The following is a 57,671-nucleotide window of genomic DNA, read 5'->3' as shown; positions in this document are numbered from 1 at the left end:
CCAATCTAGTATCAACTTGGTTCAATCAAATCAGCGATCGCTTGTACCAATACATCTGGATCTACTGGTTTAGAAATATGCATTTGAAAACCTGCGGCTAATGCTTGCTGTTGATTCATTTCGCCTGCATAAGCTGTCAGAGCGATCGCGGGTACGTTTCCTCCTTGTTCAGGGGATCGCGATCGCACTTCACGCATCAGCATATAACCGTCTGTTTTTGGCATTCCAATATCGCTAATTAAAACATCTGGTATCGAGTCAGATAGCGCTTGTAGTGCTTCCTGTGCTGATGATACGGCGGTTACTTGCACGCCGTAGTCTTGCAAAATAAAGGTAACTAAATCGCGGATATCTGGTTCATCGTCCACTACCAAAACTTGAGTGTCTGCAAGCAGCGAGGATTCCGGCTCTGAATATGAGGACTGATTCTCTTCACCCCGAAATTGTTCGCTTCTCACCAAAAGCGGTAACTCGACAGTGAAGGTTGCACCCAATCCTTCTCCCAGACTTTCGGCTTGAACATTTCCCCCATGCATTTCTACAACCTTACGCACGATCGCTAATCCTAAACCTAGTCCACCAAATGTGCGTGTACTTGTGCCATCAGCTTGGCGAAAGTAATCGAACACATAAGGCAAAAAGTCTAGGCTAATTCCCTTACCTGTATCGCTGACTTGAATTTGAGCCTGATTACCAGCTTCCATGAGTCGAATTTCTACCCGTCCTCCTGTTGGTGTAAATTTTACTGCATTAGAAAGCAAGTTCCACACAACTTGTTGCAGCCGATTTGGGTCGCCCATCACTTGTCCCAAATTGGTATCAAATAAGGTCTGAATTTGAATTGACTTGGCTTGTGCTGCTAGTTTTACTGTTTCTAGCACTGCTTCAACTACCATTACCAAGCTGACAGGACAGATATTCAAGTTTAATTTTCCTTGCAGGATGCGCGACACATCCAACAAATCTTCAATTAGCTGGGTTTGTAACTTCGCGTTGCGTTCAATGGTTTCTAAGGCGTGGTTAGTAGTTTTTTCATCAAACTTGCGAGTCCGCAGCATTTTCGACCATCCCAGGATGGGATTGAGTGGGGTTCGCAGTTCATGGGAGAGAACCGCCAGAAACTCATCTTTAATTTGGTTGGCGATTTCTGCTTGTTGTCGTGCTGTCCTTTCGCAATCGAGTAGGCGATCGCATTCTTGTTCAGCCAATTTGCGCTCGGTGATGTCCAGTATAAAAGCAACACCATGTTCTTGGGAATCATTCAGCAAAGCTATCCCCAAAACAATTGGTACTCGCTTGCCGTTACGCTGGATGTACTCTTTCTCATAAATTTTGGAAACTCCGGTGGTTTGCACCTCCAAAAGGGCGCGATCGTCTGAATCCTGATACTCAACAGGAGTCAGTTCTCTCCAATTAATTCCACCTAAAGTAGCAAACTCATCACGAGTGTAGCCAGCTAGTTGAAGAAAGGCATCATTGGCATCAATCACAAAGCCATGCACATTCCAAAAAGCGACCCCAATCAAGTTAGATTCAAACAAACGCCGAAAACGTGCTTCACTTTCACGTAAAATTTTTTCTGCCCGTTTGTGTTCGGTAATATCACGAGAAACAGTAATTACGCCTTCAATAGTTTGGTCAACATTCCGTAATGGTGTGAGAATATATTCATAATAATGTACGCCATCACGAGTAATATATTTACACTCATCTTTAATCGGTTGCCCAGTTTTCATTACAGCAAGTCGTTGATTATCTACCTGGGTTATTAGGTCTGCGGGTAAATCCATTTCTGGCAAACTTTTACCGATAATATCTTCGGGATTTAAACCTAGTATAGTTGCTCCATCGCGGCTGACATATTGATAACGACCTTGGCAATTAAAGATGTAAATATGATCTACTGAAGCAGTGAGGATGGCATTTAAAATATTTGCCTGTTCTTGGACTTGTGTTGTGAGTTCGCGAGTACTTTCTTTTGCCTGCTGACACACAGTAGTTTCCATACAAACGCCGATCATTCGCACCGCTTGGCCTTGAGCGTTATAGATAAATTTTCCGTTAGCATAAATCCAATGTGTACTTTGGTCTGAGCGAACTATACGAAATTCATCATTGTAGTCAGTCTTTTGTGTCAAAGCGTGGGCGATCGCTTGCATTACAGATTGGCTATCTTCAGGATGAACGCATTTTTTAAACGTTTCATAAGGACTATCATAACTACTTGGAAGTAGACCAAAAAGCAGTTCATAATTTTCAGACCAGATGACTTGATTGGTAACAATATTCCAATCCCACAATCCCATCTGCGATACCTCTAGAGTTAGCCTCAGCCGTTCTTCACTTTCCCTGAGAAATACTTCTAGCTGCTGTCGCGCCGCAACTTCTTGTTGGAGTTGTTCTAAAATTACTGCTACCTCTGTAGGCATGAGATGCCCAGATGTTTCCTTAACTTTAATATAAGGATTTTCTGCTTCTACTGGCAGCTTTCTTTTTAGTTCTGTTAATTGTTCTTCAAGCGCTGCTTGCCTTTGTTGATAAAATATCTCTGATTGCTCTAACTCAGCTACCCGCTGCCGCAAAACTGCTAATTCTTCAGTAAGTTGAAAGTTAATTTTCTCAACATTTTGCATATTCTACACCGTTAATATTTAACAATATCCACTTGAAGAGTAAATATTCCCTAGTACCGCAAGGCGGAATTAAAAATTAAAAATTTAAAAATAAAATTTAATACAGCGTCAGCGTTTGATTAATTATGCTTTATTAAGCAAAAACAATTTATATATTTCAGCCAAAAGGTATATATGAGTTTCAAGAACTGTAGGGTAAACACTGCCAAAAATATCAAAATTGAGCTTTATGACATCAGTCAGTTAATAGTGTCCACCTTAGAAATAATAGCTAGATAGCTAAATTAAAATTTATTTCTTTATTCGGATGAAAGCTGCACCAATTAATAATGCCACAACCTGCCCTAAGACGACAACACCCGATTGATTTACGCCAACAGGAGGAATATTTAAACTGCCTATACCATAAAAAAATTGTTGTACAAACCACCAAAATATATAAAAAAAGGCTGGTAGTTGGATCGGGATATACAAGATTATTAGCGGCAAAACAGTGTCAATTGTAGCTTTAGGAAACTTCATAACGTATACTCCTAAAATAGCTGCGATCGCACCATTTGCCCCAATCAAGGGAACTGGCAAACTCGGTTCAAGCAGAATTTGTATTACACCTGTCATTAGACCAGCAGCCAGATAAAATCCTAAATAGCGTCTGTGTCCTAAAAGATTTTCTACAGTTTTCCCAAAAACCCACAAAAATAGTAAATTTCCTAATATTTGACTAAAACTGCCGTGCAGAAACATTCCAAAAAATAGGGTAAATACCCGCCAAATTACAACTATCCAAGCAGCTGAGTTGAAAAAGAGAGCATTGGTAACTGCTCCACTAATCTGCGCTGGAATCATACCCCAAGTATTGACAAAATAGCCTAATTGACCGCTAAACTCTAGTTTAAGTTCCCATAAAAATACAGCCAGGTTAATGCCAATCAACCAGTAATTAATAATTGGTTTATTTCGACAACGAATGTTATCACTAATAGGAATCATATAAATTTGTCATTTGTCATTTGTCATTGGTCATTTGTCGTCATTAGTTATTCTCCCCCTGCCTCCCCTGCCTCCTCTGCCTCCTCTGCCTCCTCTGCCTCCATCACTCCTTCTTAGCCTGTGGCAAGATTGAAATCAGATCGCATTGCACTTAACTAGGCAAACAAGATGCTAGGAAACACACTTGTAGGAAGATACCAAATTATTAGTAACTTGGGAGGTGGGGGTTTTGGTGAAACTTTTGTGGCTTGTGATACCCAATTACCTGGTTCACCTCTATGTGTTGTTAAGAAACTCAAACCCCAGGCAAGCGATCCGGTAACTTTGGAAACAGCTAGGCGTTTATTTGATACGGAAGCACAAGTTCTGTATAAATTAGGAACTCACGATCGCATTCCCCAACTTTTAGCTTACTTTGAGGAAAATGCCGAATTCTATCTTGTACAAGAATTGATCGAAGGTCATGACCTGAGTAAAGAATTAACATCAGGTAAAATCCTCAGTCAAGAAGAAGTCATTTCACTTTTACAAGAACTTTTGACAATCTTAGAATTTGTCCATCAACAGAATGTAATTCATCGTGATGTCAATCCTCACAATATTCTTAGACGCCAACCAGATGGCAAACTAATTTTAATTGATTTTGGTGCAGTTAAACAAATTGCAACTCAAGTTATTACTCCCCAAGGTCAAACTCTTGCAACAGTAGCTATCGGTACGCCTGGATATATTCCTGGGGAACAAGCTCATGGTACGCCAAAATTAAGCAGTGATATCTATGCTGTGGGAATCATTGCTATTCAAGCTCTCACTGGATTATCACCAGAGGAAATAGTAAAAGATGCTGATACTAATGAAATTATCTGGCACGATAAAGCCACGGTAACACCAGAATTTTCTCAATTCTTAGATAAAATGGTGTGCTACGACTTTCGGCAACGCTATCCTTCGGCAACGGTGGCATTACAAGCGCTGAAAGAATTAAGACAACCACCTGTTCAGACAATAGCGTTAACTCCTCCTCCACCAAAAAATATCAACAAACCTGAACCAAAAAAAGGTGTTTTAGGTAAAATTTTACTAACAATATTTTTCTTTACTGTTGGCGGAATAGCATCAATATTTATTTGGAATTACATTAATTCAAATAATGCTATAGAATTATCTAAACAAGGAAATACATTTTTTGATTTACAACGCTATCAAGACGCGCTAGAAGTATATGAAAAAGCCGTTAATCTCAGACCAGATTATGCTCAAGCTTGGAATGGTCAAGGCAAAACACTAAATAAATTAAGAAAATACAAAGACGCATTAGTGGCGTATGACAAAGCAATTCAAATTCAGCCAGATTATTTAGATGCTTGGATTGGACGTGGTACTGTATTAGGAAATTTACAGCGATATCAAGAAGCGATCGCCTCTTTTGATAAAGCCTTAGAATTAAAGAATGACAACTCAGAAGTCTGGAATGCTAGGGGTGAAGCTTTCAGCAATTTAAACCAATATGACCAAGCAATTAAGTCTTATGAAAAGGCAATTGAACTCAAACCAGATAATTACGAAGCTTGGTATAAAAAAGGATTAGCTTTGCAGAACTCTAGACAATATGAAGAAGCGATCGCCGCTTATCAAAAAGTCGTAGATTTAAAACCAGACTACGAGCAAGCCTGGTATAATTTGGGGAATGCACTAGTCAATTTAAAACGCTATCAAGATGCATTTACAGCTTATGATAAATCGGTGCAATATCAGCCAGATTATTACCAAGCTTGGTTATCTAGAGGTAATATATCACTGAATTTACAGCGTTACCCAGAAGCGATTGAATCTTTTAATCAAGTAATTAAATACAACCCCAGAAGCTATCAAGCATGGTATAATTTGGGATGGTCGCTGCATCAAAACAAACGCTATGAAGAAGCAATAAAAGCTTATAGTAAAGCGGCGACACTTAAGCCAAATAACTATCAACTCTGGTATAATTTGGGAAATTCACAATACATATTGCAGAAATACGAAGATGCGATCGCGTCTTATAATAAGGCAGTTCGTTATAAACCAGACCATTCCGAAAGCTGGTATAGTAGAGGCAATGCTCTATTAAATTTAAAACGGTTTCAAGATGCGATCGCTTCTTACGATCGAGCAATAAAATACAAGCCTAACTACCAACAAGCAATAGAGGGCCGCAATCAAGCCCAAATTCAACTGCAAGGCGAAAAAGCAAAGCCTGTACCTGTAATTGTACCAACTCTTCCATTTCCTAATTCTCCCAATCCACCGCAGACGACACCTTAAACTGAACCTGGGTTTTCATCAAGGGAGATATCCTATAGGAGTTAAAAAGAACGGAGAGACGTAGCAGTGCTACATCTCTCCAAGGATGATAGATAACGCATATTTATAGCCGTAGTTACATAAGTTAGGACATTTGTAAAGGGTGAATGCTAGAGCTAGCAATAGTTTTACCTCCTGCCTCCTGCTATAATTTCACCAGATGTTTAATCAATCCTGCGACTAGGTAACTTAGTCCCGCATCTCTGACAAAACCCAGCATTTACATCATGGAAAGCTAAACCACAACCCGAACAAACTATTTCTACCTGATTAGCAGTTTTCACTACTTGCTTAATTAAATCCCCCACTTGCCAAGGAATCAATGCAATTCCGGTAAAAATCATCAATACTGTTAGCAAACGTCCTGATTCCGAAATTGGAATAACATCACCAAATCCTACAGTTGTCATTGTGACAACAGAGAAGTAGAATGCATCCAAAAATGTACCGTAATTTTCAGGATTAACCGGATGCTCGACTTGATAAATTAAGCCAGAGTAAATAAAAACAATTGCAAATAAGGTAAATAATATTCGCGCAAAAATCATCCCATCTTCACTGCTGATGCTAGCAAATAAAAACTTTCTATCTATAAATCTAAATAATCGTAAAATCCGAAACCATCGTAATAAACGGATAAAGCTAATATCTACCATACCGAGAAAAAATGGTAGAATCGCCATTAAGTCAATAATCGAATAAAAACTAAAAATATACTTAATTTTGTTTTCCGCACTCCACAGGCGAAGCAAATATTCCACAGCGAAGATGATGACGATCGCAGTATCAGCTACATTTAACTGAAACCGCATATCATCAGGAATATTATATGTCTCTGCCACAAAAATTCCTGATGATATTAGCACCAAAGAGGCAAGGGTTAAATTAATTGCTTTACCTATTGGTGTTTCTAGGTCTTCTAAGTAAAATTCTGTTTCTTGTCTGCTCAGTAACATATTCGACCATTAAAACATCTTAATTCCCAGTTATAACATTAGAAATACGATATTATTAACCATTATCCTTATGTTAACCTCAGCTTATATGAACTCAGACTCTTTTATGCGTTTAGCATTGGCAGAAGCAAAAAAAGGCGATGCACCCTACGGTGCAGTGATTGTTAAAGATAACGAAGTCGTTGCCGTAGCTCATAATACTGTAAAGAGAGACAACGATCCATCAGCCCATGCAGAAATCAATGCTATTCGTAGTTTAACAGCTAAATTGAAAAACCCCTCTTTAGAAGGTTATAGCATATATACAACTGGCGAACCTTGTCCGATGTGTGCAACTGCTTGTGTTTGGAGTGGTTTATCAGAGATTGTATATGGTGTTTCAATTCAAGATTTAATTACTGTAAATCAATCACAAATTAATATATCTTGCGAAGAGGTAATCGATAAGTCATCTAAGAAAATCAAAGTTACAAAAGATATTTTAAAAAATGAATGTTTGGAGCTATTTAAATAAGCTATAGTGCTTCTTAGTTGAGTTCAATACAGACCTAACCCTCAGCCCCTTAAGAAAGCTAGGTTGGGGAGTAAGCCTCAAAACCTCTGTCTTTTTAGGAGAGAGGAATGCAAGCAAGGTGAGAGTGTATTGAATACCAACGAGAAGCGCTATATCAAAAAACTTATTTTTAAGACTAGCCCTTTGAACTACTTCTGTTAATGTGTAAATCCTCAAATGATTCAAAATCTTTTACTGTAGCACTCGTCCTCTGGTTATCCAAACCGAGTTCCCTACAAATAATTTTATAAATTTCTGTAGGAAATCCCCCATGAAACTTCCATTCTCTACCTCCATCTTCCATTGTCACAATACCTGAGATATTTGGATACCTATAACCAAGTCGATATGCTGCAATATGTTCCGAGAGTTGCCTACTATGTGTAAAACCTAAAGGACGCATCTCCGTTAGTAGTTGATGCAACTCATCAGCCTTCGTTTTCTCTAAGCGGTGCTTCTTAGCTATTCTTGCAATTTCATTTTGGAGTAAAGCTTCTGCCTCCCTGCATCGCTCCTCCTCTGCTGCTCTAAGTTGGCTCTCTAAGTTATCTCGCTCAACACTTAATTCATCCCTGCGATCAACTCCAAGTAACTCTATCGTTACAAGGTCAAGCCAACTAGGTTTTGGAGAGGCTACATTTTTCCAGATACTCTCTACTTTTTGGATCAAATCACATAATTCATGTGTGTAGCTTTGAGGTATATTTTCTTTGCCTAGCCAAAGCTTACTAACTTGTTCGCCTTTTTCATTTGTTTCAATTTCATACCAGAAATTGACTGTTTCAAAAGCAGCTTCGCTATTGTCCAATTTTTGGGCTAATTCAGGATATTCTTTCTTGATTTTTTTTATATGGAAGAAAACTTTTCCATTAGGATTAGAAAAAGTACAACCAACAAACCCAAATCCTCTATCAGCATTGTAGCTTTTGATACTGCCGAAGTCTATCGTCATAAAACCAAGCCATGCTCCTAAACTTGATTGATAAATTAAAAAAATATAAATTTAGGTGTTGCGATCGCCTACAACGGGGCACTAGCGCAACTCGCAACACTATTAAAATTACCTAGTTCCTTTCGCAATAAATCTGGCATATCTTTTTAAGAGGTAGAGTATGGTGAACAACCCTTAATTCATAGTGGGACTGCTTAAATAGGTTGTTCTCAATCAGCTTCCTGATTACCCCGATTATAATTTGGTAAATATTAATACTAAACTGCATGATTACGGATGTTTTTATTTTTTACATATATTAACTCAGTATGTTTCGGGGTTCTGTTGTTGCAAGCTTAATTATTTGTTGGGATCGAACGCTGCCCACCTATAAGTAGTAGTAATTTATTTGTTGGAAATCCCTTACTTAGGGAAAAGTAGCTGACTTCACAATAATTACTTAGCTTTACAGCAGTTTTCATGTATTTGAACAACATCTGTCATAGGGGCACAGCAATGCCCATTGGTGTCAACTTAAGCCTTGGCGAATGGAATTCGCGGCTACACAAACAAAGTCCACCTTCGTGGATTAATACAAAATCAAAAATTCTTAACCCACGAAGGTGGGTTTTGTCTGTGTAGACGCGGTTTCTAAACGCCCTTTTAACGTTAAGTTGACACGTATGAGCAATGCTGTGCCCCTACTGCGTGGTCTATTTACCTGAAAATAGTTGTAACTTGGTCTTTATAAAAAGAACCGTGGTATTGACAAAATAAAACTTTAAAATAATAAGCATAATATTAAACATTAATCACCCTTACTAATATAGGTAATAACTGCTATTGTTAATTTTAAATTATTTAACTTGGTTCATTCAAATACGATAAATATGTATTTGCCCAAATCGCCGCTTGAGTGCGATCGCGCAAATTTAATCTGTTTAAAATATTCGTAACATGATTTTTCACCGTCCCCTCAGAAATGTAGAGTCCGTGAGCTATTTCTCGGTTACTAGCGCCTGTAGCAATTAATCGCAAAACCTCTTTTTCTCTAGGAGTAAGTTCAGCTAAACTAGATGGTAAAGGCAGTGAATGAGTTGGTGCAACATGGGAAAATTGGGTCAACAGCTTTTTAACTATACCTGGGCCTAATTGCGTATATCCTTTATGAACGGCACGAATAGCAACAGCTAATTCCTCTGATGGTGTATCTTTCAATAAATAACCCATAGCCCCATTTTTTAAAGCTGCTGACACATATTCATCATCATCAAAAGTCGTTAGTACTAAAATCTTAGTTTTGGCAAAACGTTTTTGAATCTCCTTTGTGGCTGCAACTCCATCCATAATCGGCATTCTGATATCTAGTAATATTACATCTGGCTGAAATTCTGCAACAAAATTAATTGCTTGTTCGCCGTTTTCTGCTTCTCCAACTATTTCTAAATCTGGTTCTAATTCCAATAATGCTCTTAATCCTTGGCGAATTAAACTTTGGTCATCTACCAGCAAGACTTTAATCATTATGTTAACCTTGTTAATGGAATATTAACCGTAATTTTGCAGCCACAGCCAAGAGCGCTATTAATATTAAACTGACCCCCAAGTGCTAAAGTGCGATCGCGCATACTATGAAGTCCAAAACCAGTTGTATTTTGCCCGACATCAAAACCTTTACCATTATCCTGAATTATCAATTGCAAATTGCCTTTAGTCGTAGTGAGTTCCAATTTTACCTCTGTGGCATACGCATATTTAGATATATTAGTTAAAGATTCTTGAGTAATTCGATAAATAGCAGTATTGATTTCAGGTGGTAGAGAATATTCCAGGTTGATTTGATAAATTGGTAATATCCCATTAAAGCGATGAAAATTTTCTGAAAGACTAGCGATCGCATCTTCTAAAGATTGTTCTTGTAAGGGGTTAGAACGCATAGTAGAAACAGATTGACGGACATCCTTTAGTGCTTTTGAACCTAATTCCTTTGCAGTTGCGAGAAATGTTTCAGCTTTACCTGGATTAGATTGCCATAGTTTTAAAGCAGTTTCTAATTGCAGATTTAAAGCAGTCAGAGAATGTCCTAATGAATCATGAATTTCACGAGCAATACGGTTACGTTCTTCTAAGGTAGCTTGATTTTCAATTTGCATGGCATATTGACGGAGTTTGTCGTTAGCAAGAGCTAGCTTTTCTCGACTTTGCCGTTCAGACAAAACTGCATTCATCATCAACAACACAAAAACCAAACTTAAGCCAAATACTAGCGACGAATTCAAAATCAAAAATCGATATCGCTCTTGTGCCTGCGGCGATGCTTGAAAATTGAATAATTGATATTTTAGTTGTGTAGTAACTAAAAATAAAGCAAATGACAAACTTGTAACGAATAAGCGCCCATTTAACTGAAAAATTAGACAACTACGAGTCACTAAAATTATATATAGAAAAGGAAAAAGCCGAGCAAATCTTTCCCCAAAAAGTCCAATAATTAAAATTAATAAAATTTCAATGACTGTATATATTACTTTAGTTGTCTGATTTTTTCTGGGTAATGTTAAGCCCATTGCCGCAAAAATAATCAGACTAAAAATTGATAGTTCTGGCAATATGCTACAAACTGACAAGTCAGGAAATGCACCACAAATTGATAGCTCTAGAGGCTTGGGACGAAATCGCCGTAACGGAGGTGGTATCACAGCTGTCAATGCGGTGATTGCCAGTAATGTCCACTCCAGATAAAGCAGAGACGGAAAAGGATGTTTCTTAATTTCAATTGGACGACTCATTAGTCGCGTTGCTCCAGTTAGAAGTGATGAGTTATGAGTTAGAAGTTAGGAATTAGAAGTGAATAATTCTGAAGATTTGAGCAGATGCTTTCACAGTTTATTTGTTCCTTGATTGAGAAATTAAAAGCAAATTCAAAGAACAAATTCGTTAGGTAATCAGCTAAATAATGACTGATAAAATCATCATAATCAAAATTTTCATAATTTATAACTCCTAACTCCTAACTTCTAACTTTTAACTATCTCTTGTCAATCGTGACTAAAGTCATGGTTATAACCATGACTTTCTCCTCATGTAACTGCTGAGGATAAGTTCTTATGATGGTGGCATCCAACCAGGAAAAACCCACCAGACAAGTAATGAAACTCAAAGCATTATCGCTAGTTGCTTCCGCGATCGCTCTCACTTTAACTGCAACCTCCTTTGCTGTTCACGCTCAAACAGCCTCTCCTTCACCCCTGTTACTTGCCCAAACTCCACAAAAAGAAAGAGGCCCTTGGAAAGAGTTGGGTCTAACAGATGCCCAAAAAGCCCAAATTCAGACGATTCGCCGCGATAGTCGCGCCAAATTTGAAGCAGTTTTGACCCCAGAACAAAAAGCAAAATTAGAGGCAGCGAAACAAGCACGGCGGGCTGAATGGCAAGCACGTAAAGCTCAAGGGCAAACAGGTCAACGGCAACCCGGTCAACGTCGAGGAAAGGGTGGTTTTGCTGACTTAAATCTAACTGAAGCCCAAAAAACCCAAATGCGACAAATTCGCGAGTCTGAGAAACAACAGATTCAAGCAGTCTTAACCGCAGAACAGCGTCAAAAATTAGAGCAATTCCGTCAAAATGCTCCTTCACGCCGTCAACAAGGCAATCCTCAATAATCATCTTTCAAAAAATAATAATTCTGGGGTGGGCAGTACTCGCCCATCTCAATCCCAAAATAGATTATATAGACTTCTTGCAGAAGATGCGGAAAGGGGAAAAACTTCATCCCCTTTCCCTTTCCCTATTTATTCCCCTGCTTAATTTAGTAGACTTTCAAGCTAGTTTTGAGTTATGAGTTAATCAAAACTCCGCTTGATTAAAATGTCAAAAGAATTCGCAATTGGTAGTAAAGTCCGTGTTGTGGCGCTACCAGCTTATGTCAAAACTGCTGAACCTATGCCCATGCTACGCCCTCCCAATGTCATTCACATGGGCGAAGAAGGTATAGTCATCGACCGCAGACCCGGTGGATATTGGGGTATTCGCTTTGCTAGGGGTGTCTTTCTCCTAGATAGTCAATATATCGAAAGTACAGATACCCCTGCCGAATCTCACTTAGAATAAGATTTCTCGCAACCAAGAATTGTAAACTTGTGTAAAGTTGTAATTCTGGTTTACACCATGATTTCCCGCCGCACTTTTTTAAGCATATTATTTGCCAGCTGTATTTCTGTCATCAGCTGGCTGAATTTTACCCCTACTGCTGATGCTATGGGTGGTAAACTTCCGGCAATTAATCAACCCGCACCTGAGTTTACTTTGCCAACCAACACAGGTGATGGCAAAATTTCCCTCTCTGACTTGCGCGGTAAATGGCTAGTCCTGTATTTTTATCCTAAAGACTTCACCTCTGGTTGCACTATAGAGGCTCGTCGTTTTCAGCAAGACTTACCCCAATACCTCGAAAAAAATACCCAGATAATTGGCGTTAGTGTTGATGACATTGATTCCCACGCCAAATTTTGTGATTCAGAAGGACTCAAATTCCCCTTGTTGGCTGACACTGATGGTTCAGTGAGCAAAGCTTACGGTTCGTGGCTCGGCTTTTTATCTATGCGCCACAGTTTCATCATCGATCCTCAAGGCGTCTTGCGCGAGACTTTTGTCAAAGTCAACCCAACTATTCACAGTTCAGAAGTGCTGGCACGACTAGAAAAATTACAGTCTACAGCTTCTTAAACTTCAATTAATAAGACTTGGGGCGTAAGCCCCTTGTTCTAACGCACAATAAACCCATATTTTTTGAGTACAGTTTTGGCTTCATTGCCAGATAGAAACTGAACAAATTCTTTGGCAGCAGAAGGGTTTTTACTGCTTTTAATTATTGCTACCGGATAGACAATTGGGGAATGAAATTTATCATCAGCAGCAACTACGACTTTTACCTTGTTGGAAATTTTGGCATCAGTGGCATAAACTAAACCCGCTTCGGCGTTACCACTTTCTACTGCTGCTAAAACTTGACGCACATTGTTAGCAAAGACCAATTTCGACTTGAGGCGATTGTAAAGTTTCAATTTCTTTAAGACTTGCTCGCCATATTGACCGGCGGGTACGCTTCTGGGTTCACCGATCGCAATTTTTTTAATCTTACTATCTGTTAAATTGTAGAAGCTATTGATGCCAACAACATCCTGAGCCACAATCAATACTAGACGGTTATTTGCCAGGTTAGTACGGCTACCTGGTAGCAACAGTCCCTTTTCTTCCAAAGCATCCACTTGCTTTTTGCCAGCAGAAATAAAGATATCTGCTGGCGCACCTTGCTCAATCTGTTGCTGCAATGCACCAGAAGCCCCAAAATTATAATTAATATTGATATTTGATTTACTTTGTTGGTATAAAGGCTTAATTTCTTCCAGTGCCTCTTTTAAGCTGGCAGCTGCGGACACAAGTATGCTGGTGTTTGACTGTGCTATTACAGGAGAAGGAGGAACCAACGGTAAACCAATTGCTAGTAGCAAGCCAGCGATCGCTATACCCAAAAAGCCAAAAATTTGTCTTCTTTTCATAGAAAAGGCGTTTGAAGGGTTTCTTCCATAAAATTGACGCTAGGTAAAATAGTACCAAATATACCAACTTATAACCAACTATATCGGTAAAAATCTGCCGATAAAAATTTCAGTAGGTAAACTGGGCTACGAACAGCGCAGCCCTTGTTTACCACTCTGTAGCTTATGAAAGTGCTGATACTGGTTCTAACTTCTCAGCTTTGTTCTTCAATACGGTTGGTAGTTCGCTGTTGAACGCCTCACCTTCAACCACTTGCGATCGGAAACCATCGGGCCCAACTGGAACATCGCCCGTGATGGTGGTGCGATAGAGAACGCGCTCGACTTCCAGGTGATCCAAGTCTTGAGGGGCCAAATGGGAGGTAGCGCGGTTATCCCAGAATGCAATGTCACCGTTATTCCAGCGGAAGCGGGTGGTGTAGGCGGGCTTGGTAATCTGGTTGAAGAACAACTCAAGCAGCAAGTCGCTCTCTTGTCGTGATACGTCAAGAATGTGCGAGGTGAAGCCAGGGTTGACGTACAATGCGCGTTCACCAGTCTCAGGATGAACCCTTACCACTGGATGGATTGAAACCAGGGGATTGGCTGCGATGCGCTGGGCAATCTTGCTGTTGCTGGGCAAATTCAAACGCGCATTGAAACGATGTTCGGCCTTTAATGTGTCTGCTAATGCCCGTAGGGGTGCTGACAGACCCTCATAGGCTGCAACTAAATTTGTCCACTGTGTGTCACCACCGAAGCTAGGGACATTAACCGCACGCAAAATTGATGCCGCAGGTGGGTTGACAACTGCTGTAACATCGGTATGCCAACGGCTCTCATAGCTGGAACGACGCAGACCATTGCGCCGCTCGTAACGGCTGCGGTCAATGGGCAAGATTTCTGAGAAGCCTTCAATCGGCTCGTCTTCGTGGGGATGTGCGTAAGTCACTTCCCCGAAACGAGCCGTGAATGCAATCTGTGCCGCATGATCGATGTTTTGACCGCGAAAGAACACTACTTTCCACTTCAATAGTGCTTGACGAATTTCTTTGACTGCATCATCGTGCAAAGGACGTGACAAGTCTACGCCGCTAATTTCGGCACCGATGAAACCTGCTACCTGTTTGACTTCAATGTGTTTGTTGCTCATCTCAATTCTCCATAGTTTGATCGATCGGGCGGTGTTCGCACTCGTCCGTTTACTTGAGATATGTTGCTTGCGCTTAATGGCTACATACCAAAGGAAGCGATCGCAGTTTTAATATATTACTATAAATTGATCGATTTACCGTAGTATATACTTGCCGTATTTTAGACTGCTGTAACAATGGTAGATTTAGTCCGGGAAAAGGTAAGTAAAAATTCGGAACACAGATATTAAGAAGCTTCTCAGATCCAGTGAGACGTACTTAGAGTTATTTCATATAAAGTTTATTAAATCTTTTTATTTTTCACATAAGTATTTTATTTCTTGATTAATTTATACTGTAGGATGACAAAGAAACAATTATATTTATAATAATTACGTGTTGCAAAAAACTGCAAAATCAATATTTAAATAATTATTTGAAGTAAAAATTTTTAATTAAAATGTTTGTAGACAATTTGATACTGGTTGATAAGAAAATAAGACCGTATATTTAATTCGTAAATTAGATAAATCTTAATTTTAGTTCACTCTTTTATTCAGAGATACTAATTTGCTTTTTTCATTAGCAACACGCTAATAAAAAATTATCAGTTGATTTTTTACCAAGGTTGATTAATGCCTTGAGGAGATCGAAAACTACATGAAAAAGCAATTACCACAAAAGAAAACGCAGATATCACAGAAATGGACTATTTCTAAATATTGGTTACGTTTTTTAATCATAATTCTATTAGTAATAGGTGTATTTTTTCGCTTCGTTAATATTGATAAAAAAATTTATTGGGGTGATGAAGCTTTATCCTCATTACGCATATCTGGCTATACGCAGTCAGAAATGAGGAAGCAATTAGGTAATGGTCGTTTGATTGGCCTAGAAGATTTACATAAATACCAGTATCCTAATCCTGAAAAAAATACAATTGATACAATTAAAGGAATTATTGTAGAAGACTCGCAAATTTTGCCATTATACATTTTGATGACCCGGTTTTGGGTAGAGTGCTTTGGCAATTCTATAGCAGCGATCAGAAGTTTTTCGGCATTTATTAGTCTGCTTACCTTTCCTTGTCTTTATTGGCTATGTCAAGAATTATTTGAGTCTTCACTAGTCGGGTGGATAGCCATCGGGTTGGTAGCCGTTTCACCTATTCATATCGTGTATGCACAAGAAGCGCGATCGTATAGTTTAGCAATAGTAGCCATCTTAATATCGAGTGCAGCACTGCTGCGAGCTATGCGCCTGAAAACAAATGTTAATTGGTTTATTTATGCAGCAACATTATCAATAGGGTTTTATACTCATCTATTTTTTACCTTGGTTGCTTTTGCACAAGGAATTTATGTAGTTACAATCGAACGCTTTCGATTGAGTAAAACATTAATTTCTTACCTGCTATCATCGCTTGCGGGTTTTATGACTTTTGTACCTTGGATTTGGATTATTATTACCAATCCTCAGCCAGAAGCAGTAACTTGGGCGAATATTAAACAAACAGTATTTATGTCAGCTGTCAGGTGGGCTGGTATTTTTAGTCGTGCGTTTATTGATTTAGGTATTAGTCCTAACGAGCCTGGAAAACTTAAGTTTTTCTTAATTCCTTTTATTTTGATTCTTTTAGTTATAATCGGCTACTCAATCTATTTTTTATGTCGAAGAACCTCTAAAAAAGTTTGGTTATTTGTTTTAACCTTAATTGCATCAGTAGGGCTTCCCTTACTGATAATAGATTTCGTCTTTTTAAAACGATATGCTACTAGTCGATATACACTTCCTTCTGTTTTAGGGATACAGTTAGCTGTTGCTTACCTATTTACCACTAAAATTACGTCTATTTCTACTAAAGCTTGGCAAAAAAAGTTTTGGTCACTTGTAGCATTTATGGTAGTTATAGGCGGGGTTGTATCTTGTATGGTTCACTCTCAACCGCAGATTTGGTGGAACCAATTCCCTGAAAAATACCAAGAATATCCTCACATTGCTCATATTATTAATCAAGCTGAGAAACCGCTTTTAATTAGTGATGAGGATAACATCATTCCACCACTACAAGTACTTAGTAACTTAATCGATCCAAAAGTGCAATTCCAAATTGTAGGAAAAAATCAGTTACCAGAGATTACTAATGGCTTTAGTGACATATTTTTATTCTTGTTCGAGCCATCTGATTTCTTAAAAGCTGGAATTGAAAAAGTTTATAACTCAAAGTTACAGCAGGTAGACGACTTTCTCTGGAAAATAACAAAAGCTAATTAAACTAAGGATACGGGCACATCTACCGCCTGGGAGACTGCAAGTGGAAACTAAAAGCAGATAGTTGGCATTTGAATCTCGCTTGGCGGTTAAAAATTAATATCAATTAGCCTGATAAGTTGCACAGTTAGAGCAAAAATATACTTTAATTAAACAAATAATTTAAGTATATACTTGTACTGCTGCCGCTTATGTCATCGCCCCTTGAGCGCCCGTTAAAAATTGAAATCAGATTGCCATCTTCCCATCCTCAATTATTGGAAGGATTGGATATATGGTTGCGTTTAGGTTTGATATCTGATACCCAAGTCAGGCAGTTATGTAGAGAGTTTCTGGTGTGTGCGGTGGTGTTGCAACCCCAGGCTGAAGCTCACACAAAGGTAGTATTTGCAACTTCCGACTCCGTGCAGCAGTTGCCTGTAGCAGCTTTACAATCTAGTAGCGGTAAACAACCACAACAAAAACCAGCTAAACCCAACTTCATCGGCACAATGTTGCAGTCCTTGGGGGCAGAACTAAGTGTGCGTTGGTTACTTTTTCTAGGGGTTTTCTTGGTAGTTGTATCTTCTGGGGTACTGGCTGCTAGCCAATGGGCGAGGTTTCCTGCTGCTGGACAGTACGGGGTTTTATTTGCTTATACTTTGAGTTTTTGGGGATTAAGCTTTTGGGCGACTAGGCAAAATAACCTCAGATTGACGGCTCAGACATTGCTGATTGCCACTCTTTTGTTAGTGCCAGTGAATTTTTGGGCAATGGATAGCTTCAAATTGTGGCAAAATCCTGTGGATTGGATTGTAGTTGCGATCGCCTGTCCTACACTGACTGCTATAACTGTTTTACTCTCCAAAAATCGAACTATTTTTGCCAATTTACATCCTGGCAAATTACCTCTGATAAATATTCTAGGGCTGAGTTATCTGCATTGGGGTTGGCAGTTAAGAGGATTTCCCTTAATTGCTGTTTATCTGGCAACGATCGCCACAACTATCATTACTGTTTATTACAATCTTTTCCAACAGCCTCGTACTGTCAGCGACGATCGCCGTAGGTTAAGTATTAGTTTACCTGCTGCTGTAATTATTTATTCTTTAATAGTATTGTTGGTGCGGGCAATTTTTGTTACCAAGGTAGATGTCGCACTGTTGGGGTTAGCTATTGGCATTTGCGGCTGGTTGATGACTTGGTTAGCAGAGCAGGGAAGGAGGGCAGGGGAGCAGGGGAGCAGGGGAGCAGGGGAGCAGGGCGGCAGGGGGGCAGGGGGAGCAGGGGAAGCAGGGGAAGTAACATTAATATCCTCCTCGTCTCCCTTGTCTCCCTTGTCTCCCTTGTCTCCTTCATCCCTCTTACTCTGGGAAAGACTTGGTGGGGTTTTACTCTTTTTGGGTTGGGTGGTATCGGTAGTAAATTATCCTTGGCAAGCAATAGCTGTCAGTGGTTTGGGTTTGTGGTTTGTGGGGAGTCGCTTGTGGCAGTACAGTTTAAAGCGAGACTTTGCAGGGGTTTTCGTCATCGGCTTAGAGACGATTTTGCTAGGTTGGCGATTAGTACCCGCTCAGTTACAGAAATTAGCGATCGCAACTAGTACCCAACTCACCAATTCTCAAAATGAACCTTGGGCACTACTGGGTATAGCTTTATTTCCCTACGTAATTTTGATGGTGGCGCTTACAGATAATTTGTATCGCCGCCAAAAGCGAGAATTAGCTAAATTTGGCGAACTGCTTACCCTGTTATTTGGAGCTTTTTTAACAACGATCGCTCTTGTAAATCCTCCATTGCGATCGCTAAATCTGCTATTTTCTACCGCCACTCTGGCATTTGTTACTCAACGCCGCTCCCCCTCATCCCTTCCCCTGGTATACCTAACTCATATCATGGGGGTGCTGACACTTTGCTTTACCATTAATTGGTTATTCCCCAGCCTGACTCAACAATGCTGGGCAAGTATTTTATTGGCTCTGATGGTTGCAGAATGGCGATTTAGCTTGCAGGAAGGACTATGGCAACGTAGCGCATGGGATATCGGTTTAGGATTAGCCGCAGCGAGTTTTTTCCTGTTGTGGATGAATTCAGAATCATCTTGGTATGGCATCACTGACGATCGATCTGATTGGGGAGTTTTATGGCTAGTTACGCCTTTAGCTCTGACAGGTGTTGCCAATGCCGCAATTATAGAGCGGCGGCTTACTAGCCGTTACTTGAGTGTCTTGGCTGTAATAATTGCCCAGCTACTAACTTTACAACTACCAGGAATCAGATTAATCGGTTTGGCTGTAGGTGCTGGATTGATGTTTGTAAATACCCGCTATTTGTGCAACCAAGTATCTGCGGTAATTACAGAAGGATTTGTTTTAAGTTTCATTGGCGTGCTGCTGTGGACGGGTGTACCTGGTTTACCTCGCCTAGCGGTAGCTGGTTGGTTTGTTGTCGGAGCGATCGCAACTCTCAGTCTATGGTTAGCGCGGACTGTTTTCAGCCGACGCGGTAACGAATTAGCAGTTATCTATGCAGCCGCTAGCGATAAATGGGCGATCGCCTTATGCAGCGTTGAATTATTAAGTTTGACGCTGCACTCAGTGCTGATTTACCAAGGGTTTACGACTTCAGGATTTTTGTTCTTAATTGCCACTGTAATTACCTTGGCAGCCATTGTTTATCGCAGTTGGCGCGAACCGACAAATTGGGCATTTTATGGCATTGGTTGGTGTTTGGAATTGTTGATTGCCCAAGGGTTAGGGTTGGGGGAACGCTCAATCGTGAGAATTGCGATTGCAAACATCGCCTTGGGTTTAATTACTCAACTTGTTGGCGAGTGGTGGCGGCGACGACATCAATTAGAAAGGTTTCCTAGCAGCCTGCACATTTTGCCATTAATTTATGGTGCATTCAGTGTATTGCTGCGTTTGAACACCTTCACCGAGTGGACAGGTTTGTATTCCTTGGGTGTAGCTTTAATTATTATTGGCGTAGGGCGACGACACGAGAACTTCAAACCCTTGCTGTATTTAGGAATCATTGGCGTATCAATTTCTGCTTATGAACTTTTGTTCTATCAAATGTCACAAGCTTCAGGAGGAGCATTAGGTGATGGATTAATTGCCATGTCTGCCCTTGGTGCGAGTATCATGTATGCTTACCGCATTTTGTCGCCTTGGCTAGTCAGCTACTTACATCTAACTCCCCAAGAATTGAAAAGAATTGCCCATATTCACTGGGTTTGGAGTAGCTGTTTATTAATGGCTGCCATTCCTGTTCCCATTGCAGTTAACCGTTTGGTGGGATTGGGAACGGGAGTATTTTTGATTCGCTACGCCATCTTTCAGGGACGAAATTTACCCACTTCCCCCAGGATTTTGGGAAGAATTACAATCGCCGAGATGTGGGTTTACCTTGGTTTATTAGAGGTAGCCGGCATGAGGATTTATTGGCGAGAGACAGCAGTAGGGCGATTTTGGGCTGGGCCATTAGTTCCTTGGAATGGTGCGATCGCTTGTGTGGTAGCCTACTTTTTGTACGTTTTACCTTGGGAAAATTGGGGTTGGTCTAAAAGACCTTGGCAACAAGCTGCATACATCACACCACTGATAATTTTATGGGAAACCAGACTGCAAACTTACCCCATAACTTTGATAATCGCAGCTGGATTTTACATCTTCTTAGCAAAAGTAGGCGAAAACATCCGTTTCACCTATATTAGTGTGGCGTTGATTGATTGGGCACTTTACCGTTGGTTTGATTCCTTACACCTGACTGATGCTTTATGGTATATAACGCCAATTGGGTTATCGCTGCTTTATATTGCTCAAGTGGATACCCAACTTAAGCTACCAGAGTACAAAACATCTCGTCATCTTTTGAGAGTGCTAGGTAGTGGTTTAATTTGTGGGTGGGCAATTTTATTTAATCAAAATACAGCCTGGATACCGGGGATTTTTAGTCTCATCGCTATTTTTGCTGGATTAGCTTTGCGAGTGCGCGCTTTTCTCTACATTGGTACAGCCACTTTTTTAATTACGACAATTTATCAATCGGTAATTTTCAGCTTGCAGTATTCCTTTTTAAAATGGGTTGTTGGCTTGCTAGTTGGCATTTTACTGATTTACATCGCCGCCAACTTTGAAACCCGTCGCGCTCAAATAACTTCCTTAATTCGTAGCGCCATTGATGAATTTCAATCATGGGAATAGGTAAGCTAAGGATTAAACTAATTAGACAAGCGATCGCCTAAATTTAAGATACTTGTAAAATTAAGCAAAAGCGATGGCTCTGCCAAAACTTTAGGCTAACGCATAAAAGTACAAAACAATGACACGGATTCCATTAACAGAAGCTCAACTTCGTCTACCTGAACTGATTGCAAGTCTGCAACCCGGTGAAGAAGTGCAGATTTTTTCCGGCGATCGCACCATTGCCAGATTGATTGGCGAATTCCAACCACCCCGGAAGCCTCGCCAGCCCGGTAGTGCAATCGGAACACTAACCATCCTGTCCGAAGATGAAACGCACTTGGAAGATTTTCACGACTACATACCATGAAATTTCTGCTCGATACTCAAGCATTTCTCTGGTTTGTACTCAACGATAGTGCCCTTAGTCAAGTCGCATGTGATTTGATTGTCGATCCTCTCAATGAGATCTTGCTCAGTCCTGCTTCGTATTGGGAAATTGCCATCAAAGTTAGTATTGGTAAGTATCAAATTCCTGAAAATTTTGAAACATGGATGGAGCATCAAATCTATGTTAATGAATTTGAAATATTACCGATTAAAGTTGTTCATGCTGCCGCAATCGTGACTTTGCCATTCCATCATAAAGATCCCTTTGATCGGCTTTTGGTTGCCCAAGCACTCATAGAAAAGATCCCGATCGTTAGCGTAGATACAGTGTTAGACAATTATGTAGTTACTCGTTATTGGTAAGTACGATAACCTGCGGTCAACCGCAGTGCGATCGCTCATCCCCGTCGGTTGGGTTGACATCAGGAAACCAAATATTCATTAACGTGAGTTCGATGAACCTCTCCCCAACCCCTCTTGGAGGCGGAGAGGGGCAGAAATATTTCTAGTTGCCAACGAAAAAATTAGGGTTTCAAAGCCTCTCTCTCTGTGGGCAAGAGGAATGGAAGTGGGGTTTTTAGAGCCGTCGAACTCACGTTAAATTTAAGACAATTGAAACTTTATGCCATGTCAAATTACTAAGCCAACAATATTTTCAATAATCTCAATTGTCTTACTAAAAATATTTAAGAAACCTACAGCATTATTTATTTCCTGAATTTCTTGATTTATCGCTTTAATGCCATCTTCAAAACCTTTTTCATTTTCCTCCAGTTTGTTAACTAGAATAGTACCAATTTTGTTTCTGACTTTGTTGACACAACTCGTCCATTTCTGACGATACTCTTTAAATTCTTCTTTCTGTTTTGGATTGATAAATTTACTTTCAATATCAATTTCATATAATTTTTCCTCTATGCTTTTGATCTTTTTAAAAAATTCTAATTGTTTCTTGTTATCAATATTAGACAATATCTCTGACATAAAATTATTTTTGCTTTTATTTATTAGTTATTTTTGATTTCTTCAGCTACATTAACTAGAGAGTTGATTTCAGATAAAAGTTCATTAGCGCGTGCAATAGTAAACTTATCTTCTAAAAGTAACTGAAAAGCTTCTTTGAAGTCTTTGGCTGATTCACTAGCATCATTCAAAGCTTCTATCGAAAGTGTCATCGTCAAAATCTTCTGCCGTTTTTCTATCCATTCGTCAGGATCGCTAATTGGATCGGCAGCCGTATAAGGTCTGAAGAGTAAACGCTCTTCCTGATTTTTTTGAATGGTTTTTAAATTACTTTGTAGTTCAATAGTAAGAAGTTCAAGTACTGATTCCTGAATAGCAAGCTCTCGGTAAATCGTTTCTTTCCTCTGCTCTAATTCTTTTCTCAACGCACCTTTAATTTTATTACTCAATATAATTTTAGGAATTTCAGATAAAGCAGAGCCAATTTTGTCAGAGACAAGAGGATTACCTTGAATATCAGTGCTGACATTATTTAATTGAGTGAAAATATCTTCAGTAACTTCTTGTACTTGTGTTGGGGAATCTGAGGTTGCTAGATTTTCTAAAGCAATAAAGTAGCGTTGGAGTAGATCGGTATGTTGGCGCATTCGTCCAATTATCATAAGCCAATCCTTATCTTGTTTAGTAATGTCGATATACATTTCACCAGCTTTGACTGTATCTTCTAGGCGGTTACGCAGCAATTTTTCCGAATTGGCATCAACAACGTAGTTTCCTGATGTAACCAATAAACTATCTAGTGCATCTGCATATTCTTGTCCAGCGTTGGCAAACTTTTTATATTCTCTTAGAGAAGCACCACAGGCAACTAATGAAGCTCCAATCAAAGAGATGATTGATGCTTTAATAACAAATTTAAATTTGATAGTAATCTCTTTTATAAGCATAAAACGTATAAATAAGATGTTTGAAAAGCAGAAAGTTAACTAAGAAAACTCTCAGGGTGTAAGCTTGATATAAGGTAAAAACGCTGTTATTTCCTTCTCCACTCCCCAATTAGTTAATTTCGGAATTTTGCGATCGCATCAAAAAATATTGCTCCAGGGTTGACGTTTCGGTGTTTCGCGCAGTCTGTAGCAGCTTCCGCCTTCCCTGTAAGAACTTCCACTTTCACGTTTCCGTGTTTTGCGCAAGCTGTAGCAACTTCTGCTTTCACGTTTCCGTGTTTTGCGCAAGCTGTAGCAACTTCCGCTTTCACGTTTCCGTGTTTTGCGCAAGCTGTAGCAACTTCTGCTTTGATGTTTCCGTGTTTTGCGCAAGCTGTAGCAGCTTCCGCTTTGATGTTAAACCAATTCGCAATTGGTAATTCAAAATTCGTAATTACGAATTGGTATAAAGCAAACAAATTTTAGGCTTTTTCAGAAAAATCAACAATTCCACGTATGGCAACCTCTTCAACAAATGTCCACTATAGAGTTATGAGAAATTGAGAAAATGAGTATTAATTATGGGAAGGCGAAAACGCAATTCACGTACTCTTGGCAAAGCTGAACTACGTCTAGCAAGCGTTAAATCTATTAGTCAAACTCTCGATGTCGGAGAGGGGTTAACAGTCAAAGATTATAATGAGAAAATCGAAAGGGTGCGGCAATCTCTAGAAGCATACAATACCACCCTCTCTACTATTGATGTCTTACTAACTCAACTGGTCGAAAACGAACAGGAATTAGCAGACTATTCTGAGAAAATTTTGCGTGGTATTGCTTATAAATATGGTAATAATAGCCACGAATATCAGATGGCTGGAGGTACTCGGAAAAGTGAGCGCAAGCGTGCTGTGCGTCAAAGCGTGGTTTTGCCGACGTAAGTAGGCACGATTAAACGCGATCGCATACATCATCAACCAAAATTACTGATTTGGCTTTGTCTGAGGTGCGATCGCCATTGGATTATTTTTGGATCTTTTCTGGGCTAAAAGTTCTTCTCGACTAAACTTTTTGAATACTCGACAATTGTTTCTATCAATTCAAAATTCAATAAGCCTCCCACGTAAAAGGTCTTGCGTTGACCTTGCATCGCTTCTAAGCGATCGTAAAATCCCGCTTGCATGGCCTCTGAAGTAACGTGAGGAAAGTAAGGCCACTTATCGTAGGTGTAGTAATCATCATCTACCTGCACTCCCAAATTCTCTAATGTCTTTTGAATCCCTTGGAGAACATCTGTTTTAGTGATTTTTCCCTCACGATCTAAGCGAGTGTAAAAGGCAATCAGGTCATTGTTAGCAAACTGTTGAGCGATAAACCAGGGATTCCCCACTGCATTTAAGGGAATGACATTAGTTACTGGGGTTGGCATTTCCAGATCGGGAATTAGATAAGTAATCAAACTGTAGGGATTGAGAATTATCTGCTCAAATAGGTCTTTTTCTGCTGGCGACAAATCGAGAAAAGTGTTGAGGACATTCAACGTCAACGGACAAGCTAAAACCAGATAGTCAAATTCTAAAACTTCTTCATGGGTAACAATCTTGTCAAGAATCTGCTCTTGCTCGGTGAACCGCACCCGTGTAATTGCCCCACGCTTGATTTCCTTGATGTCAATATTCAAGCGGACATTTATTCCCCAAGCAACACGCTCCCAGAAGCGTTGGAAACCATCAATAAACCGTTTAGGCCAACCGCAGCGTATATCTGCACCGTAAGTAACTAAAGTCCCAAAGGTTTCTAGGGTCATGTATTTTAAAGCATAGACGGTGGGGATTTCGTTTAAATAGCCATAGCCCATCGCGGTAATCGGAATTTCAAACAAAGTTGCTAGACATGACAAATCTTTCTGTGCTAACCATTGGGAAAAAGGTTGAGTCAGTTCGGGATGTTGACTGATACCGGCAAACCCAGGAACGGAAATAATTGGCTCTAAGCAAAGACGCTCCCAGCAAAAGCGCCCAACGGCTGCCAAAAACGTTACTCGATCGGTTCCCTCGGTAACGGCATTCATAATTGAGGTGTAGGCAGGTTGTCCCGGTTGAGATTTAAAAGGGTTGTAGACTTGCCCTGGGCCTTCACTGTAAAGTTGAGCGCCGACTTCTTCAGCGATTTTTAAGACTTCTTTGTAGGCAGGGGTGAGATAATTTGCTCCCAAATCAAAGGAACGGGAATTGTAGGTAATAGAATAACACAATCCCCCTACCCGTCCAGCTTTTTCTAAGACAAGTACGTTGCGGTAGCCTTGCTTTTTCAAAAAGTAAGCCGTAGATAATCCGGCTGCTCCCGCCCCAACAATACAAATTCGTGCATCTTTAGAAATTTTAGCCATACACTGTTGATTTTTTAGTAGTAATGTGCCCTGATGAGAATTTTGCGATCGCAATGTCTTCTACTGAAAATGCGGATAAACTGCTTCTGTGAATAATTGCCGAATGGCTGGCTGCTTAAGTAACGATTCATAATCCTGTCGCACGGGGATATCGTAACTAGCAGTGCGAGGTGCGATCGCAGATAACCAAGTAGTATGCATTGTGAAGCCAAAATCCAGTTGGGGATGGCTCAATTTGCATATAGGGCCAGCCTCTAATCGATCGGCTTGGAAGATCCAAATTTCGTTGTTATTTCCCCCAAATACCGTACAGACAATATAGCCATCTGTAGAACTGCCATTGCTGTTCAATCTCGGTACAAACTGGGGTGAACTGATGAAATAACCGGGGGGCGCATCATAAAAATCTGCTACCTCCATTTTGATTGTATCTACCCGAAACAAAGAAGAAGGGCGATTGTGGAATGCTTCTTGTCGTTCCAGTAATTCTTTTAGTGGTACAGCCCGGTAGGGATAGTCTTCGTACAAGTTGTAAATAAACTCAGTCAGCAATTCTGGCCAAAAACCGAGAGATTGCCAATAAATATTATCAATTCGTTGAGGAGGCAATCCAGAGGCCAGCTTTTCTTGGCAAGCGTAGAACCCTATACCCCAATGACGGCGGGTATCGTAAATTACTTTGGCATCTCGAATCTGACCTGTCTCGCCATTTATTTGATAGCGACCCAAACGACCCACATCCATTTGCCCATTAGATAACATTCCTCCCAACCACAGAGGCGCAGATTTGGGAGCGTCGAATTTTGAGATATCATACTTGCGAACCCATTCGGCAATATCTGTAGCGCAGAGATGAGCAGTATGCATTGTAATTTGACCGTCGGGGTTTTCGTAATCGGTCAAAAAATGCACTGTTTCTAAAGGAATTAAAGCTGGGCGGACTACTACAGTAGTCACATCTGCTTTCAGGTCAGCCCGACGCACGATGTAAATGGGAGAATTGGGTTGCTGCGATCGCGTCAGCAATCGTCGCAGTAGGCGTTCAGTTTCCAAACTATCGGGAACTGGGTTATTGAGGATTTGTTCTGGGCCAATCTTCAAGGAGGTGTCCATTAGCACCACGTAATCTTTGGTAACTGCCAACTGATGGATGCTTTGTTCAATTCGCACCGGGGAACCATCCGGCAGTATCAACTCCCACTGCTGGAGTTTACCGACACCATCCCATCGCATCAGATGAACAAAATCTGGCATAGCAGTTCCCAACAATTTCTCAATCCAGCCAATCAATAGTTGCGAGAAACTTTGAGAAAACTTCGAGAACATTCCCAAGGGAATCTGCAAAGGATTGTTCTCTAAAAGTTTAGCGATCGCACTTAGCAATTGCTGTAGTTCCTGGGGCAGTTGTTCGAGGTCATAAATGAAACGCGCACTTTCAAGAAAATTACTCAGCGATCGCCCATAATTAACTAAGAAAACTTCGTTAGTATAACCATCAAAAGCTGGGTGAGACGTACTCAACACAGGCGGGAAAGGATAAGGCAAAGGTAGAAACGATTTCCACTCAGTGTTGCCTCCCACTGGGGTTACAACCTCTAGGCTATTGGTATCAATTTCGTAGGGACGACCAGCGTCATAAGTAATCATTAATCGCTCTTGGCTGTCTTTAGCCGTATTAAAGGCGAGAAAGGCAATATCCACCTCATCTCGCAAGCCCAAGGAAGGGGAGAAGCGCAACAACCCGCGATCGCGAAATTGATGAGAGCGATAGGCAAGATTGTTAAAAGTTGCCCGATCTGCATAATAGCAAGGTGTACGTGCCAGTTTCGTTTTGACAGTCACCTGTCCGCCTTCCCAGTCAAAGCGGTAAATCATCCCATCACCGTTAAAAATGTGGGTTGCATTTGGATTGGGTAAGCCCCCAGAGGCAACACTACCTACAGGCGCAATAATAAACGTATGTCCTGATAAATCTGCCGGTACATCTCCATAGATGACATTCATCGGTAAATTCGATATTTCCTGACGGCTGGCAGTCATTGCTGCCTCTGGAAATCGGGGTTCGGGAATTTTAGGACTCATTAATTGATACCCTGGTATTGCACTCTAATTTGGTGTTTTGCCTCAGGTATAACACTAGGTTTTAATTTAAAAGTTGAGTTTTTGCTCTCAAATGTCCAAACATCAGCTTTTTCAGGATTTTTGAATCCAACTATGAAGAGTGCTGAGTTGAAAAACCGCCTACAAGGGGCTACCGTGTATACACAAGTCTGAAATAGCTGATAAATAACGGTTTTACCCCACCCTAACCCTCCCCTTGCAAAGGGGAGGGAACTAGATTTCCGGTTTCCCCTAGCCGTCTTTCTTGAATAGACGAGTATGTAAGTACTTGCAAAGGGGAGGGAACTAGATTTCCGGTCTCCCCCCTTTACAAGGGGGGATTAAGGGGGGTAATTCTTAATTTAATCAGCACTCAGTATAGTAAATACCTTAAAATTTAACTGCGTCAGTAAAAATTGATGCTATTTCTTTTCCCGGCTGACAGCGCTCAAGATACATCTGCGCGACTTGATCCCACGGGTTTTGCTGCAAGCAATCTTGAAAATATTCGGCTGCTGCGGCAAATTGTTGTTGTTCGTAACACGCTAATGCTGACGCAAATAACTCTAAAGTCGCTGTTTTACCTGCACTAACTTTTGGGGGATCGGCTGCAAACACTTCATGAACAGTCACAGCATTCGTTTTACCCTTCACCTTTACCTGACCAACTACACGAATACCATAGCGATCGCGATTTTGTAAGCGCTCAAAAGTTTGGTCGGTAATTAAAAGTGGGGCGTTGAATGTTTTGGTCAATCCTTCGATTCGCGCTGCGAGATTAACCGCATCACTAATCACTGTGCTATCCATGCGATTTAACCCGCCGACTGTCCCCAAAATTAGCGAACCAGTATTAATCCCAATGCCAATTTGAATTGGTAAGTAACCTTTGGTTTGGCGCTTTTCGTTGTAGGTTGTTAATGTCTGCAACATGGCAATTCCCGCCTGTACTGCATCATCAGCATCTCCGGCAAACAAGGCCATGATCGCATCACCGATATATTTGTCGATAAAGCCATTGTTTTCCAAAATAATCGGCTCCATGCGACTGAGATAGGAGTTGATAAATCGAAAATTTTCGGCGGGAGTCATGCTTTCTGAAAGGGTGGTGAAGGCGCGAATGTCGGTAAATAAGACTGACATTTCTCGCTGTACCTGATCGCCTAATTGCACATCTATAATGCTTTGCTTGTTGAGAAATTGCAAAAATTGACGCGGGACAAAGCGCTCATAAGCTTTGTTGAGTGCGGCTAAATCGGTATACAAACGGGCATTTTCAATGGAAATAGCTGCTTGTGCTGAAAGCAGGTTGAGCAATTCCAAGCGGTCTGGGGTAAACGCTCCGGTTGTCAAGTTATTTTCTAAATAGACAATTCCTGCTAACTTTCCTCGGTTAATTAAAGCAGTACACAGAATCGATCGCGGTTGGTATTGGCGAATGTAGGGGTCTTTAATAAATTCCCCAATTCCCACTGCTTCGTTGATGGCATCGTTTAGGACTACATTAATTTTAGTGCGAATGACATAGTTAACGATCGCAGTCGAAAGAATTTGGTTATCTTCAATACTGAGTGATTCCAACACCTGAATGGTATTCTCACCAACGGTTCCCTGAGCTTCAATCAAAAACTTGCCTTTGGTTGACAACAGCAAAAATCCCCGTTGCGCCCCGGCATTTTCTATTAAAATCCGCATTAAGTTAGATAAAAGTTTATCTAGCTGAATTTCTTCGGATAGGGTTTGAGAAGCTTTGATGACTGTCACCAAATCCAATGATTCGGAGCGGCTGGTACTTGTGAAACCTGTCGGGCTAGAAGTAGTGGTTGATAAAGTTGAGTTAACAGCTTTTTCGAGAATGCGCGTTAAGATTTGGGGATACTTGGCTTCTAAATCTTTTACCTTGGCGATCGCTCCCCACTGCAAATAAAGATAGCGGGCTTCTTGCAGATATACTTGGGCAATCTTGGATTTGTTCTGGGCGAGGTAAAATTTGGCAGTTAATTCATTGGCGAGAGCCGCTTCATTAAAATACTGGTTTGATTGGGCTAAGGCAATGGCGCGATCGTAACAAGCGATCGCCTGACTAGATTCTCCATGCACCCGATGCCATTCTGCTTCTACCAGCGCTAATTTATGGCTATAGTTGACAGGAGAAAATTTTGCCCAGACTTGCAATTTTTTCCGGTTTGCAGCTACTCGCTGAAGTAACTTTTGACGTTCTGCTGCACTGACAACAGAAGCTAAAGCTAGTCGCCCTAAAGAATCATAAAAGTGGAACCATCCTACAATATATAAAGCCACAACTGCATCTAAATAAGGAATTGCTAAATCAGCATTCTTGACGGCTGTAGCATAATCTTCAAACCAATAATTCAGCGTTAATTGATTAGTATAAATATAAAAAATAGCTGTGCGATAATTACTCTCGATATGCTGGGCTAACATCGCCGTTGCATCATAAAATTCACCCATCAACTGACAGGGATTAGCATTTTTGCCCTGTAAATTAGCAACTACTTGGCGATAAAGTTGAATGAGAACAAATATCGGTTTTTTCTTAAACAGCAGAATTGCATCTGCGTAAATAGCTAAACATTCATCTAATTCAGCCAGATTTTGACCGGTAAAATAGCAATGCATAGAGGATGTATTGGCACAAAAGGCAGCGTATTCGGTATCACCCGTATCGCGCCCAATTTGAAATCCTGCTTGCAGTGAAGGAATAGTATTTTGGAGTGGTTCTTGCCAGTGGCGAACAAAGGAATTAACTACAAATAAAGTTCTCGCTTGCAGGTGCTTGGCATTGAAGCGGTCTAGCACTTGCAAGGCTAATTCACCAAATTTATATCCCCCTTGCAAATCCCCAACAACGCCACAGAGAATCAAGCCATAGGTAGCGTAGGCAAAAGCTGATTCCGCCGCATTGCCGGATTTGGCGGATATTTCCACCTGTTTAAAGACCGTCAAAGGAAAAACATTCGGGGCTGCTAAATAAGTCGCTGAGGCAATACTTGCCAGGATGCGAATTGCCGCTAATTTTCTGGGATGGGTGAGTTTTGGTAAGTCAACTAAGGTGTCTACCTGCTTACCTGCCAAAGCAAGTTTAGTTTTTAACAATCCCAGCATAATTTGCGGTTGACCGGGGTTGCTAGCCAAGGGAATGCCCAACAGTTGCAGAACTTGCAGACCGAGTTGAGAGGCAGCTAAGAGTCGATCGCGGGCGATCGCAGCTTGGATTTTGATAGCATAAACCTGCACTTGATCGACTGTGCTGCGGGTCTTTGCCAGCACTTCATCTGTGAGTGCATCCATGCACTCAAAGTCCCCACCCAGATAAGCAGCTTCGGCGGCGGCGGTGTGTAATGCCAAAGCTAGCTGATACTGCTGCCGCCAACAACTAGCTGCTAGACTGTTAATCCCCATTGTCAGATAATCTAAGGCTGGCTGATAGGCGGCTGAGGCTTTGGCTTTGTTACCTGCTGTTAAATTTAACTGAGCTAGTTTTTGTCGCTGTTGAGGGTCTGTAATCAGGTTGATGCCGAAATTCAGTTGGTTAACAATGTCAAAAATTCTTTCTTCTTGCTTTTGGGGAGTAATGCCTTGTAATAACAGTTGCCCAATCTGCAAGTGTACTGCCTGTTTTTGGTCGGTAGAAATCAGTGAATAGGCAGCTTGCTGGACGCGATCGTGCAGAAATTTGTAGACTACATCCAAATTTGTCAACGCTGTTACTTCTAGGTCGGCAACTTGCAAGAGTTGGTAGTTATTGCCTTGTGGTAAAATGAGTCCGGTTTGCACGGCTTCCCAGAGTTGGGCGGCTACATCTGCAAGGGATTTTGAGCTAGCGATCGCCAAAGTATGCAAATCAAAAGAATTACCAATACAAGCTGCTAATTTTAAAGCTTCCTGGGTGGCTACTGGCAGCTTTTGAATTTTCAGCGCCATCAACTCAACGACGTTATCGGTAATCTGCGCCGCCTGGATTTTTGCCAATTGCCACTGCCATTGTCGCTGAGTGAAATTAAACTGGAGTAATTCTTCTGCATACAGCGACTTCAAAAATTCATTCATGAAGAAGGGATTGCCATTAGTCTTCTGCTGAAGCAGTTCTGCTAAAGGAGTAATTTCTGCTAAATCGGCATTGTTGAAGGTATCGCTCAGGAGTTGTTGAATTTCGGGCAATGCTAAAGGCGTTAAAGTCAGTTCGTGAATAGCCACCCCTGCTTGTTCTAAGGATGCGATCGTTGTCCGCAGGGGATGGCTTTTATTGACTTCATTATCGCGATAAGCACCAATCAGCAACAGATATCGACTGTCTGCTTGACTAATTAACAACTGAATCAACTGGAGTGATGCACTATCCGCCCATTGCAGGTCATCCAAGAACATCACTAAAGGATGTTCCTTTTGGGTAAAGACCTTAATGAAGTTTTGCAAGACTAAATTAAACCGAGTTTGCGCTTCCTTGGGCGATAGTTCTATAACAGGTGGCTGCTGACCAATAATCAGTTCCACCTCTGCAATCACTTCGATAATTATTTGACCATTGACACCAAGAGCATTTAATAATTTTTTGCGCCAAATAGTAATTTCTGCTTCACTTGTAGTTAAGAGTTGGCGAATTAAAGCTTGAAAGGCTTGAATTAAAGAACTGTAGGGAATGTTGCGTTGGAACTGGTCAAACTTCCCAGAGATAAAATATCCCCGTTGTTGGGTAATCGGTTTATAAATTTCTTGAACCAAGGCTGATTTGCCAATTCCAGAATAACCTGCAATCAGCATCACTTCGCTTTCACCGTGACTAGCTCGCTCAAAAGCTGCCAGCAAATTTGCCACTTCCGCCTCGCGTCCGTACAATTTTTGAGGTATTTGAAATCTACTGGAGTTATCTTGCTGTCCTAGTTCAAATAAGGAAATTTGCCCTGTAGCGTGCAACATCTTTAGGCATTGCTCTAAATCTGCCTTTAATCCAAAAGCACTTTGATAACGCGCTTCGGCTGTCTTTTCCAGCAACTTCATCACAATTTGCGAAAGCGCTGGCGGAATTTGAGGATTGATGCGATCGGGCGGAATCGGTTGTTTGGCAATATGACTGTGAACCAGTTCCACAGGATCGTCGCTAATAAAAGGTAAATGCTGTGTCAACAGTTCGTAGAAAGTGACTCCCAAAGAGTAAAAATCGGTGCGATAATCAATCGAGCGATTCATCCGTCCTGTTTGTTCGGGAGAAATATAAGCGAGAGTCCCTTCTAAAACATTGAGATTTCGCAAGGTGGGATTTTCCCGCGACAGCAAAGTAGCAATGCCAAAGTCAATTATTTTCGTTTGTTGAGTCGTGGGATTGAGAAGAATATTGGCAGGATTAATGTCTTTATGAATAATTTGTTGCTGATGAATTTCTTCTAAAGCTGCCGCTACTTGCATAGCCAATTGCAAAAAATTCTCTAGCGGTAGAGGTGATTGATTGAGTAACTCACGCAGAGGTTGTCCCCCAAAATCCTCTAAAACTAAGACTAAGGTGTTTTGATACTTTTTCAAGTCATAAGCTTGGATAATTCCCGGCGCTTGAGCGCGGCGCGTGAGATCGTATTCAAGTTTAAACCGAGCGATCGCTTCTGGGGATGGGTATTCTTGCCACAGAACTTTCAGTACTACTGGTTGTCGATCTAACTCTCGATATCCCTGATAAACCTGAGAATTAGGGCTTGCGTGCAGTTCTGTCAGGACTTTATACCCTTCCAGTGCGATCATAGATTACTTAAGCGTTTGCTGTATTGTTAGAGCCTATTCAGTATAAATTACTCACCTTGCAAGTGAACAGAGATTAGCCGAATGCTACAGTTTATAGACTGTGAGTGGATTGGAGGAAAGCGATCGCACACATCACCAATCAAAATTACTTATTTGATTTGAGATGGGATGGTAATTCGTCCAACTAGTGCTACTGCAATTAAATTACCCTCCGATGCATTGGCTAAGGTGTACACATAAGTCAAATTACCCCCCTTAGTCCCCCCGATGCATTGGGGGGAAAAAAGAAATCTAGTTCCCTCCCCTTTGCAAGGAACATTGCTATGTAGCCAGAATCGGTTTTAACCAAGGGGAAAGAAGAAATCTAGTTCCCTCCCCTTTGCAAGGGGAGGGTTAGGGTGGGGTATTTTTCCGCAATTGACAAACCGTTTGTGCAATCATTGCGATCGCACCTTCCAACTCTTGATAAACCTGTTGATTTGTAAACCTCAAAAAACAAGTGCCTTTAGATTCAAGAAAACATTGTCGTTCATAATCATAAACCTGCGCTCCTTCTTGAAAATGGCTATCACCATCAATTTCTATAGCAAGTTTTAATTCAGGACAATAAAAATCTACAACAAATACATCAATACTGTACTGTCTACGAAATTTGCAACCATCAATTTGCCGATTTTTCAACCTTTCCCACACAATCTTTTCAGCAGATGGCATATTATTACGGAGCGATCGTCTTTTTTCTTTCTCTGAGGTTTTGTTATAAAGCTCTGTCATAACATCTTGATTTTTGGTAATTCCAAATTACCTCTCTTAATCTCTCATTGCAAAGGGGAGAAACTAAGAATACAATTCCCTCCTCATAGCAAAGTTGAAATTACCCCCCTCAATCCCCCCTTGCAAAGGGGGGAAGCCGGAAATCTAGTTCTCTCCCCTTTGCAAGTTTATGCCAAACAATATTTGCAATAATCTTTCAAGGGGAAGCCGAAAATCTAGTTCCCTCCCCTTTGCAAGGGGAGGGCTAGGGTGGGGTATTTTTAATGCTCTGTTAAATAACCACATATTACCGAGCAAAAATCAAAATATTCTTCCCTGTAGTGACTTCCGGCTTCCCTATAGTGACTACCGGCTTCCCTGTAGCGACTTCCGGCTTCCCTGTAGCGACTTCCGTCTTCCCTGTAGCGACTACCGCCTTCCCTGTAGCGACTACCGTCTTCCCTGTAGTGACTACCGCCTTCCCTGTAGCGACTACCGTCTTCCCTGTAGCGACTTCCGGCTTCCCTGTAGCGACTTCCGGCTTCCCTGTAGCGACTACCGCCTTCCCTGTAGTGACTACCGTCTTCCCTGTAGCGACTTCCGGCTCGATCGCCTATGCAATATCTTGAGGTGTAGCGTCTGTTACTAACATCGTTATTTTTTGATCGGGTTGGGGAACTCTATAAATACGTTTCAGTAATTGCCCAACGCTAAATGTGGGCTGCTCTGAACCGTATTGTAACGATATCTGGAGTTTTGAGGATCGGCTGATGGATAAATCGATTATTCAGTTGGTTGACGAGTTACCGACTGACAATATTACTGTCAAAGTTTTAAAGGCTCTTGATTATGTAGCTCCAGGTGAATGGAGCAATTTGACGGGGTTTGACAATAATATCCGCGCCATTACAGGAGAAACCGATGTTAACGTAATTCAAAAAATCCGCAATCGCGCTGCTAGTTTATACATAGATCCTCAACAAGGCTACCAGTTTGCCATCAAACTTTATCAAACAATTGATAAGGCAGACACAGCGATGGCGGCGGCGGCTTTAGCGAATAAAGTTAGTGAAAAAATCGGCTTTCTCTCTTTTTTAGGCAAAGTTACTCCCAAAGCCGATGTCACTCAATCCATTGATTTGGTATTAAAAATCGCCGTCGAAATCATTGCCTTTTGCAAACTAAACGGCATTCCTCAACCAAATCCTCAAGAGTTTGCTAATTCCCTAACTAACAACTATCAAAATGCATCCCTAATGCGGATGGTAGCTTTAGTTTGTCTAGATGGAATTCTGCCCTTGGGCCCCGACTTCCTCAGCAAAATTCACGGAGTTATTAGTGGTACTGATGCTAGTGCAATAACTCAAAATCCGGTTTTCTTAGCCGTTAATAACTTTCTTCCAGGTAATAATCCTTCTGATAAAGTTGGTTTTATCAGTCAGGGTTTTAACTCCGTGCAAGGCTGGATGAATAATTTAGTATCCAAGACGGGCATAACCCCGCAATCAATTTCTAGTAATTTGGGTAATTTTATTCAGATTGCTGATGATAATTTAGATTTAGTTGCAGCATTCCTAGATCAAACTACCAATTACTACGAGCATACAGGAATTCAAACGGTCGCTCGCAGTTTGATTTTGCAAGCATACACTCTAGTAAAAGAAGAAATCAAACAAGAAGAACAAAAGCCGATTCAAGATGTTTCATCTGCCGTTAAATCAGATAAATCAGATCGGAATCAGTATGAAGTCAGCAAAACTGTAGAAGTCTGGGATAATGATGAGGAAGATTGGTATCAAGGAACCATTGAGAAAATCCAAGATGACCAGTTCTTTATTCATTACCTTGGTTACGGTTCATCTTATGACGAGTGGGTAGGCGAAGATGACATTCGGACTCGCGATCTTCGCTCCACAGATGAAAATGGATATGCAGTAGGTCAAAAGGTAAAATGTTGGGATGATGACCAAGAGGCTTGGTATTCCGCAACGATTCAGCAAATCCAAGGCCAGCAATACTATCTTCACTACGTTGGTTATGACTCATCTTATGATGAGTGGGTTGATAGCGATGAGATTTCCTAACTGTTGAATTAACACGGGATTGACGAGAATTGCAATCCGCAACTCCCCGACTTATTTGAAAAGTTGGGGAGCTTGTTTTTCACAAATGGATTCAGAATTGCTCTAGTACTTTTAAAAATTCATAATTGACATCTCGTTAATCAATTACGAATTACGAATTACGAATTACGAATTACAAATTATCTTGACACTTGCGCTACGATATCCCCTATTGCTTTCGTGCAATGTACGTGAGGAGTAGTAGAGATGAAACAGATGATAGAACAATTCAATACACAGGATACCCGAAATCTAGAGGCGATCGCTAACCAATTCGCCCTACTGGGGAAGGTTACAGGCGTTAAAGCATTTGGCAGTGGTAATATAAATGACACCTTTTTAGCAACTCTAGATTCTTCAAAAGAACAACATTTTGTCCTGCAACGCATTAACACACAGGTGTTTCGTCAGCCACAACTGATTATGCAGAATATGCGTACCTTAACTGAACACGTTCAAAAAAGGTTGCAGGATACACCCCTGAATCGTCGCTGGGAAGTGCCACGCGTACTGTTGACCAAAAACGCTCAAGACCACTGGAGGGATGCAGATGGCTCATTTTGGCGGGCAATCAGCTTTATTCCAGGCTCCCAGTCCTTTGATAGTATGGGCGATCGCTCCCACGCCAAAGAAATCGGTTATGCCTTGGGAATGTTTCACAATCTAATCAGCGATTTGCCAGCAGAAAAACTTGCTGACACCCTCGAAGGCTTCCATATTACACCGTTTTATCTCCAGCATTACGAGGAAGTTTTGCCGAAAACTAGTGCGCCTAAATCTTCGGAAGTTAATTATTGCTTACAGTTTGTTAGCGATCGCCAAGCCTTTGCACATATCTTAGAAAATGCCAAAGCTGAAGGCAAGCTACCCCTACGTCTGATGCACGGCGATCCCAAAATCAATAACGTGATGTTTGACGTTGTTACCCAGCAAGCCGTTAGCGTCATCGACCTAGACACCGTGAAACCCGGTCTGGTACATTACGATATTGGCGATTGTCTGCGATCGGGTTGCAATCCTGCTGGCGAAGAAACCGAGAATTGGGAAAGTATTTATTTCGATACCGATTTGTGTCAAGAAATCCTCCAAGGTTATCTTGCTGTGGCTAAGGCATTTCTGACCGAGAATGATTATGCATATATCTATGATGCCATTCGTCTAATTACTTTTGAACTAGGACTGAGATTTTTTGCTGATTATTTAGCCGGGAATGTCTACTTTAAAGTTAAGCACCCAGAACATAACTTAGCAAGAGCGATCGTCCAGTTTAAGCTGACTGAAAGTATTGAATCTCAAGAAACGCAGATTCACAAAATTATCAAAGATATGAAATGAACAAGCAGACATTTTCCTTGCAATCCTTCCCTTGTACCGAGTCTTTTCCTCATTTGAAAATTACAGGCAATATCTCCCGAAATGTTAATCAACTTACCATCAGCTACAACCTTGGAGGTGACTTAAAAAAAATTGCAATTGCTCCAACATCAAATGCACCATCACGCAAGCATAAACTTTGGGAAGATACCTGCTTCGAGTTTTTTCTTGGCATTAAAGATTCTGCACGATATTGGGAATTCAACCTCTCCCCTGCTGGACACTGGAATGTCTATCGCTTTGATGGATATCGTCAAGGAATGCAAGAGGAAACTGCTTTTGAAAAGCTACCGTTTAGCGTTCAGAATCAAGTTGACAGTTTAGCACTTGCGTTAGATATCGATTTGGATAAAATCGTCTCGGCAAACCAAGCCATCGAAATTAGCATTACTACAGTTATCAAACACAGAGATGGTGAGGTGACTTACTGGGCGTTAACTCATCGAGGCGCGGAGGCTGACTTTCATCTCCGAGACAGTTTCATCGTTGAGTTGTGAGATGTGGTTACTGTTACCAATATGCCAAAACGAGAAGGCAGCAACAAGTCACCCATTTGGATGAAAGGCAATTCAACCGTTTGGGTGAGTCAATTGTATGAGGTTAATTTCTATAAATAAGAGGAATCTATTAGTAGAAACTATTAATTGCACTTCACTCTACTTAAGGAGTACCTGATGAAATTAACAACATTGATAAATTCTACAGTTATCATTGCCTCTCTTGCCTTCACATCTGGCATTGCTAGCGCTCAAACAGCCAGATCAATAAATACAGCAGTTAATCCTGATGCATTAGGCAGTAATTCTACCAATGTCAGCTATATTCAGCCGTTTAATCTTGTTAATCTTGCTTACCAAGGTGCTTTCAAACAGCAAGGAGTTCCTAGCGGAGGAGTTTTGATTTCTCAAGGTCAGCGCGGAAATATTACTGCAAAAGATTTAGTCAAAGCTGCGATCAAGGCTAAAAAATTACCAGCACAAGTTTTAAATGATCGAACTTACATAAGTGCTGTTAGTTCACAATTGCAAACATTAACCGGGGTATATTATCCTGAATAAGTACAGCTTTGTCTATGGCTATTTTTAAGTTTTTAATTGGATGAAATACAAGTTAACCTTTTCCTTCAAGCATTCCGCGCCAGCTGAAATAACCCCTGTACATCTAAAGTATAGGGGTTTTAGATTAGGGGTCTGCTGAATAATTTTGGTTAACGTGAGTTCGACAGACCTCTCCCTCCCAGTCTCCCTTTAGAACTTCTGCTCCCTGCTCCCTGCTCCCTGCCCCCTGCTCCCTGCCTCCTGCTCCCTGCCCCCTGCCCCCTGCCCCCTGCTCCCTGCCCCCTGCTCCCTGCCCCCTGCTCCCTGCTCCCTGCCTCCTGCCCCCTGCCCCTCTGCCCCCTGAAATCTACTTCCTGTGGCGCTTTCAGATTCCCCAATAGACAGAGAAATGCAACCGTAATAATAATTAACATATATATGTACTATCAGAGTTATTAAAAAATATTTTTAATAACAACTGATACTAACAAAGTGGCTGAATTACCTATTGAAGCTAAAGTCTCTAACATTCTCGAAGCCAATTCCCAATTCCTAATTTATTTTAAAACGTAACACTTATGCAATTAAAGCCAATCAATCAGCAAGTCGTTTCTGTCGTCGGAGCCTCCAGTGGAATCGGACGTGTCACAGCTCTTGAGTTTGCTAGAGGCGGCGCAAAAGTCGTAGTCTCGGCTCGGAGTGAGTCGAAGCTAAAGTCTTTAGTGGAGGAGATTCGCGGCTTTGGCGGTGAGGCAACTTTTTACGTAGCTGATGTGGAAGTATTTGACCAAGTTAAAGCGATCGCAGATAAAACTGTGGAAGTGTACGGGCGACTCGATACATGGGTACACGTCTCTGCGATCGGCATCTTTGCCACTTTCGACAACATAACACCAGAAGAGTTTAAGCATATCATTGATGTCGATCTCATGGGACAAGTGTATGGTGCAATGGCAGCCCTACCCCATTTGAAGCGTGAGGGACGGGGGGCACTAATTCATGTCTCTTCAATGGAAGGTAAGCGATCGCTCCCCTACCAAAGTGCTTACTCAGCAGCCAAGCACGGAGTCGAGGGCTTTATCGAAGCCATGCGCCTTGAGTTGCAACATGAAAAATGGCCCATCAGCGTCACGAGTGTGAAACCTGCGGTGATCGACACTCCCTTTTGGAATAATGGTCTGACGAAATTAGGCGTAAAGCCTTCGGGGATACCACCTTACTACAACCCTAAACTGGTAGCTGATGCTATCCTCTACGTAGCCGAACATCCAACTCGTGACTACTTAGTTGGGGATGTAGCTAAAATATTAGATGTGGTACAGCGCATCTCACCATCATTAGTAGATTCACTGTTACTGCTCGTCGGCTTCGATTTACTACGTTCTTCTGAGGCGAAATCTGAAGATGCACCAAATAATTTTTACCAACCTGTTGCTGAAGACGACAGAGTTAACGGAGATTATGGTCACTTAGTTATACCTAGCATTTCCGACTGGCTAGAAAAAAATCCGCTTCTTCAGTGGGGTGCGATCGCTGGTACAGCAGCATTAGCGTTTTTAGCAGCTCAAGCATTCAAAGATTAAGCATAAATAAACTTTTCGGAAAATTTGCAATCCAGTTTTTACAAGGGTTTGAGAGAAATCATTGCAAACTTTTTAGCAACATAGTGATGAGATTTTGAGATAATTACTAATAATGCTATTTAGTAGTTATAAAAATCTTTTTAACTATTCATACTTTGCACAATCATAAGTTTCTTGCAATTAGAGTAAATCTCAGCAGTCAAATTTTCCGATCCAGGAGCATTCCAGCCAATGACAGACTATCAACGCACCTTACCGCCTCTGTGGATAGGTTCGGCGATCGCTTTCTATGCCTTTATTGCCATTGGCATTGCTGAAGCAGGATTAGGAGTTCTTCTGCCCTCCATTCTGTCTACTTATAACTTGACTCCCGCAACCGTCACCCCGCTGTTTCTCAGTCAAATTAGCGGCTACATTCTGGCAGCATTCACCAGCAGTCTGGTGAGTAGTCGCCTGGGGTTAGCGCGAATGCTGTTGATTGCTGCGGGTGCGCTGACGATGGCACTGACGATCTATGCCATCTCACCCTCTTGGTTTCTCATGGTTGCCACTGGCTCGGCGTTAGGATTGGGCATTGGGTTGATTGATGCAGGCATTAATACCTACATTGTGCAAGATTCCCGCAGTGCTAGTTTGATTGGTTTGCTCCATGCTTTCTATGGTATTGGCGCTCTTTCAGGCCCGGCGATCGCTACTACTTTGTTAGCAGTTGGCATGAACTGGCGGCAAGTTTATGGGGTATTAGCCGGGATTGTCAGCTTATTAATTGTGAGCGTGCTGGGTGTTATCATCTTCAACTACACACCAATGACAGTACGGGTATTGCCATCAAAGACAACTGCCTTAGAAAATCTGGGCAGAGCGCTGCAAACTCCGATAGTACTGCTAACTGGGCTACTTTTGCTGGTTTATGTTGGCACTGAAGCCTGCATTGGTAACTGGGCATACACTGTGCAGTCTGTCGCTCGTCACACGCCCACGCTGATTGCTGGTTACAGCGTTAGTGCTTACTGGGTGGGATTAACACTGGGACGTTTCATCTTAGGTTATTTCTTGCGATCGCTTGGGGCAGTCCGCACAATCAGTATGTCGCTCAGTCTTGTAATCATTGGATTGCTGGCTTGGTGGCAACTGCCAGATCAATGGATTAGCTTACCGTTGATTGGCTTTGGGTTGGCAGCCATCTTTCCTGCAACCATTTGGTTAATCCCTCAACGATTACCAGATCCCTATGTTCCTGCGGCTGTTAGCATTGCCACTAGTGCTGCCAGTTTGGGGGCAGCGATCGTACCCACTGGAGCAGGCTGGGTTGCAAGTTGGACAACTTTAGAAATCATCCCAATGTTGATGCTGCCATTGGCGCTGTTAATGGTGGGCTTACATTGCTGGCTGGTACAACATTCGCTAACTGGCTTTTCTCGTTAAGTCTCAAAAAGCTTACCCATATTTGTTACCCAAAGTATCTAATACCCCCCCTAACCCCCCCTTGGAAAGGGGGGGAAATAGTCTCTTAAAGCCTCTCTTTATAAGGGGGAAATAGTTTCTTAAAGCCTCTCTTTATAAGGGGGAAATAGTTTCTTAAAGCCCCCCTTTGTAAGGGGGGTTGGGGGGGTAATGTCAAAATTTAATATGCTATACGATACTTTTCAAACATCCTCTAAGCAATAACTAATGCCTTTAACTCCTCAGTTTTTAATCTTGGCCCATAGGATGTAACAATCTTAGAAGCTGCGGCCGATGCTAATTTTCCGGCTTCTTCATAGCTCATACCTTGGGTAATTCCATAGAGGAAAGCTCCTGCATACATATCTCCTGCTCCTACTGTATCTACAGCTTTTACTTGAGGTGCAGCGATTTCGATTAATTTCTGACCGTCAAATACTACTGAACCCTTGGAACCGCGAGTAATGGCAAATTTCTTACTCAGGGTTTTTAGTTTGTCTACAGCTACTTGAAAATCTTCTGTATCTGCTAGTTCTAATGCTTCAGTTTCATTAGCAAAAATCAAGTCTAAACCAGGCCCAATGATCTCTAATAAACCATTTTTAAAAAACTTCACCATGTTGTAATCAGATAGGGACATGGTAGTTTTTACTCCCGCTTTTTCAGCTATTTCTCTAGCCTTTATAGCTGCTTCTTTTCCTGTAGGAGAAGCCACTAAATATCCTTCTATATATAGATATTCTGAATCAGCGATCGCTGATGATACTAATTCTTGTGTAGAAAATTCTCCAGTAATTCCCAAAAATGTATTCATGGTGCGATCTGCATCGGGAGTTACTAACACCAAACATTTACCTGTAATTCCTGATTGGCGATCGCCATTTTTTAAGTTGGTATCTACCTGAGAGTTGACTAAATCTTCGATGTAAAAGTCTCCAAATTCATCATTAGCTACTTTGCAGGAATAAAAAGTTTTTCCTCCTAGTTGACTAATTGCCACTATTGTGTTTGCTGCTGACCCTCCACAACTCTTATGGCAATGAAGATTTTTGAGATTTTCCAAAATATGATTTTGACTGTCTTCATCTAGAAGTGTCATTACACCTTTATCAATTTTTAGCTTTTGTAGTAACTCTGGAGATACTTCGTATTCTATATCTACTAAAGCATTACCTACACCATAAACATCATATTTCTTGCCCATTGTTTATCTCCGAGAATAATTTCTATCTGACTTGAACAGAACTGATAATAACAGATAGGCAACTCCTGGTATAGTTGCTTTATACTGGAGTTTAAACTAAAAGCAGGCGATCGCTACATCTAAAACGTGACGATTTTACACAAAGTTATACTTAGTGAGACAATTCAGCTTTCAGATGGTCTGCCAATCGAATTGCCAAGGCGATAATGGTCAGCGTCGGATTAGCATAGCCTCCTGTAGGGAAAACAGAGCTACCTGCCATAAATAAATTAGAGATGCCGTGAACTTGACAATTTGCATCGACTACTCCTTGTTTTGGGTCGTGATGCATACGCGTTGTTCCCATATTATGATGGGTACTAAGAGAAGCAACTGGACGATCTCCATCTAATTCAATCTGCAACTCACCCAGTCCGGTGCTAGCAAACTCTTGTGCAAATACTAACTGCGATCGCTTCACACTGCAAATATCTATTTCGCTCCAATAATTAATTAATTTTGCTTGCGGACAACCCAGTTTATCTAGTTGATTACTGAGTGTTACCCGATTATTTGGATTTGGGGTTTGTTCAGTTTGGCTGAGAACTTCAAATTTTGTATATTTCTGTTCATTACCTTCACGCTCAGACCATCCTCCATGACTCAAATCAGGGAATAAATATTCTTTTTTGAAATTATATTTATACCAATCACTTACTAAATCATCAATATTCGTTATGACATTTTGCAAATGCTGAAAAATATTTTTAGGTAACTGTCTTTGTCGAACTGAAGAGAACAAAATTTTTGCAGAAGCCTTTGCCGCCGATCTATACCTTTCATCTCTGGGATATAACAACGCGGTCATATTTAGTAATTTCTCGCGGCGCATCACTTGTTCTGTCAGCGCAAATTTTCCCATGACTGTGACATTATTCACGCGGCGTAAATCATACAAAGCCATCGAATTAAAGATTTTGCGATTTTGGGGAACAAGCATACCACAACGGATAAAAGGATGATCCATGAAGAATCTACCCACTAAATCATGTTGATTGCCTAATCCATTCTTTTGAATTTTGTTTGATAGTAATAACAAACGCGCGTTTTCAATCCCACCTGCGGCTAAAATAAATACTTTTGCAACAACCCAAAATTTATTACCAGATAAACAAGCAACTTGCACGCGTTTCACTGTTTGAGTTGTTTCGTCTGCCTCAATTTCTACCACATTGGCGTTGAGGAATGTAGTTATATTAGGAGATTGATTGATTTGATGGCGATATTCATTGGTGAAAATATCGCGCGGGCCAAACTGAAACATACTGGTAGTAACTCGGTCGCTTGTGAAATGTATCCGAGGAGATTGAGCATTTTCCCAAGCTTCAGCTTCATAAGCAAAAGAACCGAGTTTACAGACTGCTTGCGCGCGCTGATAAAATGGATTGAGGTGAGATTTACTAAAAGGCCAGCCACTGTATGGAACCCAATCTCGTTGTTCAAAATCTATTGCGTCTAACGGCACGTGCCTCAGACCAAGTTGATTTTTATTAATTTCAATATTCCAGACATTAGCCATTCCACCAAATTGACGATGACGCATATCTTGTAAGGGTGGAAAAGGATCTCCAACCGTTTCACCTTCACCAAGAGATGCAGTTTCTTGATTAAATTCCAAATCACCACTTTCTAGTAAGCATACTCGAAAGTCTTGCCCAATTAATTCTCGTGCGAGTGTAATTCCTGCTGGGCCAGCACCAACTATACAAACTTCCGTATTGATAATTTCATCTATTGGTAATTTGCGACTATCAATCAACATTTATTTAATTCCTTTTGCATAAATCTTTTTTATATTGCGACTAAAGTGCTTACTAAGCTAATCAGCATTCAAGTTGTATAATCAGGGCGGGCAAGATGCCCACCCCACAAGATGTTGAGAAAATTCTCATCTACAAATTAGATGTGTTTTAGCTTACAAACCTATCAAAATTATTGTGATAAAGGGCTAGGCATTACAGAACGAATTGCATTAATAAAATTTTGGGCATAATTCTGCGTTGAGAAATCGAGGGCGCGTTGTCTAGCAGCGACTCCCGCACTTTGGGCAAATTCTTGCTCGTCAAGATAGCGGAGAATTGCGATCGCTAATTTATCTGCATCGCCGTAAGGTGTTAATAGTCCATTCATCCCATCAGTAATAATCTCTGTCGGCCCGCCTGCACTGCCAGCAATTACAGGTTTACCCAGTGCCATCGCCTCAATAATCACAATTCCAAAGGGTTCTTTATCCGATGCATGAACAAATACATCCATTGCCTGCACCCATTCCGGGATATTACGCTGTAGTCCAGCCATAATTACTTGGTCTTTCAAGCCCAAAGCGGCGATTTCGGCTTTTAAGAAGTCCTCATAATCTGGTTCTAAATCGTGCTTACCGCCAACCACCACACAATGGGCATCGGGATACTTCTGCAAAATTTTGGGCATTGCTTGCACCAATACGTGCATTCCCTTCCATCGTTGCAATCGTCCCACAATTCCAATCAAAGGCCCGTGTAAAGGTAAGCCTAATTTTCGCCGTGCTTCTTCTGGAGTTGGTAAAGCATTAGGCTCAAATCGGTCTAATGCGACACCAGGATAAACTAAAGGCGTTGGTCTGTGCGGCCAAATCTCTGCCTGTGCTTGCTTGCCATCTTGCGAAAGAGTGATAATTGCACGGGCTGGGATTAAAGTAGCGATTCGTACCAACCAAGTTTTATCGCTAGGTACTTCTAGTTGATACCACACAGCAGGCAAGCCCGCCAACATTGCCGCCAAACCTCCCGATATATGCACGATCCACATCCAATTGACAATTATATCTGCACGTTCGCGGCGGGCGATCGCAGCAATCCGCAAAACAGCGCCAATAAAACGGTGGATTTGGCGTAAACGTCCACTTTCTACAACTCGCGCATCAATACCAAGAGACTTTACTTGTTCCACCATCGGGCCGTTTTCTAAAAATATCACCAGCCACTCAACACCAGCATTACGTCCCTGTTGCACCAAATCCCAAAGCATCATTTCACCACCGCCTCGTTGCTCGGCCAGTGGCATAACAATAATTACTTTCATAATCTATAAAAGTCCTATTTAAGTGATAAGATTTATGAGATTCTCGATTTTTTAGAGAAGTTAGAAATATTGGAGAACATCTGAGGATTGCTATAGTACTTATGTCCTGCCATAGCCATAGCTAAAAATCCCCAAAGAATCATCCCTGACACGCTCAACATCCCGCTACCGATAACTAACTGTGAAGCAGAACTGATCCCAATGGCGCGGGCAGCACTGACAAAACTATCAAAACGACCTTCACCATAGCTGCTAACAGTAATAATCAAAAAGATTAATCCACCCATATAAAATATGCCTCCAAACCAACCAAGGGTGAAAAACATATCTAAAATGCCACTATCAATTACTACTACTTCAATTTGACCAGTTTTTTCGTTGACCTTCCAAATATTTCCTAAGCCGTTACCTAGACCATTAGAAAGGGCTAAACCAAGATTTCTGTCGTAAGTTCCCGATCTATCTTTAAAGCTGCCATCTTCTTGAATATTAGAAAAAGTTTCAAAACGTGCTGCTACTACTCCAGCAATTGGTTCGATAGTTGTCAATGGCACAACACAAATAGCCATGACCACAATTATGGTAATTAAGCGCATTTGAATTTTGGCTTTGACTGAACCCATAATCATAATTATTCCAAATAACCAGCCTCCCCAATTAGTACGTGCTTGTGTTAATAGAAAAGATAAGTAACCAACAGCTGAAGCCGGAAAAATTAAGCTTCCTGAACCGGTGAATAATAACAGTAACCCAGCCTGCATAACAGAACCAAAGGGGCCGACTGAGTGTAATGTACTCCAGACGCGCATCCCGAAAGGTACAGGATTTCCAGAACTCATGAATAATTTTGATTGGATGAGCCAGTACCTATCCCACTCAGGAGCTACTACAAATTGATATACGCCATAAGTTCCTAAAATCAACACAGACCAGAGAAATGTTCGTTGAATGTTCTGGCGATAGCTGGGATAATCTCGCCAGTTGATAAATAAGTGAAAAGCGAAAATAACCGGACTGAGCCAATCCATCAATCCGCGTGCTACAGGGATAGGTGGGTTGTAAATTAGACCGATGAGAAAGCCATAGAAAACTCCGATAAAAGCCAAAACAAACGGCAAACCCCCTTGGCGAGAAGCGCGGGGAAAGTGTCGCAAAAATGTTGCTATAGTTATAAACACCACTAAGTAGGGTGCTATCAGCATTTGACGGCTAGCATCCCAACCCACTCGATAATCAACTAAGCGAGTCGCTAAGGGTGTGAGAAACCAAATCCACCAGGTAAAGCCAATGTAGAGAATGGGATGCCGCAAGTATAAAAATAAGGCTACTACTAAAGCTGTCGCCGGGTAAATCAGGCGCAATCCGGCAGTAACACCACCAAAATAGCAAACTACAGTTAGTAATATAAAGCCTGCGATCGCCATCCAACCCTGTAGCGATCGCTCTTCGGGAGAATAGTTTTCTTGTAAAAAACTATTGAAAAGTATCTGCTTAGAATTCATTCAATTTTAGATTTTGGATTTTAGATTTACGCATAAGTAAACCCAATGGCTTCAAAAGAATTCAAAATGAAATAATCAATCTACAATGACGAATGACAAATGACAAATGACAAATTACGAATTACGAATTACGAATTACGAATTGTTTATATCCCTGCCAACGTCCACGCCAAGATGCTAATAACTTTTTCCCTGCCAACTGCCCTTGGGTAGGTAAAAATCTCAGCCATTGTACTAAGCCCAAACTATCGCACGTACCCACAAATACTGCCCAGAACAAAAATGCAATCCGGCGGAAAAATGACAAATGCTCTAGTAAAACTAAGGTTTCATTATGGACTAAATTAATAAAGGCAATTTCATTAAAATTATTTCGCTGATCTTCATCAAAACGTTGTGCCGGAAAATGATCTACAGCAACGCGAGGATCGTAAATGATCTTCCAACCAGCCCGTTTTAATGCCAGGGTGAATGCCATTTCAAAGTGTACCTGCGCTCCAGTACCGCGCATCCGCTCGTCAAAGCGCAGTTGTCCGATAGCTTGGGTACGAAAACTCATGTTCACGCCCTTGAGAATATCGACTTCGCGGGGTTCTCCCACTCCCAGGTGATGGTTGCCAATGACTCGCCCAAACCACTGCAACTGTCCCACTACTGGGCGGGACTCATCTTCTAATTTGCTGCCGTGGTATATCCAATCACGCCCTCCCAGTCCGCCGAGGCGACGATCGCAGGTAAAGTAAGCCGCAATCCGCTCTAACCAATCCGGGTGAGGTGCGGCATCATCATCAGTAATGGAAACAATATCGCCCTCCACTGCTGCCAATCCGGCGTTGAGAGCTGCTACTACCCCCGGTTGTGTCACTTTCACGGGATGCAGTGGCAAGTTGTGCGCTGTGTATTGAGCCAGAAATTGCCAAGTTTCTGCATCCGTATCGCGGACAACCACTATCACCTGATCGACTGGTTTAGTTTGCTCCTGTAGCGCCAAAAGGCAGCGTGAGAGGTCTTGTGGACGGCGATAAGTCGGTATCAGAACGGTGTTCCGCATTCTTGCTTAACTCCTCGAATAAATCCACATAAGTTTGTGCCATAGTAGTCCAGCTGTGTTGTTCTGCCACAGAACGAGCAGCTTGACTCATTTGCTGCATGAGCATATCTACACTTACCAAGGACATCATCGCCACAGCTAAAGCTTCGATATCATTTGAGTCGGTTAAAACGATGCCACATTCTGGTGTCACCAACTCTGCACCCCCGGTAGCTGTGGCAGTAATTACTGGTAGTCCTGAAGAAAGTGCTTCTAACAATACGAGGCTACAAGCTTCATATCGGGAAGGAAAAATAAATAAATCTACTGACCGCATAATTTCGGGGATATCGCGGCGAAATCCGACAAAATGCACGCGTCCACTTAACCCCAAAGAAGCCGCTAGTTGTGGGAAGGGACTACCTTCGATATGACCTACCACCGCCAGATGTAAATCGGGAACTTTCACCAAGGCGTGTAAGACTGTATCTAAATTCTTTCTGGGTGTGCGGATGTCTCCAGCGAACAGGGCTAGGGTGACATTCTCCGGTAAACCTAATTTTTGGCGATTGCTTGGGCCAGGGGTAAACTCTTCTAGGTCTACACCATTGACAATTACTTTAATTCGAGAACGCGGTACACCAATGTTGACTAATTCTTGGGCTACCTTTTCAGATACAGCCACCACAACCTGCGCTTTTTGGAAAGCTTGTTTTTCCCAACGGGCATTAAAAGCCGTAAATAGCCATTGGTAAAAACCATATAAATCGCGGCGGTTGCGAGAAATATGAACAGGCGATCGCAACCATGAACTGTGGACAAAATGTACAGCATTCACATCAGCCGCGGCCAGATTAATTGCTCCATTGACTTTAACTAAATCAATGTCAGAGCGATGTTTACGTAACCAATCTGCACTTTTTTGGGCAAAGATGAAATTACGCACAAATTCTGTAGGATAGCCTTTGACTGGAATTTTAACCCAATTAACTTGGCTATTTTCTTCTAGTTCTGGTGCGACTTCACTAGCTAATAATATCAAGTGATGACCGCGACAAATTGCTTCCTTAGCAACCTCATAGTTTACCCGTCCTTGACCATCACCTTTTTTTATTTTATGAGTAACAATACAAAGTTTCATACACTATTTCCTTAAGGATAAAATCCTTGAATTACCCCTCCCCAACCCTCCCCGTATGTATTGGGGAGGGGACAAGATTTCAAGTTTCCCCCCTTTATAAGGGGGGATTAAGGGGGGTGGGGTCTATTCGACTTATGCAAGAGGTCTTTTTAACAAATAAATTCCTCAACTCAGAGATATTGAGATATTATTTCGATACCCCGATTAACTTACTTGTTAAAAATCGCGGCGTAAAACTAAGACTAAGTGCTGCCATAGTTCGCACATTAAATTTTTGTTGATTCAGCGCTTGCCAAAAATAAGGACGTGCTGCGGCTATCTGTTCGCTTCGTAGCAAACCAATTCCCAAAGTAGTATTAGCTTCTAACCATTTCTGCTGAAAATGAGTTCTAAATTCCTGTAACCGAGGGTCTTCCATAAATACTTGATAGCAAAACATTTCGCTTTTAGCTTTACGAATTTTTGCTTGTACATCTCGACTACCACTGAGCATAGTATCAGTTTGCTCATGGGCGCGATATCGCGTCAATTTTTCAGGACAATAGTAAGCACCATAACCAGATATACAAAATAGATAGGTTAAATATAAATCCCACATTCCACCAACTTCTGAAGGAATATTATACCAATCCACCAAATTATTGCGAATTACACAAGATGCAGCAGTAGGTATACTTTTATCTACCAATCCAATTTTGAAAAAAGGTTTATAAATTCCTTTTGCTAGTTTATCTCGCTTGTAAGCGCGTGTGTTTTCTTCAGTACCAGTATGATTAATTATACCATTAGCATCTATAATGTATTGGTCAGAAAAAGCGAGAATCAAATCAGAATTGGCTTCTAGTGGTGGTACAAGCTTTGCTAAAAAGTCTTCATGCCAAATATCATCGTCATGTAGACTAGCAACATATTTACCTTGCGCCATTTTAAAGCCATACTGCTGATTAGCTAACATTCCCATATTTTGCGGATGCTGCCAAAATTTGATACGTGAATCACCAAAAGATGCGACAATTGCTTGGGGATTTTCGGAACTACAATTATCAGAAATAATAATTTCAATATTTTGATAAGTTTGTTTTATTGCACTTGCGATCGCTTGCTTGAGATAGTCTGGTCGATTATAGGTGGGGATAACAACGCTGACTAAAGGTTGTTGACATTCTTGATGTAATGACATATTTTTCTCCCTTGATATTTTCTAAGTAAAAGATGCACTATTTGATATTTTTAACAAATTCAGCTTCTTGAACTGAAGAGATACTATATAGTTTGTTCGCTTGGGAAGGAAATTCAGCTATTGTTTTTGCATAAATTGTTTGGAGATTATTTACATGAGCAGCCATTGTAAATTCCTTCATCAATAAAGTATGACCTTGCTCACCCATGTATCGGCTTTTTTGATAATCTCTATACAATTCATTAATAGCATCAGCCAGTTTTTGGATATTATTGCTTGGAACAAGAATACCCGTTTCTCCATCTTGTAAATGTTCTGGAATCCCTCCGACTGCACTACCAATTACAGGACGACAACGAGAGTATGCTTCTAGAGTTACAAGACCAGCAGGTTCAGGCCAAACACTAGGAAAGATGACTGCAAAACACTGTTGATAAAGTTTATCTAATTTATCTGAATCGCACCAACCATGCCAAGTGATTCGTTGATTCAATCCGAGTGTGCTTGCTAACTTTTCTAACCGTGGTCGTTCCCAACCTTCACCTGCAATATCAAGTTGAATTTTTGGATCTGTATGTATTAAGGTTTTGAGTAACCATTCCAGACCTTTATCAGAAACAATTCGTCCAGCAAACAAAATTCGATGATTTTGATGTACTTCCAAGCTTAGGGGTGAACTTGCTGTTTCTGGTATAGAGATTCCACAATGTAGCGTTATAACTTGTTCGGGAGATACACCGTTTTTAATTAACTCTTGGCGCACATATTCGCTATTCGCAATGAAAGTAATTTTTAGCCTTTTCAAGACATCTAAAAACTGATGAGTAGTTTGAAGTTCTCTAAGAGTTCTTAAAGGTCTACGGCTACCACATTTATCTGCTAATTTACCCCAGGTACATCCTAAATAAGAGAAGTTGCGATCGCAGATTGTCCGTTGTTCTGCTAAATACTTTGTGCCGCTAGGGCAGTAAAATGAGTGATTATGAACGCTGAAGATAGCAGGACATTCGCCTGTAAGCTGTAATAGCAAATCTGCACTGTGGATGTGTAGCAGTTTGAACTGACTTTGATCGATATTTTTAAGCGATTTTAACACGCGATCGCTAACATCAGGTGGCCGATGTTCAAACAGAGAAGCTAAATAAGTTTCAACACCTCCACTCCCACCGACACCGAAACTTGAACATTGATAAATTAGGTCTTTGTCAAAGATTTCCTGGGACATATTTTCTATGATTTTTAAGTATATAGGATGAACTTTAATAACTTATCTATAGGAATAATAAGTGTTTAAAATCTTATTATTTGACTATTAGTTTGGCAAAATTATTGATACATATTAGTGATTTACGGCTGTAAAGATATACAGCCGATGAATATGTTGTAATGACTTTGGTAATTAGATGTTGTTTCTAATCTGGCTGCCTTAGTTCATACTGCATTTGATGATATTTCCAAAGCTTACCTTTTAGTTCCAATAGTTCTTGATACTTACCTTGCTCTACTATCCGTCCCTGTTCTAAAACTACAACTTTATCTGCTTTAGAAATAGTAGAAAGACGGTGAGCGATCGCAATTACTGTTTTACCCACAGATAGCTTTTCTAATGAATCTTGAATTAAGCGCTCAGATAGCGAATCTAAAGCGCTAGTTGCTTCATCCAAAATTAAAATTTCTGGGTTCCGTAGTAAAGCTCGTGCAATCGCAATTCTCTGTCTTTGTCCTCCAGATAACCTAACACCCCGATCTCCTAATTGGGTATCAAAACCTTCAGGCATTTCCAAAATAAATTCTAATGCATTTGCTAGTTTAGCTGCCTCTTGAATTTCCTCATTTGTCGCCTCTGGAGTCCCGTAAGCAATATTTTGCCAAACATTAGTATTGAAGATAAAAGTATCTTGACTGACAACAGCTATTTTGCGACGGAGAGAGTTAATTTCAAACTGCCGTATATCCATTTCATCAATGTAAATATACCCATCTGTAGCATTATAAAAGCGGGGAATTAAATCAGCAAGAGTTGTTTTACCAGCACCAGATGCTCCGACTAACGCCGTCATCTTTCCCTTTTCAATCGTCAGGGTAATATTATGCAGCACTAAATTTTCATCATCATAGCCAAAATCCACAGATACTAAATCTATTGACCTCTTTAATCCCTTAAACTTAACTTTGCCATTTTGAAAGTAATATTTTTCATCACTTGTCAACAGATTTTTAATATTGTCTGCTGAACCATGTAAAGTGCTAAGATATGCTCTTGTGCCATTAATATCTTGAACAAATGGGATAAAGCGAAAGAGTACAAAGAAAAAGGTTAGCAAAGAAGCAACTTGTAGCGTTCCATTAGTGACAAGACTAGTGAATGCCAAAATAATCATTCCGATCAATACTGTAGTAGCTACTCCTTCGGCAATTGGCTTCACAAGTGTCCAGGTAAATACAACCTTTGTTGTACTACTTATTACCTTATCGCTAGCTTTATAGTAACGCTGACGCTCAAATTCTTGAGTACCACAGGAATGAACAGTGCGAATGCCATTAATAAATTCTATGGCTGTTGATGTAAAATTAGCATTAGCAGTTGTCATGCCAAAACTCGATTCTCTGACTCTAGCATTCAGATTTGACAACCCCACACCTAAAAGTGTAAATAGCAATGCTGATATTACCGTCAATTGCCATGATATTAAAAACATTGATATTAAGTAAACAAAGGTTGTGAGTCCTCTAGTTACTAAAAAAGCTCCGCCACTAAAACCTTGTCTGATCCTTTCAATCTCTGTAGTAATTGTGTTAATTAGTTCGCCAGAACGAGTTTTACTAAAGTAACTTAGCGATAATGATTGTAACTGTTCAAAAATTTGCTTGCGTAAGCGATCGGCAAGATGTAGTTGAGATAATTCAGTATAAACTTGAGAAAAATAATTGAAGGTGGCACGTAACCAAGTACTCAATAAAATCAGCAAAGATACGCGATACAAACGATTAATTGCTGATGTCTTGGCTCCCAAAATCCAAAGATCGAACCATTCTATTCCTGTTTGGACAGGTTGAGCGTTGGGACTAGTTAAACTTTGCAAAAAGGAAAGTAAGAAACCAATACTTACACCTTCAAAGGTTGCCGCCAAAATTGAGAATATCAGAGCTAAAATTGCAATTTTGCGAAAGTGTTTAAATTCTCGCAATATCAAATAGTTGTCCTGCCAAAAGCTGCTAGCTTTGAGCAGATTACTGAGTGGTTGAGGAAGCTGTAAATTCATGAATTTTCTCATAATAGTTTGGCAAGGTAGATAGACATCTATAAATCAATACAGAGTTCAGAATGAGTAACAAAACCCTGATGTAGAGATGCAATTTATCGCGTTTGGAAAACTAATTATCTAGAATTGGATGCTACATAAATAATTTTTTTTAGCCTCAGTGCGATAAATGAAATCATCAATTACCGCACTGATAAATTACAGAGTTTGGCTATCCAGATGTAACAGATGAGACTGTGCCTCTACTTCCCAGGAAGTTGTAATTTCTGGTAATTTATTTAGCTGTACTGCATCTTCCAAAGTCCAACAACGAGATCCGGTTAAACTCATGTCACCCCGTAGCACGTTAAATAACTGTGGCAGATTGTCGAGATTGTATTTACCCATCCAACGCGCTAGCGGTGTGGTATTGTGGGTGCAAAAGCTCATCGCTTGAAAGAATTTACCTCGTTCCCCAACATGCCATTCATAACAAAAAATTGACCCTGGTGAGTAAACCTGCATTAATATAATCAATCCCAACATGACTGGACTTACTAATAGCAGCAATACGAAAGCAGCAATCCAATCAATTATTCGCTGCAATTGTCTCAAAGGTTGGTTAGGAAGTTTTTTGTCAGCGGGTATGCTTAGGAATATTGGTTTTTGAGCTGCTTCACATGCATCTGCCCAAAATTTGAGCAAAGTCTCACCCAATTTTGGATCTATGGTGACCAAACTTACTGGAGAATGTTGTAAGCATTCTACTAGCGATCGCTTATTATCTAATGAAGCCAGGTATGGTTGTTTCACTCCTCCAAGCGGCTTCACCAACAGCTTACCCCGCCGCCACAGGAGTGTGCAGTACCCACGATTATCCTGGTGTGACTGGGTTACATCATATAAATTCTCTAAAGTTGGAATTATTGAAGTTGTCATAATGTCTTTGGGTTTATACAAAAGTGAATTACTGAGGCGTTATCAAAGGCTATCAATGCCAAAGACTCAAATCCGAATCTTGTTGTAAGTCCAAAAAGTTGGAGAGAATTGACGGCAAAAATATGCTATAGTATTTGCCATTCAGCCAAGCACATATTGCGTAGAATTCTGCTGGTGTAGAGATTTACAAATTAGACAGATACTAATTACATAGGTAGCAATCCTAAATGAAATTGTGAAAATTTTTGTTATGGTCGTCCTTGGTCATTTGTCCTACCCTGCGGGAAGCCGCTGGCGCGTCTACATAATTGCAAATAAGAAAGGACAAAGGACAAATGACTAATGACTAATGACTAATGACTAATGACAGCCAACTCCAAAAATATTTCACAAATGATTTAGGACTGCTACTATTAACATTCATGGGCAAATCTTGATTTTCCGGAAACTACTGACAGTAGAGAAGTGTAGAGGGAAATTACCCATGAATCTATATCTACGTTTAATTACGCTGAGGTGTTCATTGTCTCGATAGATTTAAAAACCAGTCTGCTCTTGTCTTCTAGCCTTTATGAAGGTGCTTTAATCTCTAGAATATAAGACTCTGTAGAAATAGCGATCGCTCAAATAACTTCTTTATTTATTCTTTAAAGAGTCAGTGATTTCTCTGAAAATTCATAAAGATAGCATAAATATACTGAATTCTTCCCGATAGCGACAAAATTCAATTTGGTTCATCAAAACGTAGAGGCAATTCACGAATCATTGCTATCAATTTAAGGTAAAAGCCAGTCTAAAACCAGCTTTTAGCAGATTGTCTCGTTCCCAGTCTCAGACTGGGAATACTCATCCTTGAGGCTCCGCCTCTTTTACCCGCGGCAGCACCCCGATGAACAGCATTTCTAACCAGAGGCTAAAAACGAGAAAAAATCCAAAACGCAAAATCCCCGACTTCTCTAAGAAGTCGGGGATTTATCATCTAGCCGTACTAGTTACTTTTCTACAGCTTGACGCAGAGCCAATTGCTGTTGTTTGATATTGGGTACGTAATTACTACTATTTGATACCCCGTTAGCTACAACCCCAATCAGATTTAACTTACTCAGCATAGCTGTCGCTTGATTAAGCTGACTTCGCGTCACAATACCAATGCTTGCCACCATAATCACGCTACGACAAGATGATGCGGTAAGCATGGCATCCACCAAACCGAGAACTGGGGGAGCATCTATCAGAACCAAATCATAGTTTTCCTCAAATGCTGTCATTAATTGGATCATCCGCGGGGAACTCAACAGATTAGCTGGGTCGTTAGGTTTGGGGCCAGCAGTCAAAATATCGATGTAGGCGGAACCTGAATATTGAAGACTAATTTGGTTGGGTAGAGTTGTATCACTCGCCAATAAAGTTGAAAGTCCCTGCTCATTAGGAAGATTCAGTTGATGGTGCAAACTGGGGTCGCGTAAGTTGGCATCAATCAGCAGTACCCTTTTGTGTAAACGAGCAGCACTCATTGCCAAACCCAACGCCAAAGCTGATTTACCCTCATCGGCTAAAGCCGAGGTAATCATCAAAGATTTTAAATTAGTAACAGTATTTAAAAGTTCAATGTTTTTGTAAATCAGATCCAGCGATTCCCAACGCGGTGGAGATTGCAATACCTGAATCGTCCAGGGGGCGAGAACTTCTGGCTTGCCAAAAGGCAACTTAATCATTGATTCTCTGGGTTTGGCTGGCGGTAACTTGGGAGTTGTTCCCAACAACGGCATGGCCATTTGCTTCTCTAATTCAGCAGTGGTGTGAACTGCATCATCAGCCGATTCGCGAAGAAAGGCAGCAATGCCTCCTAACATTAAGCCAACCACAGCACCTAACAGCAAATTCTGTTGGAGATTGGGGCCTAATTGCGCGCCTTTTTGGGGATCTTCCACCACTTCCCAATTAAACCCACCCTTGGAAAGTTCTTGTCGCAATTGTTGTTCTGCTCTTAAA

General features: G+C 40.9%; 43 protein-coding genes (1 of these 43 only partly in view). 17 read left to right on the top strand and 26 right to left on the bottom strand.

Features of this window, described 5'->3' with window-relative positions:
* Window positions 1-11: 11 nt before the first annotated feature.
* Both RMZ95_RS16165 and RMZ95_RS16160 read right to left on the bottom strand, forming a co-directional pair.
* On the bottom strand, window positions 12-2,633 hold the full coding sequence (locus RMZ95_RS16165; RefSeq protein ID WP_322682659.1) for a PAS domain S-box protein: 2,622 nt from the start codon (window positions 2,631-2,633) through the stop codon (window positions 12-14).
* 291 nt (window positions 2,634-2,924) lie between these two features.
* A complete protein-coding gene (locus tag RMZ95_RS16160; RefSeq protein ID WP_322682660.1) occupies window positions 2,925-3,623 on the bottom strand; it encodes a rhomboid family intramembrane serine protease in 699 nt (232 codons plus the stop codon).
* Between the two features lie 168 nt (window positions 3,624-3,791).
* Here RMZ95_RS16160 and RMZ95_RS16155 point away from each other — a divergent pair, with 168 nt between their 5' ends.
* Complete coding sequence (locus tag RMZ95_RS16155) at window positions 3,792-5,924, top strand: tetratricopeptide repeat protein (RefSeq protein WP_322682661.1); 2,133 nt, start codon at window positions 3,792-3,794, stop codon at window positions 5,922-5,924.
* A 203-nt stretch (window positions 5,925-6,127) separates the two neighbouring features.
* Here the strand turns inward: RMZ95_RS16155 and RMZ95_RS16150 are convergent, their stop codons facing one another.
* The gene (locus RMZ95_RS16150; RefSeq protein ID WP_322682662.1) at window positions 6,128-6,919 is read right to left on the bottom strand and encodes an ion transporter; all 792 of its coding nucleotides are present in this window, start codon (window positions 6,917-6,919) and stop codon (window positions 6,128-6,130) included.
* A gap of 88 nt (window positions 6,920-7,007) precedes the next feature.
* Between RMZ95_RS16150 and RMZ95_RS16145 the strand changes: the two genes are divergently transcribed.
* Entirely contained in the window at window positions 7,008-7,433 is a 426-nt protein-coding gene (locus tag RMZ95_RS16145; RefSeq protein ID WP_322682663.1) for a nucleoside deaminase, read from the top strand.
* A gap of 175 nt (window positions 7,434-7,608) precedes the next feature.
* Here RMZ95_RS16145 and RMZ95_RS16140 read toward each other — a convergent pair whose 3' ends face one another.
* From RMZ95_RS16140 to RMZ95_RS16130, 3 genes are all read right to left on the bottom strand, one after another.
* On the bottom strand, window positions 7,609-8,424 hold the full coding sequence (locus tag RMZ95_RS16140; RefSeq protein WP_322682664.1) for a hypothetical protein: 816 nt from the start codon (window positions 8,422-8,424) through the stop codon (window positions 7,609-7,611).
* 840 nt (window positions 8,425-9,264) lie between these two features.
* Window positions 9,265-9,927, bottom strand: a complete 663-nt coding sequence (locus tag RMZ95_RS16135) for a response regulator (RefSeq protein WP_094347645.1) — start codon at window positions 9,925-9,927, stop codon at window positions 9,265-9,267.
* On the bottom strand, window positions 9,927-11,192 hold the full coding sequence (locus RMZ95_RS16130) for a sensor histidine kinase (protein WP_322682665.1): 1,266 nt from the start codon (window positions 11,190-11,192) through the stop codon (window positions 9,927-9,929). Before RMZ95_RS16130 ends, RMZ95_RS16135 begins: the two co-directional genes overlap by 1 nt.
* A 360-nt stretch (window positions 11,193-11,552) precedes the next feature.
* On the opposite strand from RMZ95_RS16130, the gene RMZ95_RS16125 reads away from it, so the two are divergent.
* The 3 genes from RMZ95_RS16125 to RMZ95_RS16115 all read left to right on the top strand — a co-directional run bounded on the left by RMZ95_RS16125 (window position 11,553) and on the right by RMZ95_RS16115 (window position 13,128).
* Window positions 11,553-12,065 (top strand): P pilus assembly/Cpx signaling pathway, periplasmic inhibitor/zinc-resistance associated protein, encoded by a 513-nt coding sequence (locus RMZ95_RS16125; RefSeq protein WP_322670533.1) that lies wholly within the window; start codon window positions 11,553-11,555, stop codon window positions 12,063-12,065.
* Between the two features lie 205 nt (window positions 12,066-12,270).
* Window positions 12,271-12,513: a regulatory protein SipA gene (gene sipA, locus RMZ95_RS16120; RefSeq protein WP_322682666.1), complete on the top strand. Its 243-nt coding sequence runs from the start codon at window positions 12,271-12,273 to the stop codon at window positions 12,511-12,513.
* Between the two features lie 57 nt (window positions 12,514-12,570).
* On the top strand, window positions 12,571-13,128 hold the full coding sequence (locus RMZ95_RS16115) for a peroxiredoxin (RefSeq protein ID WP_322682750.1): 558 nt from the start codon (window positions 12,571-12,573) through the stop codon (window positions 13,126-13,128).
* Window positions 13,129-13,166: 38 nt separating this feature from the next.
* On the opposite strand, the gene modA is transcribed toward RMZ95_RS16115, so the two are convergent.
* Together modA and RMZ95_RS16105 are read right to left on the bottom strand one after the other, a co-directional pair.
* Entirely contained in the window at window positions 13,167-13,961 is a 795-nt protein-coding gene (gene modA / locus RMZ95_RS16110) for a molybdate ABC transporter substrate-binding protein (RefSeq protein ID WP_322682667.1), read from the bottom strand.
* A gap of 163 nt (window positions 13,962-14,124) precedes the next feature.
* Window positions 14,125-15,093: a TauD/TfdA dioxygenase family protein gene (locus RMZ95_RS16105; protein ID WP_322670518.1), complete on the bottom strand. Its 969-nt coding sequence runs from the start codon at window positions 15,091-15,093 to the stop codon at window positions 14,125-14,127.
* A 640-nt stretch (window positions 15,094-15,733) separates the two neighbouring features.
* Between RMZ95_RS16105 and RMZ95_RS16100 the strand changes: the two genes are divergently transcribed.
* The 4 genes from RMZ95_RS16100 to RMZ95_RS16085 all read left to right on the top strand — a co-directional run bounded on the left by RMZ95_RS16100 (window position 15,734) and on the right by RMZ95_RS16085 (window position 22,263).
* A complete protein-coding gene (locus RMZ95_RS16100) occupies window positions 15,734-17,347 on the top strand; it encodes a glycosyltransferase family 39 protein (RefSeq protein ID WP_322682668.1) in 1,614 nt (537 codons plus the stop codon).
* A 188-nt stretch (window positions 17,348-17,535) separates the two neighbouring features.
* Window positions 17,536-21,531, top strand: a complete 3,996-nt coding sequence (locus RMZ95_RS16095) for a DUF2157 domain-containing protein (RefSeq protein WP_322682669.1) — start codon at window positions 17,536-17,538, stop codon at window positions 21,529-21,531.
* Window positions 21,532-21,649: 118 nt separating this feature from the next.
* Window positions 21,650-21,880, top strand: coding sequence for an antitoxin of toxin-antitoxin stability system (locus RMZ95_RS16090; protein ID WP_322670521.1), 231 nt, complete (start codon window positions 21,650-21,652; stop codon window positions 21,878-21,880).
* Window positions 21,877-22,263: a type II toxin-antitoxin system VapC family toxin gene (locus RMZ95_RS16085; RefSeq protein ID WP_322682670.1), complete on the top strand. Its 387-nt coding sequence runs from the start codon at window positions 21,877-21,879 to the stop codon at window positions 22,261-22,263. The genes RMZ95_RS16090 and RMZ95_RS16085 overlap by 4 nt, the downstream gene beginning before the upstream one ends.
* 267 nt (window positions 22,264-22,530) lie before the next feature.
* Here the strand turns inward: RMZ95_RS16085 and RMZ95_RS16080 are convergent, their stop codons facing one another.
* The 3 genes from RMZ95_RS16080 to RMZ95_RS16070 form a co-directional block, all read right to left on the bottom strand.
* Window positions 22,531-22,884, bottom strand: a complete 354-nt coding sequence (locus RMZ95_RS16080; protein WP_322682671.1) for a hypothetical protein — start codon at window positions 22,882-22,884, stop codon at window positions 22,531-22,533.
* Between the two features lie 23 nt (window positions 22,885-22,907).
* On the bottom strand, window positions 22,908-23,810 hold the full coding sequence (locus tag RMZ95_RS16075; protein WP_322682672.1) for a hypothetical protein: 903 nt from the start codon (window positions 23,808-23,810) through the stop codon (window positions 22,908-22,910).
* A gap of 113 nt (window positions 23,811-23,923) precedes the next feature.
* Window positions 23,924-24,268, bottom strand: coding sequence for a hypothetical protein (locus RMZ95_RS16070; RefSeq protein WP_409882788.1), 345 nt, complete (start codon window positions 24,266-24,268; stop codon window positions 23,924-23,926).
* Window positions 24,269-24,370: 102 nt separating this feature from the next.
* Between RMZ95_RS16070 and RMZ95_RS16065 the strand changes: the two genes are divergently transcribed.
* Window positions 24,371-24,730: a hypothetical protein gene (locus RMZ95_RS16065; RefSeq protein WP_322683758.1), complete on the top strand. Its 360-nt coding sequence runs from the start codon at window positions 24,371-24,373 to the stop codon at window positions 24,728-24,730.
* Window positions 24,731-24,834: 104 nt separating this feature from the next.
* On the opposite strand, the gene RMZ95_RS16060 is transcribed toward RMZ95_RS16065, so the two are convergent.
* The 4 genes from RMZ95_RS16060 to RMZ95_RS16045 all read right to left on the bottom strand — a co-directional run bounded on the left by RMZ95_RS16060 (window position 24,835) and on the right by RMZ95_RS16045 (window position 34,803).
* Window positions 24,835-26,178, bottom strand: coding sequence for an FAD-dependent oxidoreductase (locus RMZ95_RS16060; RefSeq protein WP_322683757.1), 1,344 nt, complete (start codon window positions 26,176-26,178; stop codon window positions 24,835-24,837).
* Window positions 26,179-26,238: 60 nt separating this feature from the next.
* The gene (locus RMZ95_RS16055) at window positions 26,239-28,260 is read right to left on the bottom strand and encodes a carotenoid oxygenase family protein (protein ID WP_322683756.1); all 2,022 of its coding nucleotides are present in this window, start codon (window positions 28,258-28,260) and stop codon (window positions 26,239-26,241) included.
* Window positions 28,261-28,668: 408 nt separating this feature from the next.
* Window positions 28,669-34,029: an AAA family ATPase gene (locus RMZ95_RS16050; RefSeq protein WP_322683755.1), complete on the bottom strand. Its 5,361-nt coding sequence runs from the start codon at window positions 34,027-34,029 to the stop codon at window positions 28,669-28,671.
* A 393-nt stretch (window positions 34,030-34,422) separates the two neighbouring features.
* A complete protein-coding gene (locus tag RMZ95_RS16045) occupies window positions 34,423-34,803 on the bottom strand; it encodes an endonuclease domain-containing protein (protein ID WP_322683754.1) in 381 nt (126 codons plus the stop codon).
* A 341-nt stretch (window positions 34,804-35,144) separates the two neighbouring features.
* Between RMZ95_RS16045 and RMZ95_RS16040 the strand changes: the two genes are divergently transcribed.
* The 7 genes from RMZ95_RS16040 (at window position 35,145) to RMZ95_RS16010 (ending at window position 42,324) form a co-directional block, all read left to right on the top strand.
* On the top strand, window positions 35,145-35,411 hold the full coding sequence (locus tag RMZ95_RS16040) for a hypothetical protein (protein WP_409882785.1): 267 nt from the start codon (window positions 35,145-35,147) through the stop codon (window positions 35,409-35,411).
* Between the two features lie 141 nt (window positions 35,412-35,552).
* Window positions 35,553-36,866 (top strand): Tudor-knot domain-containing protein, encoded by a 1,314-nt coding sequence (locus tag RMZ95_RS16035; RefSeq protein WP_322683752.1) that lies wholly within the window; start codon window positions 35,553-35,555, stop codon window positions 36,864-36,866.
* A gap of 255 nt (window positions 36,867-37,121) precedes the next feature.
* Entirely contained in the window at window positions 37,122-38,240 is a 1,119-nt protein-coding gene (locus tag RMZ95_RS16030) for an aminoglycoside phosphotransferase family protein (RefSeq protein ID WP_322683751.1), read from the top strand.
* A complete protein-coding gene (locus RMZ95_RS16025) occupies window positions 38,237-38,776 on the top strand; it encodes a DOMON-like domain-containing protein (protein ID WP_322683750.1) in 540 nt (179 codons plus the stop codon). Before RMZ95_RS16030 ends, RMZ95_RS16025 begins: the two co-directional genes overlap by 4 nt.
* A gap of 177 nt (window positions 38,777-38,953) precedes the next feature.
* Entirely contained in the window at window positions 38,954-39,337 is a 384-nt protein-coding gene (locus RMZ95_RS16020) for a hypothetical protein (RefSeq protein ID WP_322683749.1), read from the top strand.
* A gap of 557 nt (window positions 39,338-39,894) precedes the next feature.
* The gene (locus tag RMZ95_RS16015; protein WP_322683748.1) at window positions 39,895-40,899 is read left to right on the top strand and encodes an SDR family oxidoreductase; all 1,005 of its coding nucleotides are present in this window, start codon (window positions 39,895-39,897) and stop codon (window positions 40,897-40,899) included.
* A 231-nt stretch (window positions 40,900-41,130) separates the two neighbouring features.
* Window positions 41,131-42,324, top strand: coding sequence for an MFS transporter (locus tag RMZ95_RS16010; protein WP_322683747.1), 1,194 nt, complete (start codon window positions 41,131-41,133; stop codon window positions 42,322-42,324).
* Between the two features lie 232 nt (window positions 42,325-42,556).
* Here RMZ95_RS16010 and RMZ95_RS16005 read toward each other — a convergent pair whose 3' ends face one another.
* From RMZ95_RS16005 to RMZ95_RS15955, 11 genes are all read right to left on the bottom strand, one after another.
* Window positions 42,557-43,546: an adenosine kinase gene (locus tag RMZ95_RS16005; protein WP_322683746.1), complete on the bottom strand. Its 990-nt coding sequence runs from the start codon at window positions 43,544-43,546 to the stop codon at window positions 42,557-42,559.
* A gap of 151 nt (window positions 43,547-43,697) precedes the next feature.
* A complete protein-coding gene (locus RMZ95_RS16000; protein ID WP_322683745.1) occupies window positions 43,698-45,347 on the bottom strand; it encodes a GMC family oxidoreductase in 1,650 nt (549 codons plus the stop codon).
* A 170-nt stretch (window positions 45,348-45,517) separates the two neighbouring features.
* On the bottom strand, window positions 45,518-46,645 hold the full coding sequence (locus tag RMZ95_RS15995) for a glycosyltransferase family 4 protein (protein WP_322683744.1): 1,128 nt from the start codon (window positions 46,643-46,645) through the stop codon (window positions 45,518-45,520).
* Between the two features lie 32 nt (window positions 46,646-46,677).
* A complete protein-coding gene (locus tag RMZ95_RS15990) occupies window positions 46,678-48,147 on the bottom strand; it encodes an O-antigen ligase domain-containing protein (protein WP_322683743.1) in 1,470 nt (489 codons plus the stop codon).
* A gap of 121 nt (window positions 48,148-48,268) precedes the next feature.
* Complete coding sequence (locus tag RMZ95_RS15985; RefSeq protein WP_322683742.1) at window positions 48,269-49,198, bottom strand: glycosyltransferase family 2 protein; 930 nt, start codon at window positions 49,196-49,198, stop codon at window positions 48,269-48,271.
* The gene (locus RMZ95_RS15980; RefSeq protein ID WP_322683741.1) at window positions 49,116-50,318 is read right to left on the bottom strand and encodes a glycosyltransferase family 4 protein; all 1,203 of its coding nucleotides are present in this window, start codon (window positions 50,316-50,318) and stop codon (window positions 49,116-49,118) included. The genes RMZ95_RS15985 and RMZ95_RS15980 overlap by 83 nt, the downstream gene beginning before the upstream one ends.
* 187 nt (window positions 50,319-50,505) lie before the next feature.
* Window positions 50,506-51,498, bottom strand: a complete 993-nt coding sequence (locus RMZ95_RS15975) for a glycosyltransferase family 2 protein (RefSeq protein ID WP_322673814.1) — start codon at window positions 51,496-51,498, stop codon at window positions 50,506-50,508.
* A 37-nt stretch (window positions 51,499-51,535) separates the two neighbouring features.
* On the bottom strand, window positions 51,536-52,723 hold the full coding sequence (locus RMZ95_RS15970) for a glycosyltransferase family 4 protein (protein ID WP_322683740.1): 1,188 nt from the start codon (window positions 52,721-52,723) through the stop codon (window positions 51,536-51,538).
* 187 nt (window positions 52,724-52,910) lie between these two features.
* Window positions 52,911-54,761, bottom strand: a complete 1,851-nt coding sequence (gene hepA, locus RMZ95_RS15965) for a heterocyst formation ABC transporter subunit HepA (protein ID WP_322683739.1) — start codon at window positions 54,759-54,761, stop codon at window positions 52,911-52,913.
* A gap of 198 nt (window positions 54,762-54,959) precedes the next feature.
* Window positions 54,960-55,679, bottom strand: coding sequence for a heterocyst development glycosyltransferase HepC (gene hepC / locus RMZ95_RS15960; protein WP_322683738.1), 720 nt, complete (start codon window positions 55,677-55,679; stop codon window positions 54,960-54,962).
* Between the two features lie 992 nt (window positions 55,680-56,671).
* On the bottom strand, window positions 56,672-57,671 hold the 3' end of the coding sequence (locus RMZ95_RS15955; protein ID WP_322673810.1) for a polysaccharide biosynthesis tyrosine autokinase. The gene runs 1,229 nt beyond the window's last position; the window shows 1,000 of its 2,229 coding nt (coding positions 1,230-2,229); its start codon lies beyond the right edge, outside the window — the gene reads right to left on this strand; its stop codon occupies window positions 56,672-56,674.

It is taken from the genome of Nostoc sp. DedQUE07 (genome assembly GCF_034530975.2).
In the GTDB taxonomy this organism is placed as follows: Bacteria; Cyanobacteriota; Cyanobacteriia; order Cyanobacteriales; family Nostocaceae; genus Nostoc.
This window is presented reverse-complemented; position numbering and strand designations above follow the sequence as displayed.

Excerpts from the sequence above, each read along its gene's own strand:
- RMZ95_RS16165 (WP_322682659.1), bottom strand. The coding sequence starts at position 2,633 with ATGCAAAATGTTGAGAAAATTAACTTTCAACTTACTGAAGAATTAGCA.
- RMZ95_RS16160 (WP_322682660.1), bottom strand. The coding sequence starts at position 3,623 with ATGATTCCTATTAGTGATAACATTCGTTGTCGAAATAAACCAATTATT.
- RMZ95_RS16155 (WP_322682661.1), top strand. The coding sequence starts at position 3,792 with ATGCTAGGAAACACACTTGTAGGAAGATACCAAATTATTAGTAACTTG.
- RMZ95_RS16150 (WP_322682662.1), bottom strand. The coding sequence starts at position 6,919 with ATGTTACTGAGCAGACAAGAAACAGAATTTTACTTAGAAGACCTAGAA.
- RMZ95_RS16145 (WP_322682663.1), top strand. The coding sequence starts at position 7,008 with ATGAACTCAGACTCTTTTATGCGTTTAGCATTGGCAGAAGCAAAAAAA.
- RMZ95_RS16140 (WP_322682664.1), bottom strand. The coding sequence starts at position 8,424 with ATGACGATAGACTTCGGCAGTATCAAAAGCTACAATGCTGATAGAGGA.
- RMZ95_RS16135 (WP_094347645.1), bottom strand. The coding sequence starts at position 9,927 with ATGATTAAAGTCTTGCTGGTAGATGACCAAAGTTTAATTCGCCAAGGA.
- RMZ95_RS16130 (WP_322682665.1), bottom strand. The coding sequence starts at position 11,192 with ATGAGTCGTCCAATTGAAATTAAGAAACATCCTTTTCCGTCTCTGCTT.
- RMZ95_RS16125 (WP_322670533.1), top strand. The coding sequence starts at position 11,553 with ATGAAACTCAAAGCATTATCGCTAGTTGCTTCCGCGATCGCTCTCACT.
- sipA (WP_322682666.1), top strand. The coding sequence starts at position 12,271 with ATGTCAAAAGAATTCGCAATTGGTAGTAAAGTCCGTGTTGTGGCGCTA.
- RMZ95_RS16115 (WP_322682750.1), top strand. The coding sequence starts at position 12,571 with ATGATTTCCCGCCGCACTTTTTTAAGCATATTATTTGCCAGCTGTATT.
- modA (WP_322682667.1), bottom strand. The coding sequence starts at position 13,961 with ATGAAAAGAAGACAAATTTTTGGCTTTTTGGGTATAGCGATCGCTGGC.
- RMZ95_RS16105 (WP_322670518.1), bottom strand. The coding sequence starts at position 15,093 with ATGAGCAACAAACACATTGAAGTCAAACAGGTAGCAGGTTTCATCGGT.
- RMZ95_RS16100 (WP_322682668.1), top strand. The coding sequence starts at position 15,734 with ATGAAAAAGCAATTACCACAAAAGAAAACGCAGATATCACAGAAATGG.
- RMZ95_RS16095 (WP_322682669.1), top strand. The coding sequence starts at position 17,536 with ATGTCATCGCCCCTTGAGCGCCCGTTAAAAATTGAAATCAGATTGCCA.
- RMZ95_RS16090 (WP_322670521.1), top strand. The coding sequence starts at position 21,650 with ATGACACGGATTCCATTAACAGAAGCTCAACTTCGTCTACCTGAACTG.
- RMZ95_RS16085 (WP_322682670.1), top strand. The coding sequence starts at position 21,877 with ATGAAATTTCTGCTCGATACTCAAGCATTTCTCTGGTTTGTACTCAAC.
- RMZ95_RS16080 (WP_322682671.1), bottom strand. The coding sequence starts at position 22,884 with ATGTCAGAGATATTGTCTAATATTGATAACAAGAAACAATTAGAATTT.
- RMZ95_RS16075 (WP_322682672.1), bottom strand. The coding sequence starts at position 23,810 with ATGCTTATAAAAGAGATTACTATCAAATTTAAATTTGTTATTAAAGCA.
- RMZ95_RS16065 (WP_322683758.1), top strand. The coding sequence starts at position 24,371 with ATGGGAAGGCGAAAACGCAATTCACGTACTCTTGGCAAAGCTGAACTA.
- RMZ95_RS16060 (WP_322683757.1), bottom strand. The coding sequence starts at position 26,178 with ATGGCTAAAATTTCTAAAGATGCACGAATTTGTATTGTTGGGGCGGGA.
- RMZ95_RS16055 (WP_322683756.1), bottom strand. The coding sequence starts at position 28,260 with ATGAGTCCTAAAATTCCCGAACCCCGATTTCCAGAGGCAGCAATGACT.
- RMZ95_RS16050 (WP_322683755.1), bottom strand. The coding sequence starts at position 34,029 with ATGATCGCACTGGAAGGGTATAAAGTCCTGACAGAACTGCACGCAAGC.
- RMZ95_RS16045 (WP_322683754.1), bottom strand. The coding sequence starts at position 34,803 with ATGACAGAGCTTTATAACAAAACCTCAGAGAAAGAAAAAAGACGATCG.
- RMZ95_RS16035 (WP_322683752.1), top strand. The coding sequence starts at position 35,553 with ATGGATAAATCGATTATTCAGTTGGTTGACGAGTTACCGACTGACAAT.
- RMZ95_RS16030 (WP_322683751.1), top strand. The coding sequence starts at position 37,122 with ATGATAGAACAATTCAATACACAGGATACCCGAAATCTAGAGGCGATC.
- RMZ95_RS16025 (WP_322683750.1), top strand. The coding sequence starts at position 38,237 with ATGAACAAGCAGACATTTTCCTTGCAATCCTTCCCTTGTACCGAGTCT.
- RMZ95_RS16020 (WP_322683749.1), top strand. The coding sequence starts at position 38,954 with ATGAAATTAACAACATTGATAAATTCTACAGTTATCATTGCCTCTCTT.
- RMZ95_RS16015 (WP_322683748.1), top strand. The coding sequence starts at position 39,895 with ATGCAATTAAAGCCAATCAATCAGCAAGTCGTTTCTGTCGTCGGAGCC.
- RMZ95_RS16010 (WP_322683747.1), top strand. The coding sequence starts at position 41,131 with ATGACAGACTATCAACGCACCTTACCGCCTCTGTGGATAGGTTCGGCG.
- RMZ95_RS16005 (WP_322683746.1), bottom strand. The coding sequence starts at position 43,546 with ATGGGCAAGAAATATGATGTTTATGGTGTAGGTAATGCTTTAGTAGAT.
- RMZ95_RS16000 (WP_322683745.1), bottom strand. The coding sequence starts at position 45,347 with ATGTTGATTGATAGTCGCAAATTACCAATAGATGAAATTATCAATACG.
- RMZ95_RS15995 (WP_322683744.1), bottom strand. The coding sequence starts at position 46,645 with ATGAAAGTAATTATTGTTATGCCACTGGCCGAGCAACGAGGCGGTGGT.
- RMZ95_RS15990 (WP_322683743.1), bottom strand. The coding sequence starts at position 48,147 with ATGAATTCTAAGCAGATACTTTTCAATAGTTTTTTACAAGAAAACTAT.
- RMZ95_RS15985 (WP_322683742.1), bottom strand. The coding sequence starts at position 49,198 with ATGCGGAACACCGTTCTGATACCGACTTATCGCCGTCCACAAGACCTC.
- RMZ95_RS15980 (WP_322683741.1), bottom strand. The coding sequence starts at position 50,318 with ATGAAACTTTGTATTGTTACTCATAAAATAAAAAAAGGTGATGGTCAA.
- RMZ95_RS15975 (WP_322673814.1), bottom strand. The coding sequence starts at position 51,498 with ATGTCATTACATCAAGAATGTCAACAACCTTTAGTCAGCGTTGTTATC.
- RMZ95_RS15970 (WP_322683740.1), bottom strand. The coding sequence starts at position 52,723 with ATGTCCCAGGAAATCTTTGACAAAGACCTAATTTATCAATGTTCAAGT.
- hepA (WP_322683739.1), bottom strand. The coding sequence starts at position 54,761 with ATGAATTTACAGCTTCCTCAACCACTCAGTAATCTGCTCAAAGCTAGC.
- hepC (WP_322683738.1), bottom strand. The coding sequence starts at position 55,679 with ATGACAACTTCAATAATTCCAACTTTAGAGAATTTATATGATGTAACC.